The following is a 57,671-nucleotide window of genomic DNA, read 5'->3' as shown; positions in this document are numbered from 1 at the left end:
GGTTGAACAATTGCCACGGCTGCATCGAATTGTTGCGCTCAATGGCTTGGGCCTCAGTCTACAACACATTAGCGAATTATTGAACCATGATGATCTTTCGGCTGATCAATTGCGCGGTATGTTGCGCCTCCAAGAAGCCCGTTTAACCACTGAATTGGCCAAAAAACAAGCCCAATTGGCCGAAGTCAGCGCCCGCTTAGCCCAAATCGACCATGAGCAGCAGCCATGGCCCTATGCAATGATGCTCAAATCGACCGCTGCCCAGCCAATAGCCAGCATGCAAGCGGTTGTGCCAAGCATCGATCAAATGGGCTACTACTGCCATCAGCTGTATACAACGCTCTACCAAGAATTGCATGCGCAGCGCATCCCAATCCTTGAGCAAGAAATTACCACTTACCACAATCAGGAGTTTGCCGAAACCAATGTGCCAATTGAGGTAGCGGTGACATTGGCCGATACCAAACTGCCTCAACTCAACGATAGCAATATCACATTCCAAACCCTGCCCAGCCTCGAACGAGCGGCAACGCTGGCTTTTGAAGGCAGTTTTCGCGAAATTCACGCCGCTGTTTTGGCGCTGCTTGGCTGGGTGGCCTTGCACAACTATCAGATTATTGGGCCGCTGCGTGAGTTTCATCGCTCTGGGCCAGCCCACGATCCACAGGGCAGCATTCGCGAGCCAGCAATTATCGAACTGCAATTACCAATCGCCCAACCAACTTAAACCTGAAAGGAATGACTATGATCGCCAGCAACAGCTACGCATCCATCAACCAAACCGAGCGCAGCGTAACCAGCACGTATCGCTGGGCAGCAGGCCTGCTCTTTGGCCAATTTTTGATCTTTATGCTGACATTTTTGGTGCTTGGCAGCGCCATCGATTGGCCAGCCAGCCTCGATAACCCTGCCGCCCAAGCCTTGCCATTAATTCTGCAGGAACGCTCGGCAGTTGCCTTGGGCTACACAGCCTACTTTCTCTCGGCGACCATGCTGATTCCAATTGCCTTGTTGCTTTGGCATATCTTGGGCAGTGAAAGCGGCTTGCTGCGGGTAAGCGCCGGCTTTGGCATCTTGGCAGGCTTTGCCAAATTGCTTGGCATTGGGCGTTGGCTCTTGCTAATGCCCAGTTTGGCCGAACAATATAGTGCCACCAGCGATCCCAATCTGCGCGCGAGCATCGAGTTGTTGTATACCAGTTTCAATAACTACGCTGGCGGCATTGGCGAACAAATTGGCGTAGCTTTTTTTGCTGGTTTGTGGACAGCAGGCGTATCGTTGAGCATTCTTCGGCAACGCCAATTGCCGCGCTGGTTTGGCTATAGTGGGCTGGTAGTTGCCAGCAGCGTGCTCATTCCGCTGATCGAGGTCTACAATCTCAGCGCTGGGCCAATGTTGATGATCAGCAACAGTTTGTGGCAAATTTGGTTGATTACGCTTGGTGGCTTGCTGTTGCGCTATCAACCAAAGGTTGAAGTTTGATCTAGGGGTCAGGGGTCAGCTAGGGGTCAGGGATCAGGGTCTAGGGATCGGGAATTGATCCACCAAGAGCACAAAGGACACGAAGGATCGGAACCACGAAGCGCGCGAAGATCACGAAGGATTAGAACTGCGAAGCTATGTTTTTTGGCCACAGATTGGCACAGATTAGCGCAGATTTATTTTTCCATAGCCCAAAGCCTAATCCCCAATCCCTCTGTTCTAGGCTCTTTTGACTTTTGACTTCTGACTTTTGATTGTATGCTCTATAGCCCAAAGCCTAACCCCTGAACCCTCGCCCCTTCATCCCTCATCCCTCATCCTTCATCCTTATCAACGCTCTGCGCCTCTGCGTTGAATGATTGATCCACGAAGCGCATGAAGGACAGAAACCGCGAAGATCGTTTTTAGCCACGAATTCCACGAATTCCACGAATAATGTTCCGCTAGCCAAAAGCCCATAGCCATGAATTTTTAGCCACAGATTGGCACAGATTTTTAGGATTATTAATTCCGATAGCCCATAGCCCATAGCCTCAATTGTTTCGCCACGAATTGCACGAAAAATATTTTTAGCCCAACTTCTTGTGCTGGGGCTGTTGGCTATCGGGCAAGAAGGGGCGACCGATCGCCCGCTCCTGCCCCCCAGCTTCTGACTTTTGATTTTTGACTTTGGCATTTCATCCCTCATCCCTCATCCTTCATCCCTCATCCTTCATCACTGCCCCTCGTTCATTCTTTGCTATTTACCAATGACAATGGTATCTTTTGAAGCGATATTGGCAACTTTATGAATTGGAACTAGGCCATGCATTTTGCTGAACTTGCCAGCGTGCACTATAAAACTCCGACGCTCTTAACGATTGGAAAGTTTGATGGTGTTCATCAAGCCCATCAACACATTCTGCGCCGCTTGGTTGAACGCGCCAGCCAGCTTGATTGCCATAGTGCGGTGCTGACGTTTGATCCGCATCCCGATGAGGTTTTGCGGCCCGAGCGTGAAATTCGCTATTTGACCACCATCAACGAGCGCGCAGCATTAATGCAAGATCTCGGCATCGATCTTTTGGCCGTTCTGCCGTTTAATCAGGCCACCTCGCAACTCAGCCCCAAGGATTTTTTACAACTGTTGTTGAATCATATTCCTGTGCGCGAATTATGGGTTGGGCCAGATTTTAAGCTTGGCCATCGTGGCGCTGGCACAATGCCCGTGTTGCAGAATTTAGGGCAAGAGCTGGGTTTTACGATTGAGCCAATTCCCTATTGGACACTTGATGATGAAATTGTTAGCTCGACCGCAATTCGCACATGTTTAGCCGCTGGCGATGTGCGAACCGCCAATCACTACCTTGGGCGACCTTTTAGCTTACAAGGCACGGTTGTGCCAGGCGACCAGCGCGGGCGCAAAATTGGCTTTCCCACAGCCAATGTGCAAATTGCCAGCAACCACATGTTGCCCGCCGATGGTGTATACGTCTGCAAGGTGCAATTGCTTGATGATCGGCGCAGTTTTGGCGCGGTGACCAACATTGGAGTTCGGCCAACCTTTGGTGTGCTTGGGCGCGCGGTCGAAGCCCATCTTTTTGATTTCAACGAAGATATTTATGGCCGCTCATTGCGAATCAGCTTTTTGCAGCATATTCGCGGCGAACAAAAATTTGCTGGCATCGAACAACTAGTAGCCCAAATTGGCCGCGACGCGCAATTTGCCCGTGAATGGCTCGAACAGCACTAACTGAGCAACCCCTTTTTGCAGCATTCAAAACATATGTGCGAATTTCTAAAAAAAGGGGTTGACTTCTCTCGGGCGCAAGAGTATAATGCCCGCAAGTTTAAACCTCGTATTGTCTCTTGACACCTCTCGACCTTGGTGCTATAATCTCCTTTTGCAAAAATAGCTTTTCGTAGTGTTTGGACGAGGCTTTCGATCCACGCCAAGAATGTATATCAATACCACGCCATTGGGCGTATTTTTCGTTGCGCTGCCGCCAAAAGCAGTCAAACTCGCAGCCGGACAACCACAAGTCGCCTTTTTGACTACGGGTGTTTGGATGTGAGCATTTTGTGCTTTTGCGGGGCTAGGGAGCGAAGCTGATGCCGCAAGTTCAGTCAACTGTTATCCTGCCACCGCTGATCACGTCCAGTATCTTCCGCGATGACCAAGGTCGTGCGATGATCGCATCACGTCGGAGTTTTGCTCGCATTACCGATGCGATTGAATTACCGAAGTTGATCGAAACCCAGATCGATTCGTTTCGCTGGTTTCAACGTGAAGGGCTTCGTGAGTTGTTCGATGAAATTAATCCCATCGACGACTTCACGGGCAAAAACCTAGAGCTTTCGTTTAGCGATTATGAGTTCGGCGAACCTCGCTATAACGAATTTGAGTGCCGTGAACGCGATATGACCTACGCCGCGCCACTCCGTGTCCGCGTGCGTTTGAAGGTCAAAACGACTGGCGAAATCAAGGAAAGCGATATTTTCCTTGGTGACTTCCCACTGATGACCAATAATGGGACGTTTGTGATCAACGGCGCAGAACGGGTTGTTGTGTCGCAGTTGATTCGTTCGCCTGGCGTGTATTTCAAGGAAGAAAAAGAGCCAACCAGCGGTCGTTCGCTCCATAGCGCCAAGTTGATCCCCAATCGTGGTGCTTGGCTGGAGTTCGAAACCAATAAGCGCGATGTGCTTTCCGTCAAGGTCGACCGCAAACGCAAGTTGCCGGTCACAATCTTGATCCGCGCTGTGCTGGGCTTGTTCGGCGAGAAACCACTCGATCAATGTGGCCTCAACGAAGATGTCATGGCCTTATTCGCCAATGTCGATGTTAACCGCGACCACCAATATATCGCTTCAACCTTGGATAAAGATCCATCAACCAATGCCAAAGAAGCGATTATGGAATTGTACAAGCGCTTGCGCCCAGGTGACCCAGCAACGGTCGATAACGCTCGCTCGTTATTGGAAACGTTGCTGTTCAACTCGCGCCGCTACGACTTGGGCAAAGTCGGTCGCTATAAATTAAATCGCAATCTCTGGGAAAAAAGCCGCCTTTTCGAAGGCCAAGAAATTCCCAGCCTGAGCATGCGCGTCCTCAGCAAAGCCGATTTGTTCAAAATCGTCGAGCGCTTGATCGATCTCAATAATGGGATTGGCAACCCAGACGATATTGACCACCTTGGCAACCGCCGCGTGCGCACCGTCGGCGAATTGATTCAAACCCAATTCCGCGTCGGTTTGTTGCGCATGGAACGGGTCATCAAAGAACGCATGTCGTTGCAAGAACCAGAAGCAGCAACGCCCAACGGCTTGATCAATATCCGGCCTGTGGTCGCTGCGATGCGCGAGTTCTTCGGCGGTTCGCAACTTTCCCAGTTCATGGATCAAACCAATCCATTGGCTGAGTTGACCCACAAACGCCGGCTTTCAGCGCTTGGGCCTGGTGGTCTGAGTCGCGATCGCGCTGGCTTCGAAGTTCGCGACGTTCACCACTCGCACTATGGCCGGATCTGCCCAGTCGAAACGCCTGAAGGTCCAAACATCGGTCTGATCGGCACGATGTCGACGTTTGCCCGCGTCAACGAAATGGGCTTCCTCGAAACGCCATATCGCCGCGTGTATCGTGAAGTCGATAACACGCCACTCTGGCTTGAACGCGGCATCACGACTCGCGATGTGCGCCACCTCAGCACTGGCGAGTTGATCGCCCGCGCTGGCGCTCGCGTCGATGAGGAATTAGCTAAGATCATTGCCATTGGCGTGCTGAATGGCCAATTGCTGCGCGAAGATATTGTCAACCCAGCTACCGGCGATTTGATCGCTGAAACTGGCACGGAAATTGATCGTGCTTTGGCAACCAAAATTGCCGATTTGCCCTTGCGCGCAATCAAAATTCACCCAGTTGTCACCAATGAAACCGACTACTTGCCAGCAGACGAAGAAGATAAGTTCATCATTGCGCAAGCAAATGCCTTGCTCGATAATCTCTATCGCTTTATCGACCCAACGGTTTCATGCCGCCACGCTGAAGATTTCGTCCAAGCACCAATCGCCTCGGTCGATTATATGGACGTTTCGCCCAAGCAGGTGGTCAGCGTTTCAACCGCGTTGATTCCGTTCTTGGAACACGACGACGCAAACCGCGCTTTGATGGGTTCGAACATGCAGCGCCAAGCTGTGCCATTGTTGCGCCCAGACGCGCCAATTATCGGCACTGGTATGGAACACAAAGCCGCCCGCGACTCCGGTCAGGTGGTTGTGGCCCGCGCCGATGCTGTGGTGCTTTCATCGAATAGCGAACGCATTTTGGTGCGCGAAAACGATGGCACCGAACGAACCTATCCATTGCTCAAGTTCTTGCGCTCGAACCAAGATACCTGTATCAACCAACGCCCAAGCGTTTTTATTGGCGATAAAATTCGGGCTGGCGAGGTTATCGCCGATAGTTCTTCAACCCAAAATGGCGAGCTTGCGCTTGGCCAAAACATTCTCGTGGCCTATATGCCTTGGGAAGGTGGGAACTTCGAAGACGCTATTTTGGTGAGCGAACGCTTGGTACGCGAAGATATTTTCACTTCGATTCACATTGAAAAATATGAAGTCGAAGCCCGCGATACCAAACTTGGCCCCGAAGAAATTACCCGCGATATTCCAAACGTCGGCCAAGATAGCCTTAAAAACTTGGACGAACGCGGGATTATCTACGTTGGTGCTGATGTACAGCCAAATGATATTTTGGTTGGCAAAATCACACCGAAGGGCGAAACCGACCTGACCGCTGAAGAACGGCTCTTGCGGGCAATCTTCGGCGAAAAGGCTCGCGAAGTCAAAGATAGCAGCTTGCGCGTACCAAACGGGGTCAAAGGTAAAGTCATTGATGTCAAGGTCTTTACCCGCGATGAAACGACTGAAATGCCAGTCGGGGTCAACCAAACCGTGCGCGTTATGCTCTGCCAAAAACGCAAAATCAGCCCAGGCGATAAGATGGCCGGTCGCCACGGCAACAAAGGCGTGGTCAGCCGCGTGCTGCCAATTGAAGATATGCCATTCTTACCAGATGGCACACCTGTCGATATCGTCTTGAATCCGTTGGCTGTGCCAAGCCGGATGAACATCGGCCAGATTTTGGAAACCCACTTGGGTTGGGCAGCTTCACGCTTGGGCTTCCGCATTGCAACGCCAGTCTTCGACGGCGCACGCGATGAGGATATTGTCAAAGCATTGGCAGAATCAGGCTTGCCATCCGATGCCAAGATCGATCTCTACGATGGTCGCACCGGCGAGAAATTCGATAATCCGGTGACCGTCGGCTACAAATATATGCTCAAGTTGGCGCACTTGGTGGAAGATAAGATCCACGCTCGCTCAACTGGCCCCTACAGCTTGGTGACCCAACAGCCACTCGGCGGTAAGGCGCAGTTCGGCGGTCAGCGCTTTGGTGAAATGGAAGTTTGGGCGCTCGAAGCTTATGGCGCTGCTTACATTCTCCAAGAAATGCTCACGGTCAAGTCCGACGACGTGGTTGGTCGGGTCAAAACGTATGAAGCGATCGTCAAAGGCGATCCGATCAACGAAGCCGGCGTGCCAGAATCGTTCAAGGTCTTGATCAAAGAGTTGCAATCGCTTGGTCTGTCGGTCGATGTGTTGACCGCTGATGAACGCCCGGTTGAGCTAACCGATAGCGAAGCCGATGACTTAATCTCACTCGACGGCATCAACCTGTCGGGGATGGAAAAAGGCGAACTCTAAACTTCGGTTGCGATCCATTGCTCTCGCGGTAGTTCCCAATGACGTGAACTACCGCCTCGCCATCGCACGGTGCTACCATGGCTCGACCTGCCGCTAGCAATCCTTTCTTTCGCACATGGTCACCAACCATGGCCTATGTTCTAGGCTATTGGTGGGCCGATGGAATGATGAGGATCAAAACAAATACTGGTGCTCATGAAATTAGGATGGCCAGTAATGATCTTGATCACTTAGAACAACTTGCTAATTCGATCGGTACTAAATATCATTTACGCAAAGTTAGTCAAAATAGTGAAACTTTCACTGTTGAATTTTGCAGTAAGGAAATGTATATCGATTTATTAGCATTAGGTGGTACTCCTCGCAAATCACGCACAATTGGGATGCCCGATGTGCCAGATGAATATCTTAGTGATTTTGTTCGTGGAGTAATTGATGGCGACGGTACTGTTGGATGGAATGGAGATCGACCAATCGTGCATCTCTATTCGGGATCAACCTTATTTTTAGGTGGATTTACTCAACGCATCGAATCATTGACTGGAATTCCAGCACCGAATTTAATTGCTAATCGCAATAATTATTATATCAAGTGGAGCACAATTCGTGCTAGGTGTTTAGCAATGTGGCTGTATCGTAACAATAATGGCCTAATGCTAGCACGAAAAGCTGCTATCGCGCAGCAATTTGAGCAATGGCAACCAAAGAAGTCGCCTGAGCGGGGAACAATTACCGAGAAGATGCGCTTGCATTTTGCAAACTATCTTCCTTAACCGAGGAGCGTTCAAGCATGCTCGAAATTAATGAATTCAATGCAATTCGTATCAGTCTCGCTTCACCAGAAGACATCCTGGGCTGGTCACACGGTGAAGTAACAAAACCAGAGACGATTAATTATAGAACCCTTCGTCCTGAACGTGATGGCTTGTTCTGTGAAAAAATCTTCGGGCCTACGCGCGATTGGGAGTGTTATTGTGGCAAGTACAAACGTGTGCGTTATAAGGGCATTGTGTGCGATAAATGTGGCGTAGAAGTCACGCGATCCAAAGTGCGACGCGATCGCATGGGTCATATCAAACTTGCATCGCCTGTATCGCATATTTGGTTTGTCAAAGGTACACCATCGCGGTTGGGTTTACTTTTAGATATTTCGCCACGTAACCTTGAGCGGGTGCTTTATTTTGCCTCGTATATTATCACTGATGTCGATGATCTGGCATTGGGCAATGTACGTGAGCAAATGAAGACCGACTTTGGCGTGCGGCGCAAAGATCTGGAAGAAAAAATCCTTGAACAACGTGGCGAAAAGGCAACCCGTTTAAGCAAAGACCTTGCGGCGATGGATAATGCCATGGAAGGCACGTTGGAACGCACGCATGAACAATTTGCGCGTCAACGTCAAGAAATCGAAGACGAAGCCAACGCATTGCGCGAACACCTCGAAGAACTGATCGGCATCGACGCATTAGCCGATGAAGATATTGTCTATCGGGGTACGGTGCTGCTCGAAGAAAACGAGCCTGTGCGTGAGCGCAGCTTGGAACAACTCGAACAGTTGATCGATCAAGAGCGCGAAAAGCTTGAACAACGCCGCGAATACGAAATCGAAAACGTGCGTTTGTTGGCAGACGGCGAGCGGGATCAACGCCAATCGGTGGCTGATGCTGAACAAGAGCGTTTGACCACGGCCTTGATCAAGCAGCTTGAAGATCTCAACAAAGAAGAAAAAGACAAACTTGATCGCTTGGATGATATTCAGTTGCACCGGATTATTTCGGAAAACGAATATCGGATTCTGCGTGATTTAGCGCCCTACACCTTCAAGGCCGATATGGGTGCTGGCGCGGTGCGCGACATCGTGTCGATGGTTGACCTCGACGAATTGTCGAATCAAACCCAAGCCGAAGTCCAAAGCTCATCGGGCCAACGCCGCAAGAAAGCCACCAAACGGCTGCGCGTGGTTGAAGCATTCCGCAAGAGCGGCAATCGTCCTGAATGGATGATTATGACCGTGTTGCCAGTGATTCCACCAGATTTGCGCCCGATGGTGCAGCTTGATGGTGGTCGATTTGCGACCTCCGACTTGAACGACCTGTATCGACGGGTGATCAACCGCAACAACCGGCTCAAGCGCTTGATGGAGCTGAACGCACCTGAAATCATCGTGCGCAACGAAAAACGGATGTTGCAAGAAGCAGTTGATGCCTTGATCGATAACGGTCGCCGTGGCCGCCCAGTCAGCGGCAAGGGCAAGCATCGCCTGAAGAGCTTGAGCGATATGCTCAAGGGCAAGCAAGGTCGCTTCCGCCAAAACCTTTTGGGTAAGCGGGTCGACTACTCTGGCCGTTCGGTGATTGTGGTTGGGCCAACCCTGCAATTGCACCAATGTGGTTTGCCCAAGAAAATGGCCTTGGAATTGTTCAAGCCATTCGTCATGCGCCGCTTGGTCGATAAAGGCTTTGCCCACAACATCAAATCAGCCAAGCGCTTCGTCGAGCGGGTTCGGCCTGAAGTGTGGGATGTGCTCGAAGAAGTCATCAAAGACTACTTGGTATTGCTCAACCGTGCGCCTTCGCTGCACCGTTTGTCAATTCAAGCCTTTGAAGCCAAGCTGATCGAAGGCTCGGCGATTCAATTACACCCCTTGGTATGTGCCGCATTCAACGCCGACTTTGACGGCGACCAAATGGCTGTGCACGTGCCATTGTCGCGCAAGGCCCAAGAAGAAGCACGTCGTCGCATGATCTCGACCTACAACCTGTTGTCACCTGCAACTGGCGATCCAATTATTACGCCATCGCAAGACATCGTGTTGGGTTGTTTCTATCTGACCCAAGTTCGGCCTGGAGCCAAGGGTGGCGGCAAGCGCTTTGGTTCGATTGACGAAGCCTTGTTGGCCTACACCAACGGCATCGTGCATATTCAAGCGCCAGTTTGGATTGTGATCGAAGATTACATTCTGCCAGGCAGCGATTTGCGCGATAAAGAATTGCCATCGTTGGATGGTGTGACCCCACGGGTCTTGATTGAGACCAGCGTTGGGCGGATCATCTTCAACAATGCGTTGCGCTACCAAGGCGAGCCAAAAGCTGGCGAAAACGGCTATCACTCACCATTGCACTATCGCAACTTCTTGGTTGGCAAATCGGGCTTGAAAGCCTTGATCGCCGACTGTTACCGCTTCCACTCACAAAGCGAGAACATCATTGCTGACGTGTATCAAGAATTAATTGAACGCTTTGGCCCTGAGACCTCGGAAGAATCGTTGTTGCGCTTCTATGCCTCAGAACGAACGGCGCGCTTAGCCGACCGGATCAAGGCATTGGGCTTCAAGCACGCAACCTTGGGCGGGATGACCTTCTCGGCTTCGGACGTAGAAGTTCCCGATACCAAAGATGCAATTGTGCAAGAAACCTACAAGAAGGTGCAAGACATCGAAAAGATGCAGCGCCGTGGGCTAATCACCGACGACGAACGCTATCGCGAAGTGGTTTCGGCATGGCTCGATGCAACCAACCAGATCAAGGTTGAAGTTCAACGCTCGTTGAACCCATTCGGGCCGGTCTCGATGATGTCAACTTCTGGGGCGCGTGGTAACGTCGAGCAAATTCGCCAGATGGCTGGGATGCGGGGCTTGACCACCGACCCAACCGGACGGATTATCGAATTGCCGATTACCGCCAACTTCCGCGAAGGTTTGAGCGTTATCGAATACTTCATCTCGACTCACGGTGGCCGGAAAGGTTTGGCTGATACTGCATTGCGGACAGCAGACGCTGGCTATTTGACCCGCCGTTTGGTTGACGTTGCCCAAGATGTGATTGTAACAATCGAAGATTGTGGCACCACCGAAGGCATGTGGATTCGCGTCAGCCGCGATATTTTGGCCTCGGTCGAAGATCGCATCATTGGTCGCGTGACGGTGGCTCCGGTCACCAATCCGGTGACTGGCGAGATTATTTTCGATACCGATAGCGAAATCTTAGAAGATGATGGCAAGCATATCGCCAACGTCCTGAAATCGCTCGACAAAGAGGCCCAAGCTGAATTCGGCATCTATGTTCGTTCAGTCTTGACCTGTAACGCCGATTATGGCATTTGTCGCAAGTGCTATGGCCGTAACCTTGCCACTGGCAAGATGGTCGAAATTGGCGAAGCTGTTGGGATTATCGCAGCTCAATCAATCGGTGAGCCAGGGACGCAGCTGACGTTGCGGACGTTCCACACCGGTGGTGTTGCAACCGATACCGACATCACCCAAGGTTTGCCACGGGTGCAAGAAATCTTCGAAGCGCGGATTCCCAAGGGTAAAGCCGTGCTGGCGCAAATTGCTGGCCGCGTCCAGATTGTGCGCGAAGAAGAAGGCATTCGGCGCTTGCGCATTGTCTCTGAGGAAGTTTATACCGACGAGCAAATGTTGCCCAAAGACTATCGCGTGGTCGTCAAAAATGGCGATGCGGTGGAAATTGGCAACCTCTTGGCCGAAAGCAATGTTGACGGCGACAGCCGCCCACCATTGGTCGCAGGCTTGGCAGGCAATGTCTATGTCGACGATGATCGCTTGGTAATTCAAGCCAAAGACATCGAAGAACACGAAGAAGTTATTGCTCACGCCGCTCGTTTGCGGGTCAAAGATGGCGATTTGGTCCAAGTTGGCCAGCAAATGACCGAAGGCTCGTCGGACCCACAAGAAATGCTGCAACTGCGTGGTCGCGAAGCAGTGCAAGAATACCTGACCAACGAAGCCCAAAAGGTCTATCGTTCGCAAGGTGTGGGGATCAACGATAAACACATTGAAGTGATTGTGCGCCAAATGTTGCGGCGGGTACGCATCGAGGAGCCAGGCGATACTGAACTGTTGCCAGGCGAATTGGTCGAACTGCACGAACTTAATCGCATCAATGCTTCGATTGTGAGCCAAGGTGGCGATCCAGCGTTGGCAGTGCCAGTGCTGTTGGGGATTACCAAGGCCTCGTTGTCGACCGACTCATTCTTGTCGGCGGCCTCGTTCCAAGAAACCACGCGCGTATTGACCGAAGCTGCCGTCAACGGCAAAATCGACTACCTGCGTGGCTTGAAGGAAAACGTGGTTATCGGCAAGCTCATCCCAGCAGGCACGGGTATGGAGCAGCGCCGCAAATTGGCCGAAGAAGCCGCCTTGCGGGTTGCCCAAATCACCAGCGCTCCAGCCGATCGCGAAACGCCAGCAGCAACGCCAGCGCCAGCAATCGCCAGCGAACCCAAGCCAGTGCCACCACGCTCATTCGACGAAGCCTTAACTGCTGTCACCAACATTGATAGCGGCAAGGGGCCGAAGGATGACTTGTTTGCTCAAGCGATGGCCCGCTTGCAAGCAGAAGAAGGTCGCAAACCAACCTTGAACGAACTGCTTGGCACCGACGAAGACGACGAAAACGTCTAAATCGTAGCCAACTAGCCAAAACAAACCCCCGTTGGAGCTATTCCAACGGGGGTTTTGCGTACAATAATTTTTATCAAGCCATTAGATTTAGCGAACTGGTTCGACGATGACGGCGCTGCCATAGGCCAGCACTTCGGTTACGCCAGCGCTAATTTCGGTCGCATCGTAGCGCATAGCAATAATCGCGTTTGCACCCAATTCGGCGGCATGCAATGACATAATTTCAAACGCTTCGAGCCGTGCTTGCTCGCAGAGCTTCGACCAAATGGTAATGTTACCGCCGACTAAAGTTTGCAGTGAAGCGCCAATCGTGCCAAAGACTGAACGCGAGCGCACCACAATGCCCCGCACAATCCCCCGATTTTGCACAACCCGAAAGCCTGGCAAATCGAAGGTAGCCGAGATCATCCATGGCGGCACGATTTGAACGGTTGGTTGTTGTTGGAATTGTGGTGGTTGGGGTGATTGAGGTTGCATACTTACTCCTGCACAATCAGGTCGACCGCAGCATTAAGATTCGCTACCAGCATAGCATGGGCTGGCAAATCGTGTTGATGCTGTGCGCCATAGCCGGTTTGCACCATAATGGCAGGCACGCCCAAATTAATGCCTGCTTGCACATCGAGCAGTTTATCGCCAATCATCCACGAACGGCTGAGATCGATCGCAAATTCGGCTTGGGCTTGCTCGAACATGCCCAAATTGGGCTTGCGACAGGCACATTCGCCAGTAACCTCGGGATGATGCGGGCAGTAATACCAGCCATCGATATGCGCATTAAATGGCTGAAGCAGTTCGCTAATCCGCCGATGCACCGCCTGCATATCCTCAGCGCTATAGTAGCCACGAGCAATGCCCGATTGATTCGTCACCACTAAAACCAAAAAACCAGCCTGATTCAAGCGGGCAATTGCTTGTCCAACCGTTTGCTCAAGTTGCACCAGTTCTGGCTGATGCAAATAATTAACTTCAACATTAATCGTGCCATCACGATCAATAAATACAGCTGCTTGGCTCATCATTAAATCTCACCTAAAAAACTTAATTAAAAAACGCAGCGATCATTCAATCGCTGCGTCGTTGCGTCGATCAAGCCAGTTATTTGGCAAACAAGGCTTGCTCGGTCAGGTCGCATAATAAATGGCCAACGACCATCGAAATTTCTTGCACCAGATACGGCAATTTGAAGGGCACAACCAAGGCATGGTCGCACAATGGCAGAATCTTGCCGCCATCGCCACCAAGCAAAGCCAAAACCGGGTTGCCCAACTCACGGGCCACTTCGGCAGCCTTGATTACGTTAACCGAGTTGCCGCTGGTGGTCAAACAAACCAGCACATCACCTGGGTTCATATGGGCTTGGACTTGGCGCGAAAAGACTTGATCGTAGCCATAGTCGTTGCCGACGGCGGTTAAGGTTGAGGTATCGGTGTGCAAAGCCAAGGCCGGAATCGGGCGACGGTCGATCAAATAGCGCCCGACAAACTCGGCGGCAAGATGTTGGGCATCAGCGGCACTGCCACCATTGCCACAAAAAATAGCCTTATGGCCTTGTTGATAGCATTCAATCAACACATTGGCCATGGCATTAATCGTTGCTGATTGTTCGGCCAAGACCTGCTCAGCCATCGCAATATGTTCACGAAAACTTTTTTCAATATAGGCGCTGTAATCAGCCACGGCTGCGACTCCTTTGATTTTAAAGCTCAAATACGCCAAGCATACCACAAAACCTTGCCCAGCGCAGATCAGCCAAAGCAGAGGATTGTTAGAATGATTGTCCGTAGAAGCAAAGTGCGACTAAGGCTAGCACAATGAAAACCGCAGCAAAAACAATAAAACGGGTGAATGGATCTTCCATGTCGGTCGTTTCTTGGTAGGTCATCTGCTGTGGTGCTCTTTGCGGCTGAAGTATTTGCTGGGGCGAAACAGCGGGCTTGGTGGCAGTTGGCAAGGCAATTGTTTGCACTGCTTGGCGCTGCACAATTGTTGGTTGGCCTGCGCTGCTAAGCAGCACTTGATTTTGGTAGCCCTGTTGCAATTGACGCATTAATTGATCGATACTGGCAGGCCGCTCGTGCGCAGCTAAAGCCAATCCATTATGTAATGCTGCTGCTAGGCTGGGCGAAACTGCGGAATTCAACAAATCAGCACTCAGCAACGGATCAGGCTGGCCATTGATCAAGCTGCTGGCGCGGGTTAGTGCATCTGCTGGCTCGCAATTGGTGAGCAAATGATAGAGCGTAGCAGCAAAACTATACACATCGCTGCGCTGACTGACAGGGCTGGTGGCTTGAATTTGCTCCAAGGCGGCGTAGGCCAAGGTGTAGGCGACGACGCTTTGGTTTGAGGAAGCCCATTGTTTGGCCAAGCCAAAATCGACCAACATCAATTGGCCTTCTGGCGTGCGAATAATGTTTTGCGGCTTAATATCACGGTGAATCACTGGTGGCGTTTGATGATGCAAATAGCTGATTGCCGGCGCAAGTGCATTGGCCCACGCCAGCACCACATCTGGCTCAAAAGCAGCACTGCGGTGGGCTAAAAGTGTTTCAAGATTCTCGCCCTCGATCAAATCCATGATTAAAAAAGCGGCATCACCAACCCGCTGCAAATCGTAGACGCGGGGCAACGCTGGGTGACGCAAGCGCGCCAGCAACTGGGCCTCGCGCTCCAAATTACTTTGAAAAACTGCATCCTGGCCGCGAAAATATTTAATTGCCAGCTGATGTTTGAGTTGTTGATCAAACGCTGCATACACCGTGCCCATGCCACCTTGGCCAATTAAGCGCAAAATTTGGTAGCGCCCAAGCAAGGTTGAACCAACTCCTAAACTCATAACTACTCCCTAGCCCAAAAATGGACACGATCCTATAACAATGATAATTAACAGAAAGAAGATAACATTCACAACTTGGCTTGGACTAATTCCATCGTCGTCATCATCAAGTGCCGATTTAATCCGCCTATTGCTTACATCGCGGGCAATAATCCACTGTGGGTTATTGATTGGGCTAAATGGCTTTGGCTCTGCCCTATCTTGATATAGCTGCTCATAGTTGGGCATACTCCATTGGGCACGATTCATTTGCTCAGCAGCACTCCAGCGCGAAATTGAGCGCCGTGGGCGGGGCGGAGCTACGGGAGTTGAAGCAGGCGCTGGGCGAGGATCAATCCGCCGTGGCGGCGCATAACTTACGCCATCAGGCAATTGAGCATCAACCCGAATTGTTGGCTGGCCAGCGCTCGTGGCCGCAACCATGGGCACGCTGACCGTTGCGGTTTGTGCTGCTTGCAACAAACGCACCACCTCACGAATGCTGGCAGGCCGTTCGTGGGCACGCAAGGCCAAACAATCCAGCAGCACCCGATCCAGCGCTGAGTTAACCGTACTATTCAGACTGCTTGGCACCGGCAAGGGATCGGGGTTGGCATAAATTTGAGCGCTGGCGCGTGTCAAGGCATCCACTGGCTCGCGATTGGTCAGCAAATGATAGAGCGTTGCGCCAAACCCATACACATCGCTGCGCTGATCGAGCGTGTTTGTGCCTTGAATTTGCTCCAACGAGGCATAGGGCAGGGTGTAGGCAATCACGCTTTGCTGGCCAGTTGACCATTGCTTGGCTAAGCCAAAATCGAGCAAAATCAACTTGCCGGTGGGCGTGCGCATCACATTATGCGGCTTGATGTCGCGGTGAATCACCGGCGGCTGTTGCTGATGCAAGTAGCTGAGTGGTTCGGCCAAGGTTGCTGCCCACGCCACCACGGTTGCAGGCTCAAAGCCGCTGCCGCGTTGGGTCAGCAACGTGCCAAGCGTTTCGCCCTCGATCAAATCCATAATCAAATAGGCATCGTCGTTTTCGCGGCGAATATCATAGACGCGCGGCAAGGCGGGGTGCTGCAAACGCGCCAAAATCTGAGCTTCGCGGTCGAGATTGGCATGCAAAGCAGGATCGGAATTGCGAAAGTGTTTGATCGCCACAGGAGTATTCAATTGGCGATCAAAGGCTGCATAGACCGCGCTCATACCGCCTTGACCAATGGCCCGCACGATATGGTAGCGCCCCAACAATTCGGTTCCTGCTTGTAACAACATACCTAACTCACAATCTCGTTATAGAGTGCTTCAATCTGATCGAGCATGCGCTGCGGACTGAAGGTGCTGCTTGCTCGTTGGCGGCCATTGGCCCCAAATTGCGCGCGCAAGGCTGGATTTTCCAACAGCACATTGATCGCACGGGCAAGGGCCGCAGGATCGGCTGGTGGTACGACAAAGCCAGTTTCGCCGTGGGCGTTGACAAAGCTTGTGCCTGTGCCCAATTCCGTGCTGACGATTGGAATACCAGCAGCCAACGCTTCAAGTTGCACAATGCCAAATGCTTCTGCTCGTAAATGGGATGGTAGCACAAATACATCGGCAGCGGCATAGTAATTTGGTAAGGCTTCATCCGGGACTTCGCCAGCCCATACAATACGTTCGCTAATCCCTAAGCGTTGCGCCAAATCGCGGAGCCGTGGCTCTTCGGGGCCAATGCCAACCAAAACCAACTTGGCAAGCGGAATTTTTGGCAGCGCTTCAAGCAGATAGTGCAAACCTTTGTAGTGGCGAAAACGCCCAACAAACAGCAGCATGGGAGCGCCAACCTGCGCGCGCAAGGCTTGAATTGCCGCATGATCAAGCTGATTAAAGCGCTCGCTATCGACGCTCAGCGGAATAACCCGACATTTGGCAGCGTGCGGTGCAAGCCATGGCGAAGTTTGAATATATTGCGGGCTAGCGGCAATAATGCGATCGGCAGCGTTCAAGGTGCGGGTGAGCAATGGCCGATAGAGTTGCAATAAACGGCGCTGGCGCACAATATCGCTCTGATACGTAATGACCAATTTGGCCTTGCCCCGCCGCAGCCAATACAGCAAATCGCCAGGCGGGAAGGGATGGTGCAAATGGATAATATCAGCGGGCACACGCCAGCTAAGCGGCAGGCTCATTGGGCTAATTGGGGTTGAGGCTTTGCGCAACCATTGGGCTGCTTTGATCACCGCCACGCCATTGCGGCGCTCAATCTCGGTTTTGGGGTAGGTATTGCTGACCGCCACCGTGACTTGATGGCCACGCTCGGCCAAGCCCTCAGCAACCACCCGAATGTGGTTTTCCATCCCACCAAGCACCGGAAAATAATCTTTATACACATGAAGAATTCGCATCGTTGTTTGTATGCTCGCACTGAAAGAATCGCTAGCAGCAATTATAAAGGATGCGGCTATTGGCTGTTGGCTATAGGCTATGGGAACAACAATCAAAAAATCTGTGGAATCTGTGGCTAAAAAATGATTCTTCGTGCAATTCGTGGCGAAAAATTTAACGTAGCGGCGCAGAACACGAATGGCTATAAGCGATGGGCTTTTGGCTTTTGGATGAACGATTGGCGGGAAATCCCACCGATCTTCCGCTAGCCAAGAGCCTGTAGCCTATAGCCACTCCTTATGCTCTATGTTCTATGCTCTTTTACAGCGTGGATGCCAGTAAAAACCAGCATCCACCCAGCAATTGAAGTTTATTCGGGGATGATAAATTCTTGGCCAACGTGAATGACATCGGGGTTAGGGATGCGGTCGCGATTGGCTTGATAAATGCGTTTCCACTGCATTTCATCGCCATAGAAGCGTTGGGCAATGGCGCGCATGGTATCGCCAGAACGTACCGTATAGGTTCGTTGGGCTGGCAGTGGCGTGCTAGCATCGGGAATAACAAATTCTTGGCCGACGCTGATCACATCGGGGTTATTGCCGATAATTGCCTTGTTGGCCTCGTAAATTCGTCGCCATTGGGCTGGATCGCCATAGAAGCGGCCTGAGATTTTGCCCAACGTATCGCCACCTTGGACAGTATAGCGTTGTTCAGCGTTGGCTGCTGCTTCAGCTTTAGCGGCTTCTTCGGCCTTAGCTGCTTCAGCTTTAGCAGCCTCGGCTTTGGCGGCTTCTTCGGCCTTAGCAGTTTCTTGGGCTTTGCGCACTGCCTCAGCAAGCGCGTTGCTGGTAGCGGCGGTTTGGGCATCGGCCTTTTCGCGCGCCTCTTGGGCTTGCTTAATCGCATCAATCGCACCCGAGACTGATGATGAAGCAGCTTCTTCCTGCTTCTCGTGCAGATCGTTCAAACGCTCTCGGATTTGACCAATTACATTTCCTGGCGCAGCGGCGGGCTTAGCTTCAGCTTCGGCTTCAGCACGTTCGCGACTTTGGTCAATCGCATCCTTCATCTGATCAGCCAAATTACCAAAAAACCCTTTTTTTTCCTTGTCGGCCATAGTTCAACTCCTTTAGCAAGCGATTGTAACTGAGGCATATATAAGCATTATAGATGCCAACGAGCACAATGCAATGGTGCGTCCTTGCATTTGCTCTTGCAGATACGGTATGCTTAAGCAACATTCCGAGCAGTGACACGTACTATGCAACAGTAGTCAGTAGGAGCATTACACAATGTGGACACGCATCAAAACAATTGTACGCGCTTGGTTGCACGCCTTGTTTGATCGGGCAGAGAACCCGGTGACTATGGCCGATGAATATATTCGCCAACTTGAAGCTCAATATGGCGAGGCCAAACGAGCAACCGCCATGGCCATGGCCCAAGCAACCCGCATGGAGCAAAAGCGCGACGAAAATCGCAAACAAGCTGATGATTGGGAACGCAAAGCCACCAATGCCCTCGAACGCAACGACGAACAGTTGGCCCGTTCGGCATTGGAACGCAAGCGCCACTATAGCGCCGCCGCCAGCGAATATGCAACCCAATCGGAAACCCAAAGCGCGCAAGTTAAAGATTTTCGCACTGCAATTGCCCGATTGGAACAGCAAATTGGTGAGGCACGAGCAAAACGCGATTTGATCAAAGCCAAAACCAGCCGCGCCACATCGCAAGAAGCCGCCACCAGAGCACTGCAAAATATGCAAGGCTCAGGCGAATTAGGCGATCGTTTAGGCGCGATGGAAGAACGGATCGACGATCGCTTGTACAAAGCAGAGGCAATGGCCAAATTGGAGAGCAATTCGCTGGAAAATAAATTCCGCGATTTGGAGCAAGAAACCTCGCTCGAAGCCGAATTGGCTGCGCTCAAGGCCAAAGTGAATCAAAGCTAATTGAATGGTTGCCCAGCCCGCTGTTGTACGAAGATAGCGGGCTTTTTTATTGCGTGCCAGCCAGCACGTCGCCAACGCTCAGCCAGCCATAGTTGGGAAATAATTTGCCCACCTGGGTTGAAAACAGCAGCGAATCGCCCAACACAACTTGCGGCGTGCCCTCGACCACGACTTCGCCCTCGCCCAACAAAACCACTCGCTGAGCGCACAAGGCCACAAATTCGACATCGTGGGTTACGACGATAATGCCATGCTGTCCGCTGGCCAAGGCTTGCAGGAAGGTAGCGAGCTGTTGTTTTGCTGCATAATCCAAGCCTCTGGTTGGCTCATCGAGCAAGAGAATTTGTGGCTTGGCGACCACAATTGCGGCAAATGCTGCCCGTTGAGCCTCGCCACCAGAAAGATCACGCGGGTGACGCTCGCGCAGATGCAGCAAATTCAAGTGTTGCAAGGTTTGTTCAATGTGGCGTTGATCAATTGCCTGACCATGATTTTTGAGCGTCCACGCCAGCTCTTGCTCTAAACTGGGATGAAACAAGATGTCGCTGGGGTTTTGCGGCACAAAGCCAATCTGCTGGGCCAATTGCTCAACCGCACGATTGGCAATTGGTTGTTGCTGCACCAACACGCGGCCTTTGGTTGGTTGTTGTAAGCCAACCAAATGTCGTAGCAAGGTGGTTTTGCCAGAACCATTGCGGCCCATAATCGCCAGAATCTCGCCAGCACGTAAGCGCAGATTGACGGCCCGCAAGGCTGGTTGCTCGGCATAGCTGGCATCGATGGCTTCGGCGCGCAATAATTCAGCACCCAAGGTTGGGGCTATCGGCAGTTTTGGTTGGGCACTAATTGGCTGTTGGCGCACAGCAGCGCGGCCTTGCTTGATGGTCAATGGCAATGGCTGCCAGTTGAAATGGCGGGCAACTTCGACCAACGGCGGGGCAAATGGCATCTGCGCCAGAACAGTGCGCGGCACGTCAGCAAGCGCAATCTTGCCAGCATGCATCCACACAATCCGATCGACATATTGTACAACGCGCTCTAAGCGATGCTCCGAAAGCACAATCGTGAGGCCCAAATCGGCGTTGAGCTTTTGCAAAGCGGTCAGCACTTCTTCGGCAGTATGGGGATCAAGCTGCGAGGTTGGTTCATCGAGCACTAAAATTTGGGGCTGAACGGTTAATGCGGCGGCAATTGCGACCCGTTGGCGCTCGCCACCAGAGAGGCTGGCCAAGGAGCGATGGCGCAAATGGGCAATTTCTAGTTGATCGAGGGCTTCTTCAATACGGCGGCGCATGGTTGCTTGAGGTAAGCCAGCATTTTCCATGGCAAACGCCAATTCATCCTCGACAATATCGACCACAAATTGGGCATCGGGGTCTTGAAAAACAAAGCCAACGTATTCGGCCAAATCGCGCGGCGTATAGTGGCGGGTATCGCGGCCACAAACAGTTAATTGGCCTTGCCATGTGCCGCCATGAAAATGCGGAATCAGGCCATTAATTGCCCGCAGCAAACTTGATTTGCCGCTACCCGACGCGCCACAGACCAGCACAAATTCGCCTTCGGCGATCTGCAACGTACAACGATCAAGCGCTGCACTTGTGGCTTGGGGATAAAAATAGCGTACCTGTTGAAAATCAATCACGCAGCGCTTAATCCAGCTTAATCTTTATCACGGTAGCGATCAACCACGGTTGGCGTTTCGCGGCCACTCAGCACATTCACAATATCGTAATCGCGCTGACGATTGGCAATATCGTCGTTATAGCGCTTGACCTTACGATCAAATTCGTCGTGTTCCCAATTGCGCTGGGTCTCGTTATCCCAACGACGGCGCAAATAAATTGGCCCCACAATCAGGATCAAGCCACCAACGATCATTGTTAGGGTCAAGCCAATCATAAATCCATTCATGGGTACGACCTCCTAGCTTGATTATACCATTGGGCGCGAGGGGTCAGGCTTTGATCCACGAAGCGCACGAAGAGCACGAAGGACGGAAACCGCGAAGGCCACGAAGGACACGAAGGGTTGTTGGCTATAGGCTACAGGCTTTTGGCTATTGGGTCTAAATTCTGGGAATACTCAAAATCGTTCCGATAGCCCATAGCCTATAGCCCTCTATGCTCTGCGCCGCTGCGTTAACGGATTGATCCACGAAGAGCACGAAGAGCACGAAGGACGGAACCGCGAAGGACACGAAGATCGCGAAGAACTGTTTTGTAGCCCATAGCCTGATACCCAGCCCCCGACCCCTGATCCCCAAACGCTCTGTTCTTCATCCTTCATCCCTCATCCTTCATCCTTTTATTAGAATATCATCCCACTTGGGCGGACGAGGCTGCGATCGATGCTGGCTAAATTCGGGCGGCCACAGAGCGCCATTGAGCGTTGCAATTCGCGCTGCATAATCGTCAGCACATCGGCAACCCCAGCGCTGCCAGCAACCGCTAAGCCCCACAAGACAGGCCGCCCAAGCATGATTGCCCGCGCGCCGAGAGCCAAGGCTTTGAGCGCATCGCTGCCCCGCCGAATACCGCCATCGATATAAATTTCGCAAGGGCTGTCAGCTAAAGCGGCAGCAACTTCGGGCAAGGCTTCGAGTGTGGTCACCGTACCATCAATTTGGCGGCCACCATGATTTGAAACCACCACCGCCGCCGCGCCTGCTTGCGCCGCCAAGCCTGCATCTTCAGCGGTCAAAATGCCTTTGACAATGATTGGCAAGCTGGTAACTGAGCGCAACCATGCGATCGATTCCCAAGTCAAGCCAGCATCAAACATATCGGCTTTGGGGTCGGGCAAGGCGTTCGGGCCAGCGCGGCGATAATTTTGGGCGGCTGGCACATCGCGAAAATTCGCCATGCTCAGATGGGCAGGCACGCCAAAACCGCTGCGCAACTCGCGCTCACGTCGCCCAAGCCAAGGCCGATCAATCGTCAGCATCAAAGCTTGGTAGCCTGCGGCCTCAGCGCGAGCAATCAAGCGCTCGGAAACGCTGCGATCGCGATAGACATACAATTGAAACCAGAGCGGGCATTCGGCGGCAGCAGCCACTTCTTCCAGCGAACGAGTGGCCAAGGTGCTGACGGTGAATAACGAGCCAGCCTGAGCCACGCCGCGCGCAGTTTCACATTCGCCCTCGGCATGGGCCAAGCCATGATAAGCCGATGGCGCGACGAGAATGGGCGAATCAAGCTGCTTGCCAAGCAGGGTTGTTGCAGTCGAAACCTCGCGCACATCGACCAAAAATCGGGGCCGCAAGCGCACCTGCTCAAATGATTGCAGATTAGCCCGTAGCGTTACTTCATCCTCGCAGCCGCCTGCATAATAATCGCAGGTTGGGCCTTCCAACAGCGCCATTGCCTGTTGCTCATACTCGTGGAGATTAATCGGCTTGCTCATAGCGATCCTTTCGCAGCCTGCAATAATCCAGTAGGCGTAGTTTAGCAGATGGCTCGGCAAGCTTCAGCGACAAATGTCTGCCACGACTCAGCGCTGCGAGCGGATAAACCACAGCATTGGAATTGAAAAGATTGATAAGGTCAACATTGCTCCGGCAAAATCATAGGCACGAATAAAACCAATATTATTAGCAAGATTATCTTTATACAATGGTTTGATTATAATTGGAATAGTGCTAACTTCATTATTTTGTTTAAAAAGATACATATCAATATACGTAAAATCAAATTCTCGATTACAATTAGGATAGGTGGGAAGAGAACTTAGCACTGGCATATGTTTGAAGTAAAATCGATAGGGATTATACATATAGTTATTCCCGTCGTCAGAGATGTCGGTATACATAGGATAAAAATTAAGATCAGGATCTTGGCTTTGAATTGCATTTGGAAACATTTTTATGCCTTCGCCTAATGGTTGATATTTTTCATTAGCAACCGTAATCATGGAGTAACAATAAAGGGTTGTTTTTTGATTAACATTATAAAAATCAATATGGAAGATAAATATTACTAAAGCTAACTTAATCAATAAAATAATTATTATTAATTTCTTGATATATAATTTATTTCTAAATATTGTAATCCAAATTATACTATACATAATTAATAAAAATATCAATCCAATAGCAATAATAGCAAACATTATTAATGTCACATTTATTGATTGAGTAAATCGCAGATCATAAAAATTAAAGTCATTAATATCAGCTTTGTAGCTCACATCAAATGGTTGAGTATACGTTTTGGTGTTGGAAATAATCTCTAACACAAATGAATAATTTTGTGGCACAAATGTATCTTGGCATTCAAGCGTTGCAACAGGCTTGATATGAAAAAAGTTTTCTAGATCGACAAACTTAACGTGGTTATTTTTTTGATTGAAATTGAAACTAAAGCGCGTTAATGGATCATTGACTAAGGCAAATTGTAATGTGATTGGCTTGGTAGGCGCTGGTTCAATCGCCAGAATCCGATCCAGTATTACCAAACGTTGGCCTGTTGCCAGTTGGGTAGTGGGTGTGGTTATCAGCGGACGAAAACAGGCAAGTTGCTGTGGTGGCTGTTGGCAACCAACCAACAGCAACAGTATTCCAATCCATACTAAGCGACGTAGCATAGCCTTGCTCCTTCTAAATAGTGATAGAAGCAGCATAGCAAGCCTAAATGGATGTTAAATGGCTTTAGTGGCTGAGCCAACTGTGCAAAACCATGCCGATGATAATCACGCCAATGCCAAGCAAGGTCATGACGCTTGGCGCAGGACTGTTCAACAATACAATTTCCCCAACCAAGGCAAAGACCACTTCGCCAGCTTGGGTTGCTTCAACCGCCGCCAATTGGCCTTGGTGATGCTGGGCCAAATCGGTAGCTTTGAAAAAGAGCACCGTGGCAATCACGCCCGCCAATAGTGCAACCAGCATCGATTGGCCAATTTGGCTTGAGCTTGGCCAACCAACCGTGCTTGCCGCCACGGCTGCTAAAACAAGCCAAAAGGGCAAGCTGGCAATCGTCATGCCCAAGACGCGTTCGAAGGTTGCCAAGCGTTGGCCACACAGCTGCATCATAGCTCGATTACCAAGCGGATAGGCGAAAGCGGCAATCACCACAGGCACAAAGCCCAAAAGCACGTCGCGCCAGCCAATCGTGGCCGCATGTTGCAACTGAATCACCGCCACGCCCGCCAGAATCAAGCCCGAAATTGCCAAACTACGCCAATGCCAAGCTGCTTGGTTGGGGGCTGATTTGGCTTGGAGCAAGGGTGCAACTAACGCTCCCGCAATAATCGTAATCTGCCATGTGCTCGCAACCAGCCAAGCAGGAGCGTATTTGGCGGCAAAACAGAGCGGCGCATAAAACAAACCAAAGCCAATCGTGCTCCACCACAGCCATTGCCAAGGTTGTTGGCGTAACTCGCGCAGCACCAAGCCCAACTTGCCGCGCCAAGCCACAATCGCCACCAGCGGAACCAGCATAAACAGATAACGCAGGCTCGCGCTCCACAGCCAATGGCCGCCAGCCAACTCCATCAAGCGATTGAGCACAAAAGTCGAGGCAAAAAACAGCGAGGCCAACAAGCCCAAAAACAATGCGCGCATAGCCATGATCCTATTCAATTAAGTGCCAGCATTGGCCAAGTATAGCACGGGGATTAAGTAAATTAGGATTGTAAGAATTTTGGGCATGCCCTCACCCCAACCCCTCTCCCGTGGCGCGGGAGAGGGGCTTTAATGTCGTGGTTCTTGTCGCAATTCTTGGTGCACAACGGTCGGCTCCCCCTCGCCCGCGTGCAGTGGGCGAGGGGGTTGGGGGGTGAGGGAACGCTCCATGCCACCATCAATCGCTCAAAACCTACCCTTGTAAGAAGGAGGCTGGGGGGTGAGGGCATGCCCCAATCGTAGCCACGCGCAGTTGCCATAACTAACCAGCTATGCTATAATCGCGCGGTCAATTGATTGGCACGAAAAGAAACGGCGTGTGAAGCTTCACACGCTTGTTGTTTGTCCAGCGACCGTATCCGCTGTATGCCAATGAAATTTAACTATTCAACCAGCGCCGAGAGATACGGCTCTACGCGTTAGAAATGCAAAGGCAGAGCAATGCAACAGGCTCCCGTCATTCACGAAATTGAAAACGAATATCTGCGCAAAGATGTGCCAGAATTCCGCGTTGGCGACACGGTTCGCGTGAGCGTCAAGGTTGTTGAAGGTACGCGCGAACGGATTCAAGACTTTGAAGGTGTCGTAATTCGCCGCCGCCGCATGGGTGTGAACGAAAACTTCACCGTGCGCCGGATTGCCTCACACGGTATTGGCGTTGAACGAACGTTCTTGCTGCACTCACCCCGTATCGACGGCGTGAAGCTGGTGCGGACTGGTAAAGTTCGCCAAGCCAACCTGTACTACCTGCGCGGTCGTACTGGTAAAGCCGCTCGGATCAAAGAACGCCGCGGTTAATCGTTTTCGTTATAGCTGCAAAACCCTGCGCGGGTGTGGGCCAAGCCTGCACTCGCGTTTGTATTTTTGGGAGCTTTGGCTATGCTGCAACGAATGCAACGCTTGGTTATTTGGGCTTTTGAGCGCTTTTATCACGAAGGTGCGTTTAGCTACGATCTGGTAGCGTGGCTCATGTCGCAAGGCTATTGGAGCCAATGGGTATTGGCAGCCTTACCCGAAATTGCCGATCAGCCATTGCTTGAGCTTGGTTGTGGCACGGGCTATGTGCAAAAAGCTCGCCAAACCCAAGCGAGTTTAACAATTGGCCTTGATGAATCGCGCCAAATGTTGGCCTTGAGCCGTCGCCGTGTAGTGAAAGCAAAGTTGGTGCGCGCAGTTGCCCAAGCCTTGCCATACGCCGATGCCAGTTGGTCGGCGCTGCTTTCGACCTTTCCCGCGCCCTATTTATTTGATCGCCGCAGCTTGGCCGAGATTCAGCGCGTGCTAACCGCTGATGGCAAGCTGTATATTGTCGATGGCGGCAGTATTCCCAATGGCCTGTATGCATTCGTAATTGGCTTGATCTATCGGCTTGTCTTTGGGCGGCAAAGCAACCCCGATGTGCCAACCAGCCAGCTCGACCCACGAATTCAGCGCTTGCACGAAGCAGGCTTTCGCGTCAGCACGCAGATTAAGCAAGTTGGCCGCTCGCAAGTCCAAATTTTTATCGCCGAGAAAGCCCAATAAGCTCTTGATAATTAGATAGGATTAGGATCTGGCGCAAACCAGCCCCAATCCCCAGCCCTCAATAACCAACCTATGACAATTGGAATTTACGAAGAACAACAACTTTGGAATAAAGGTGCGCAGCTTGTGGCGGGCGTTGATGAAGTTGGCCGTGGCTGCTGGGCTGGTCCCGTGGTTGCAGCGGCGGTGATCTTTCCGCAACCCTTGCTCAACGACCCAACTGCTTTAGCAGGCATCAACGATTCGAAAACGCTTAGTGCCGAAGCGCGCCAAGCAATGGCCTTGCGCATTCGTCAATTGGCCAGCGGCATTGGGCTGGGCGTGGTTTCCGCCCATCTCATTGATTTATTTGGCATTGCAACTGCCACCAAATGGGCGATGATGCATGCAGTTTTGAGCCTGCCAGCCTTGCCCGATGGCTTGGTGATCGATTGGGTTAAATTGCCAGAATTGCCAGTATTGCAACGCTCGCTGCCCAAAGGCGATGCAGTCAGCATTTCGGTGGCGGCAGCTTCAATTGTGGCTAAAGTCTATCGCGATAATCTGATGCACGAGTATGATCAGCGTGATGCTCGCTATGGCTGGGCAGCACATAAAGGCTATGGCACGGCCCAACATCAACAAGCCTTGGCAGCGCACGGCCCAACCCAGCTGCATCGACGCTCATTTAAGCCGCTTGCGGCCTTTGTTGATTGACAAAATTGCCAGAGAATGATACTAAGGTCAAACATGGCTTTTATGGAGTGTTGATATGCCCTCGCCATATTATGATCAGGGACGGCGTGATGCTGAAGAAGGCACGCTGAATCAATTGTTTTATCACACCTACCACGATTATAAGCGTGGCTATGACGAAATTGTCAATGGCCCACCCAAACCAAAGCCAAATTTCCTCTATTTTTTGATTCCGGCGCTGTTGCTGGTGGGGCTTGCTGGCGGTTGGTTTTTACGCGATCGCGGCGTTTTGAGCGCTCAACCAACGCCATTAGTTGTGATGGTAACTGTAACGCCAGTCACTGCTTCGCCAACCTTCCCGCCATTTACAATTGCCACCCCAGCCCCACCAACTCCAACTCAATTGGTGCTGGAAATTGGCAGCGAGGCAATTACGCTCGAACAAGTGCGCATCCGGCCCGACCCAAGCATCCAAGGCGAACCGATTGGGGCGCTTGATCCAGGCGAAGTGATTACGATCGTCGATGGGCCACGCTCAGGCGATGATTACACCTGGTGGCTGATCGAATCGGCAATTGGCCAAGGCTGGGTCGCTGAAGATTTTATCCAAGCACGCTAAAGGAACATCTATGACTGATCACGTTGTTCTTGATGAGTTAAATGGCCGCTACGGCGATTTTGGTGGGCGCTATGTGCCCGAAACCTTAGTCGCAGCAATTGAGGAATTGACCGAGGCTTTCTTTCGCATTCGCACCGACCCTGAGTTTCAGGCCGAATTGGCGCATTTGCACCGCACCTACACGGGCCGACCAACCGCGCTCACCTTTGCTCGACGTTTGACCGAAGAGCTTGGCGGAGCACAAATTTGGCTCAAACGCGAAGATCTGACCCACACAGGCGCGCATAAAATCAACAATGCGCTTGGCCAAGGCCTTTTAGCCAAACGCATGGGCAAGCAACGCATTATCGCCGAAACCGGCGCAGGCCAACACGGCGTGGCGACGGCAGCAGTTTGTGCCTTGCTTGGGCTGCAATGCGTGGTCTATATGGGCACCGAAGATATGGAGCGCCAAAAACCCAACGTCTTTCGCATGCGCTTGCTAGGAGCCGATGTGCGCGGCGTGAACACTGGGGCCAAAACGCTCAAAGATGCAGTCAACGAAGCCATGCGCGATTGGGTCAGCAACCCAGATTCGTACTATTTGCTTGGCTCGGCGCTTGGCCCACATCCCTACCCGCTGATGGTGCGCGAATTTCAAAGCATCATCGGCATCGAGGCGCGCGAACAAATTTTAGCCGCAACCGGCAAACTGCCAGATACGATCATCGCCTGTGTTGGCGGTGGCTCAAATGCGATTGGCATCTTCCACCCCTTTATCAACGATGAACATGTTGATCTGCGCGGCGTTGAAGCTGGTGGCCATGGCATTGAGCCAGGTCGCCATGCAGCGCGGTTTGCTGGCGGGCGCTTGGGCGTTTTCCAAGGTACACGTTCGTATGTATTGCAAAATAGCGATGGCCAAATTGCCAATACCCATAGCATTTCTGCTGGCCTCGATTATGCTGCTGTAGGCCCAGAGCACGCTTGGCTCCACGACGAAGAACGGGCCTTCTATACCTATGCCACCGACGAAGAAGCATTAAATGGGTTTCAATTGCTCTGCCGCACCGAGGGCATCATTCCAGCGTTGGAATCGTCGCATGCGATTGCCGAAGCTGTGCGTTTGGCCCCAACCATGAGCAAAGAAAGCATTATTTTAGTCAATCTGTCGGGGCGGGGCGATAAAGATATTTTCACCGTTGCAGATGTTTTGGGAGTGCAAATGTAGCGTAATGGCTTCTGATGAGGCCAGTGTGTAAGGAGTAGTTATGGCTCAAGCATGTGTGGTTTGTCGCGCGGCGCTGGCCGATGGCTCGGTCTATTGTTCCGAATGTGGCTCGCGCCAGCCAGAAACAGGTCAATCGACCCAAGCGCTTGGCAGCGGCGTTTTTGGCTCGCAGCCCTTACCCAGCAGCGATACGACCGATGATTCGCCGTATGCGCCACGGCGTAGTGGCACCCAACCATTGAACGATCCACCAACCCAAGTGGTCAACCTGCCAAATTACCAAAACGATAGCTCGACCAGCAAGCTTGGTGGCTTTGGCAAAGAGCCATCAACCCAGCCCAATTTTGCCTTGCCGCAATATTCACCCAATAACCAAGCAAGTTATCAACAACCAAATTATCAACAACCGGTTGCCAAATCAAACAAAACAGGTCGCTGGTTGATTGGCGGTGGCTTGGCGTTGGTTTTGGTGGCAGGCGGTGCTGGCACATATTTCCTTGTCAATAAAGATTCGAACGGTGGCAACAGTGGCAATCTGGCCAATGCGCCAACCTGGACACCCTTGCCAACCAATTTGGCGCAGCCAACCGAGGAAACCGCTGCCAATCCCCAAGTTGAAGCAACCGCCACTAGCGAGCCAACCCAAGCCAGCGGCAATGCCACCGCAGAGCCAGTACCGACCAATGAATCAAGCGATTTGCCAACTCAAGCAGCTGGTGGCGGCGTGCCAACCGATCTCGGCGGCAGCCTGATTTATCTCGAAGACTTTAATCTGGTGCGCCAAACCTTGAACGATGGCGTGGTCTTGCCCTTCGATCTGAGCGACTACAACTATTACAGCGATCTTTTGCGCTGGTCGCCTGATGGTAAAACCATGGCTTTTTATGTGCGCGACGGAGCCAAAACAACGATTTATCTGGCCAATGGCGATGGATCGGACGTGCGCAGCGTCATGGAATTGCAAAATGTTGCGCCTCAAAGCTTGAACTGGGCACCTGATAGCAGCAAATTTGCCTTCGTCACCAGCGACATCGATTTTGAAACCAAAGACGACCAAAATATTTATGTCTACGATGTTGCAAACAGTAGCGAAAAGCAATTAACAACCGCTGGCATGATCGATTTCGACCCATTAAGTTGGGCACCAGATAGCCAAACGCTCTTGTTTATGACTGGAGCAGATGCAATTGAACTAAATACAATCAAGGCCGATGGCAGTAATCAAACCAAAATCGCCACGGTCTATACCGCCGATGCGTGGTGGAACAAAGATAGCAAGATCATTTACGATGATTTTTGTGATCCTGGCACGTTTGATCGTGGCGTTTGTTTGCTTGACCCAGCCACGGGCGATGTAGAAACCTTGCAAAAAGTTGGCGATTTTTATCTTAGCGGTATTTCGCCCGATGCCAAGTGGTATATGCTCGATAACTACAGCGATGGCTCATTACTGATTATCAATGCAGATACTGGCGATAAGGAATTGGTTGCGCCCCCAAGCAGTGCCGACTCATACGAAGTGCGGGTTTGGGGCAAATGGTCGCCCGATGGACGTTATGTCACCTACGAGGCAATTGGCAAAGGCTCGTTTATCTACGAAATTGGCTCTGGCAAAGCCCCAGCACCCTTTGTAAATGGCTCAATCGTCGAGTGGCTACCATAAAAGGATGAAGGATGAGGGATGAAGGATGAACAGCTGGCTATAGGCTTTTGGCTATAACCAGCTGTTTCCATTTAAACTAAATTCGTTCATAAAAAAGATAGTTTTAGGCACACGATAACCGCAAAGGACGCGAAGAACGCAAAGCTTAGTTAAATAATTTCTTGGTATACACTGCTATTCCAAGTCTCCAACTAATCCAACATTCGTGCTCTTCGTGTCCTTCGTGGTTAAAAAACGTTAGCTCCCAACCCCTAATTATCGCAACCCAAGTTGTTTATAGGCGCGCAACAAGGTAGCATTGGCAACTTCGGCAGCACGCTCGGCTCCACGCTTGAGAATGCCATCGAGTTCAGCAGGATCGGATGTTAGCTCGTTGTAGCGTTGTTGCAACGGTTCCAAGGTTGCCAGCACCACATCGGCGACCGCGCCTTTGAGCTTGCCATAGCCTTGGCCTTCGAACTCGGCCTCAATCGTCGCTTTATCCTTGCCAGTCAGGGCTTGGTAAATGCCCAAAAGGTTATGCACGCCATGGCGAGTTTCATCGAATTTGATGTCGCTGCCCGAATCGGTAACCGCCCGCATAATTGCTTTGCGCGTCGCCTTCAAATCGCCCAACAAGGGAATCGAATGGTTAGCGGCTTTGTTGCTTTTGCTCATCTTTTGGGTTGGCTCATCCAAGCCCATCACCCGCGCCGCCACAGGCCGAATCAGCGGCTCAGGAATCACAAATGTCTCGCCATAAAGATGATTAAAGCGCTCGGCAATATCGCGGGTTAGCTCAATGTGCTGGCGTTGATCATCGCCGACGGGCACGACTTGGGTATCGTAGAGCAAAATATCGGCGGCCATCAAGGTTGGATAATTCATCAAGCCTGCGGCGACAGTTTCTTGCTTTTGCGATTTATCCTTGAATTGGGTCATGCGATTCAACCAGCCCAAGGGCGTTTGGCAATTTAAAATCCAGCCAAGCTCAACGTGGGCGGGCACATGCGATTGGACAAAGATCGTCGCATGCTCAAGGCTGATGCCTGACGCAAGATAAAGCGCCGCCAAATCGCGCACGTTTTTGCGCAACTCTGCTGGATCTTGGGGCACGGTAATCGCATGCAAATCGACAATACAAAAGAAATTATCGTATTGTTTTTGCTCTTGTACCCAAGTGTGAATCGCTCCCAAATAATTGCCAAGGTGCAAATTGCCCGATGGTTGAATGCCCGAAAAGACTCGTGGTAAGGCAGCCATAATCATCCTCCGCTAAACTAAAACAAGGCCGTCTCTCGATCCACATACGGGACGAGAGACGGCTTGATTCTCGCGGTACCACCCGAATTCGCAACTAAAGCATAGTTACGCGCTCGTAGCCCGCTAACGGAGGCAATCACGGCTCAGCCTACTACCAGGCAGCAACCCAGATTCGGTGAGCAACTCAGCGGGCCATTCAGCAAAGTCAGCTTGATTATCCTCGCAGCCAAGGGATAACTCTCTGGACAAGTGCGCTTTTGCTTACTCTTCCGCGTCAACGTCGTTTTCAATTTGTGGCGCTTATTGTATTCAGCCGTAGCATGCTTGTCAATCAGTCGAACGATTGATCCCCGAAACCTGAAACCACGAAGAGCACGAAGGATGAGGCTATAGGCTATAGGCTATAGGCTATTGGCTCTAGGGTTTTGACTTTTGACTTTTGACTTTTGATTTCTGTTGTGATTAGGTTCTTGCCTTCCCATAGCCAAAAGCCTATAGCCTCTATATTTTAGCCACGAATTCCACGAATTGCACGAATGAAAATCTTTTAGCCACAGATTGCACAGATTTGCTTGATTATTGATTTCCCATAGCCTATAGCCAAAAGCCTATAGCCTCATCCGCTCTGCGCCGCTGCGTTAAAATCCTCGCCCTTCGTGCGCTTCGTGCTCTTCGTGGATCAAAACCCGATCCCCGATCCCCAACAACCAACCCCCAAAATTTATCAGCTTATGTGCAATCGGTCATAAGGCGGGGATAGCAAACCTGTTTCAATGGTAGAATATTGAGCAGATGCTTCCAACTGGAAAGGGATTTCATGGCGCTTTCGAATAGTGAATTTGTGGTTGAACGATCGTGGAAGATCAATCGTTCAACGCCAGTACGCTGGGTTTGGTCGCATGCGCGGCGCAATCTTTGGTGGATTATCGGGCTGTTTATTGGGGCGTTTGGCAACGCGTTATTTGCCGCGCAAGTGCCAATCGTCACTGGTCAAGCCTTCGAGGCGGTTAAAACTGGCGATAAAGACGGCTTGTGGTGGGCGGCGTTGCTCATTGTTGGTGGGCAATTCTTGCGGGCGTTTGTGCAGCTTTTGCGCAATTTCTCCTCGGAAGTGATTGGCCAGCGGCTCGAACGCGATGTGCGCGATGAACTCTACACCAGTTTATTGGGCAAAAGCATGGCCTTCCACGATAGCCAACCAACCGGCGATGTGATGGCCCGCGCCACCAACGACGTGCGCGAAATGAACTTGATGCTCAATCCTGGGGTCAATTTGGTCGTTGGCTCAGCGATGTTCTTAATTATGCCGCTGATCGCCTCGCCACACCCGCAACTGTTGGTTGTGCCGATTCTATATTTGATTTTTTATGGGCTGCTAGTTTGGCAATATTTACGTCAACTGAAGCCCGTAACCACCGCCGTGCGGGGCAGTTTTGGCGAATTGAACGCCACTTTGGCCGAAGCAATCGATGGCGTGGAAACCGTCAAAGCCACCGCCCAAGAAGAACGCGAACGCACCCGTTTTCGTGCTGCGGTCACCAAATGGCGCAATGCATTTGTGGCTCAAGGTAATGTGGAAGCGGTCTTTTTGCCAGTCTTATTGCTTGGGTTGGGCCAAGGCTTGGGCTTTATCCATAGCCTAATTCTTTTCCGCAACGGCCTGATTAGCGTTGGCGATGTGGTTTCGTTCAACGGCTTATTGTTGCTGTTTGGCTTCCCCACCTTTACCGCCCAATTTGCCTACTCGCAGCTTTCGAGTGGCCTTGCAGGCGGGCGACGGATTTTGGAATTAATCACTACCGAAACTGAATTAGACGAAAATGCCCAAGGCTATGCCGAGCCAATGCGCGGCGAAATTGTCTTTGAAAATGTGGCTTTTGGCTATCACAGCGACGTTGATGCAATCCAAAATGTTAATTTTCGGATTGCCCCCGGCCAAACCGTAGCCTTAGTTGGTCAAACTGGCGCTGGCAAAACCACGCTGACCAAGCTGCTCAACCGCACCTACGATGCCCGAGCTGGCCGAATTTTGATCGATGGCGTTGATCTGCGTGATTGGAATTTAGCAGCCTTGCGCCGCCAAATCTCAATCATCGAGCAAGATATTTTCCTCTTTTCGCGCTCAATCGCCGATAATATTGGCTTTGGTGTGCCCAACGCCACCCGCGAGCAAATTATCGAAGCCGCCAAGGCAGCCCAAGCCCACGATTTTATTGGGCGCTTGGCCGATGGCTACGATACGGTTATTGGCGAGCGTGGCGTGACGCTTTCTGGTGGTCAACGCCAACGTTTAGCCTTAGCGCGGGCATTTTTGACCGACCCAACAATTTTGGTGCTTGACGATTCAACCAGCGCCATCGATAGCGCAACCGAAGATCGGATTCAACAAGCAATTGAACAAGCCTCGCAAGATCGCACCACGATTTTGATTACCCATCGGCTTTCGCAAATTCGCTGGGCCGACCTGATCATCGTGATTCGCAAAGGCACAATTAGCGCCGTTGGAACCCACGAAGATCTCATGCAGCAATCCGAAGCCTATCGGGCAATCTTCGCGAAATTATGAATTATGAAGGATGAATTATGAAAGACGGATGACTAAGGATGCGTGCAAATTAAGAATATTATGCTTCATCCCTCATCCCTCATCCTTCATCCTTTCAAAAAAGGTGCTTATGTTTGCAGGATTAGATACCGAAAATTATGATCGCCAGTATGGCGACCGCGAATTAATGGGGCGCATGTTGAGCTATTTTCGGGCTCATCGGCGCACCGCATTGTGGACAATTCTCCTGATTTGTGGTTTGGGCTTGCTCAACACCGTGCCGCCATTTTTGGTTGCCCAAGCGGTGCAACGGATTGGCGAGGCCAACCCCGATTGGAATTTTATCTGGTTGCTGGCGAGCGGCGGCGTGGTGTTTGGCGTGTTGCAATGGGCCATGGGATGGGTGCGCCAACGCCTAACCGCCAAAATTGTGGCCGATGTGATTAGTGCCTTGCGCAACGATGCGTTTAATGCAGCCATCAGCCATGATCTTTCGTTTTTCGATGATCTGCGTTCTGGCCGCATTATCAGCCGCATCACCTCGGATACCCAAGAGTTTGCCCAAGTTTCCCGCCTGATCATCGAAATTGTGAGCCAAGTGCTCACCGTGATTGCCTTGCTGATTTATTTGCTTAGCGTTTCGGTGCCGCTCAGCTTAGGCATTATCGGCTTTACGCCAATCGTGATTGGGCTTGCTTTAGGCTTTCGGCGCTTGGCTCGCTTCGTCACCCGCAAAGGTTTTCAGGTGTTGGGCGAGGTCAATAGCTCAATTCAAGAGGCCGTAACTGGCATTAGCATTGCCAAAAATTTTCGCCAAGAAGCCCGCATTTATGGCGAATTCAGCGAAATCAACCAGCAATCGTATGGGGTAAACCTGCGGCGCGGCTTTGTGCTCTCGAATGTGTTTCCAACTCTGAATATTGTTTCGGGCTTTGGCACGGCGGCGCTGATTTATTGGGGCGGTTTGTCGGTTATCGATCTCTCGATTACGTTAGCTGCTTGGTATGTGTTTGTACGCTCCGTCGACCTGTTTTGGTTTCCCTTGCTGAATATCTCGGCCTTTTGGAGCCAATTTCAGGCTGGCTTGGCCGCTGCCGAACGCATTTTTGCCTTGATTGATGCAGACCATAGCGTCAAACAAACCGATCAAGAGACGACAGAGCGCCTGCGCGGCGAAATCGTATTTGATCATGTTGAATTTCGTTATGGCCGCAAAGAGCCAGTGCTGAATGATTTCAGCCTCACGATTGCGCCAGGCGAAAGCATTGCCTTGGTTGGGCATACAGGCGCAGGCAAATCGAGCATTGCCAAATTGATTACCCGTTTTTATGAGTTTCAGACGGGCAAAATCACCGTTGATGGCCATGATATTCGATCGCTGGATTTGCGCAGCTATCGCCAACAATTGGGGATTGTGACCCAAACTCCGTTTTTGTTTGATGGCACGGTTGCCGACAACATTCGCTATGCAGCGCCACATCTGAGCGATACAGAGCTTGAAGCGGTGGCAACCCAAATTGGCGGCGGCGAATGGCTTGAAACCCTGCCCCAAGGCCTGCAATCGCAAGTTGGCGAGCGTGGCAACAAACTTTCGCTTGGCCAGCGCCAATTGGTGGCGTTGACGCGGGTTTTGGCAGCGCAACCAGCAATCTTTATTTTGGATGAAGCGACAGCGAGCATCGATCCATTTACTGAAACCCAAATTCAGCAAGCAATGGACTTGATTCTCTCGCGCTCGACGGCGATTCTGATTGCCCACCGACTTTCGACCGTGCGCTCAGCCGACCGCATTATTGTGCTCAATCAAGGCCAAATTATCGAAGAAGGCAGCCATGAGCAACTGATGAATCAGGGTGGGCATTACGCCGATTTATACGATACCTACTTCCGTCATCAATCGTTGAGTTACATCGAATCGCGTGGTGCAGCACGCAGCGTTTAACTGTAATGGTTCATTGGGTTGACAACAGCAGTATTCCCGCAACCCCATCCAAGGGTTGGTTTTCGCTGCAAACCACGCATCCGCAGGTTCGTCAACGGATGTGGTTCAACCTTCAATTGTCCTTGAGGGGGTGCAGGGGGATTAAAGCCCCTTGCGTTTCCCGCTGGCGGGACGGAAGGGTGGAAAAGGGCCATGGTGGTTAATGTGATAAACCACTCCATATAGCAATTTAGATGGCAATTCGGGCTACCATAGTAGCAAGAGCGTGCTACAATTTCATAGGTATCTAGGAGGCTATGCTATGGCTTTAGATGAAGCACAACACACACCATCAAGTAGCACGCTGGTAGCAGAATTGGCGAATTACGGCATCGACGAAACGGTTCGCAATGCCCTAGCCAGCATGGTTGATACGGCTCCAGGCGCGATGCTCTATCGCTTTAATCCGGCCTATTTGGCCGAAGAAGTTGGGCTTTCGCGCCGCTCAGGCTTACAAATGATGGCCGCAGCGGTGCAGGTTGGCCTTTTTAATTTGAATTGGGAAGCGCGCTGTATTTATTGTGGCTATCAAGCCCATGCCTTCGATAAATTGACCCAAGCACATTCGAAGCAATATTGTGCAATGTGCCGCGACGATTTCCAAGCCAAGCTCGATGATGGCATTCACGTAACATTCTCGGTGGCTGAGCGGGTGCGCAGTTTGCCAGCAGGCATCGATAACGAAGCATGGCGCGAAGCAACCGACCGCCGTTTGGGCGTGACAACCTCGCATGAATTGCTGACCGTGCAGGCCTTCCGCGATTTATTTATCGACGAGCCATTGCCCGACGGCGAAAGCTTTCAGATCAAATGGGCGGCCTTGATGTTCACCGATCTTGGTGGCTCAACCGCATTGTATGCTCGCAAAGGCGATCCACGGGCCTACAGTTTGGTGCGCGAACACTTCAACATCCTGTTTAATGTAGTCAATCAAGCAGGCGGCGCGGTCGTCAAAACCATTGGCGATGCAATTATGGCAGTGTTTGTTGATGGTGCGGCGGCGGTCAAGGCTGGCCAAAATGCCTTGGCGGCAATCGAAGCCTTCAACCGTGAGCGCGAGTTGGCCGATGACGAGCGTTTGACGCTCAAAGTTGGTGTGCATGCAGGGCCAACGCTTGCAGTCACGCTCAACGATCGGCTTGATTACTTTGGCACGACCGTCAATGCAGCGGCGCGGGTGCAATCGAGCGCCAACTATGCAGAATTGGTGGTAACGCAGCAAGTGCTTGAAGCGCCAGGCGTGGCCGAAATTCTGCCCAGCGATCTCGCCAACGAAACCCTGATTTTGCGTGGGCTTGATGACCTGCCATTTAGCGTTGTGCGGCTCCAGCATACCAACTAAAAGCAGCGTATTGTTAGGCAACCCTTCTCAATAAATGAGAAGGGTTTGTTGTTTAAAAGCCAAAATCCCCCATGCGAGTGAAGATTTTATATATCACATGGCATATACTTTCAGTTAGGGATGCGAAATCGCACATTGTACCACCCCGCCCCATGAGAGAGCAGCATCCACGCTATAAACCTACCCGATGGGAGAACTTATGGCTGCCCCAATTGTTCTGGTGGAGTACCACCAGCTTCTTCAGGTTGCTCAGCGTTTTCAACACAAGGCTGATGGGGTTAGTGCATTACGCCAGCAGCTTCAAAGCACCGTAGGCCAATTACAGCACAATTGGCACGGCACAGCGGCGACTGCATTCTTCCATGAGTATCAAGCTGAAGTTGAACCAGCGTTTGAGCGCTTACGCGAAGCACTTGAAACCGCCCGTGATGTTGCCATCGCAATTCACACTGGCATGCGGAGTGCCGAAGAGGCTGCGGCGGCGCTTTTCAAACACAATGCTGCTGCTATTGTCGTAGAGGTAGGAGCCGTGGGTTTGGGGGCAACGATTAGTAGCGTGATTGGATTACGCACAGCCCCGCCTGCGCCACGCGTTGGTGCAGCAAAACTACCAGGTGGGCCAGTGTTCGATGCCGCCGGCAACTTAATTTGTTTCGATTTAACCCTCGCTGAATTTGAAATGCTCACCGCCCCCGAACGGATTCAATGGGTCGAAGCTTTAGAGGCACATGCCGATACCCCTAATTGGTTTCACAATATTCAAGATATTATTGCGTTTTTCGATGAATCAGCGGCGCTTGGGCACATGGGCTTCGTGGGCCGATGCTGGGGTTTTAGAGGCGATGCAAAATGGCTATAAGTTACATGATTTATCTAAACAAGGACTACCCATTCCAGCAGGATTTAATGACTGTGATGGTGCTGCCCAAGCTTGGCAACAGTTCTTTAATCGTGAAAAAGCAGGTGCTGATAAAACCGAATTATTACCGTTATGGTCAGCTGCCGAGCAACGTGGAGTCAATTATGGTTCAGATGCTGCCAACTTACGGGCAGGGATTCCCGCGCCAGGCACATCAGCGGGTAATTTAGTTCTCGACTTTGTAGCCTATGGCAATACCTATCGCTTTATCGCACGGATGCAGGGTGGTGGAGAGACATTTGTCCAAAGCTATGGCCCATGGGTTGGCCAAGAAATTGGCACAGATGTTGGTAGAGGAGTCATAACCCCAGTCGCTAACGAAGTCGATAGGTTTGTTGATAGTATCTTTGGCTCAACCCCAACTAGCGAAAGAATCAAAGATTGGGGTGGTGGAATTGGTGGTAAGGAAGGCCGTGACGCTGGTGATTTGGTAACCATTCCAGGCATGGGTGATTGGTTTTTTGACCCTCGCAGCGTTGTACCGCTCACTATACATGGCCCAACCTATTTCATGGCCAAAGCTGTTGAATTGGGGTTAATTCCAGCCTTATCAGGCATGACTCCCGTGGGTGGACATATGACGCTCTACAATGGAACCACAATTATGCCAAATGGTGATGCTCACTTACGCAGTGGCATCATTATTGGCACCGATGGAGTGGTTACTAAACCAAGTGGGGAGAAGATTCCTCTCGAAGGAACCAAAATAAATCCTGATGGCACGTACACCTTAAGTGATGGAACGATTGTCCAATGAAACACCTTTTTATCTTAACGAGCTTTTTATTAATTATTACTGGATGCACTATGCAAACGAAACCGCCAATTGATATGCCGTATACTCCACAACCACTAACCAAGCCAACGGAAAATCTTGGTGATTATAGTGGACTGGCTTGGATCGATCAGGGAATCGTTGTTCAAGCAAAACATCGGCCTCCCTCGACTCAACGACTTATGTGGATGCAATCTGATCTCAATATTGATGAATCATTATTGATTCCTCATGACCCAACCTTTGCAGTAACCTTACACTATCATCCACAACGCCTACCCAATGGAACGATTGGCTTTATTCTTGATACTGGAGTAGTCAATAGCCAAGGTATGCTTGATGAGTTTTATAGTTTTGTTCAGTTTGATCCGACCACCAATACTCTCAGCGAATTAATTCCACGCCCCGCACCGCGTAAAATCTTATCTAAAGGCAGGGTGGTATGGAATCCCAGCATGGATCGGGCCTTGGTCACCGATGGCCAGTATCTTGGCTCGCACTATTATTGGTGGACTGCCAGCGACGGCTTTCAGCCCCTCGACCTTGAGGTCGATGTCGCGCAGTATTTTGCTTGGTCGCCTGATGGTACTACCATCGCCTTCTTCGGCTTGCCCGATGCTGGCTCAGGCGTGGTCAGTGCCCTCACCCGTCCCGAAAATCTCTATCTCATGGATGCCGAGGCTGGCAATCGTCGGGTTGTGCTGGCGGATGTCTACAATATTGCCGGTTTGCAATGGTCGCCTGATGGCCAATGGCTTGTCTTTGTCGCCAATTTCGACCGCTCCTCCGACCAAGTATGGCTGTTCAAACCTGCCACCAGCGAGCGGCTTGCCCTAACCCCGCCTGGCCACTATCAATGGCCTGCATGGTCGCCCGATGGCAAACAGATCGCCGTGATTTGGTATGACCCGGGCAACACCGGCGACGACGACAAGGATGCCGTGATCGTGCTTGATGTGCCCGATCTGATACGGAAATAACTACCAACAAGCTCGCTGAGGAGTCGGTATGCACACCATCAGACTATTCATTGGCTTCAGTTTTATCGTTGTGATGCTCATTCGCTGTGGTGTATCGATGACCCAAATTCCAACAACACCCATTACGCCGACCCAATTAGCAGTTCCAGCAGGAAGCTATTCTGGCCTCGCATGGCTTGATCAGGGGTTAATTGTACAAGCAGATACCCTTCAACCTCCAAGACTAGAACAATTCTGGTGGATCGATCTGGCATCGGGATCAATGACCAAGCTTTCGATTCCTGAAGATCCGCACTTTCAATACACCAATTATTACATGCCCCAACGCCTGCCCAACGGTCTACTAGGCTTTCGCACCAAGCAGTCCAATCCAAATCTTAAAACTGGGGCAGCTGCTAGTGAGTTTGGCCTGTGGCAGTTTGATCCGACCACCAATGCGCTCACGCCGCTCTTGCAGCCTGCCATGCCTCAACACCTCAGCCAACATCTTCGTTTCAGCCTTGCTCCTGATCTGCAACGTGCCGTGCTCTCCGATGGCGGGTATCTCCAGTCTCGGCTTTTTTGGTGGTCTGCTGATACTGGCCACGAGCCGCTGGATGCTGGCGTTGCCATCTGCCAATACCTTGCGTGGTCACCTGATGGCAAAACCATTGCCTATGCTGGCTCACCCGATGCTGCCAGTTCCTTCGGAGCCTTATGGAGCGTCCGCTCAAATCTCTACCTGATGGATAGTGATGGATCGAATCGGCGCGAGATTGGCACAAAGCTGCGCGGTATTGCTGGTTTACAGTGGTCGCCTGATGGCCAATGGCTGGCCGTCATTGGCTACTTCGACGGCTTCGACAACCAGATTTGGTTGGTCAATCCGACTACTGCTGAATGGCGGCAACTCACCAATACGGTTGGCGACTATCAATGGCCTGCGTGGTCGCCCGATGGCAAACACATCGCCGTGGTTTGGCGAAAACCAGCTGATCTTCCGCCTAACGATTACGTGGTGACCATCGATGTTTCGGCCTTCGTGCAATAACCCAGCTGCTCAAAGGGAGAGGAGTCGGTATGCATCCCCTAAAACTATTGATCGGCCTCAGCCTGATCGTCCTAGCACTCATTCGCTGTGAGGTTGCCAAAACCACTATCCTGCCCTACACACCACAACCGCTCAATAAGCCAACGGAAAATCTCGGTGATTATAGTGGGCTGGCTTGGATCGATCAGGGGCTGGTTGTGCTTGCCACTAAAAGCGGTGCACCTTCACGCTACCGCCTCTTCTGGCTTACCTCTGACCGCAAACTCGGTGATCTCGTTGCCATTCCTGATGCAATCGATGCCGATATTACCCTCCATCGGCTCCCCGATCGCCTGCCCGATGGACGACTTGGCTTTAAATACAGCACCGACATGCAGGTCATCAATGGCCCGCCAACGGACCAACATGGCTATAGTGCCTTCGACCCAGACACCAATACTCTCAGCGAATTAATCCCACGCCCCGCGCCGCGTAAAATCTTACACAAAGGTCGAGTGGTATGGAATCCCAGCATGGATCGGGCCTTGGTGACTGATGGTCAGTATCTTGGTTCAAAGTATTATTGGTGGACTGCCAGCGACGGCTTTCAGCCCCTCGACCTTGAGGTCGATGTCGCGCAGTATTTTGCTTGGTCGCCTGATGGTACTACCATCGCCTTCTTCGGCTTGCCCGATGCTGGCTCAGGCGTGGTCAGTGCCCTCACCCGTCCCGAAAATCTCTATCTCATGGATGCCGAGGCTGGCAATCGTCGGGTTGTGCTGGCGGATGTCTACAATATTGCCGGTTTGCAATGGTCGCCTGATGGCCAATGGCTTGTTTTTGTCGCCAATTTCGACCGCTCATCCGACCAAGTATGGCTGTTCAAAACCGCCACGGGTGAGCGGCTTGCCCTGACCCCGCCTGGCCACTATCAATGGCCTGCCTGGTCGCCCGATGGCAAACAGATCGCCGTGATTTGGTATGACCCGGGCAACACCGGCGACGACGACAAGGATGCCGTGATCGTGCTTGATGTGCCTGACTTGGTGCGGCGTTAGTTGATTGCATGCTGCGTGGTTGCTTACATCAAGAGATACCATGCCAGTAAGGCTGCACCTATCGCCACGCCACCAACGATCAAACCAAGCAAAAATCCATTGCCTTGCTTTGGCTGATTCCATGGCAACGATGAGCCAGCCAGCGGATCGACGCTTGGAGCAGAGGTTTTCCAAGTGCTTGAGGAAGGTGGGGTTTGCTGACTGCTAAAGTTACTTTGCTCTTGCATAATGTCGGGAATGCCATTGTTATCGCGATCAGCAAACATGGAGTTAAGTTGATCGGCGCTGCCTTCCATAATGTCGGGAATGCCATTGCCATCGCGATCAGCAAACATGGAGTTCAGCTGATCGCTGCTGCCATTGATCACATGCTGCTGGCTTACATTGGTTGTATGGGTCGTTTCGATAGTGGTATTTTTATCAAAAAGGTTAGGAAAACCACCACGATCTGCTAATTCATCCATCGCTTGTTGATAGGTTTGGCGATCTGTGGCGGACATTTCATCGATGCTGTTGTATTTACGCCCATTAACAACATAACTCGGCATACATCCTCCCAAATTTAACTGGTCAACATACGCACCAATACGCGCAAACGATCATAATCGTCGCGCAGCAAACGGGCTAATTCGCGGCCTGCATACAGCTCATATTCGCGCCGATTAGCTTGTAACTCGGCAGCATTGCGAATCGCAGTGCCCAAAAGTTCATCAACAATCGGCAAATTGGCGTGTAAGACCATGCGAAAGAAATCGCAGTGTTGGGTAAAACGATGCACGGTATTATCATCGCATAAATGGACGCTGTAGTGGACGGTTGGCGGTTGCGGTGGCAGATAATGAATAATGCGGCCAGCCCGCTCGTAGCCTATTACCAAGGCGCTCCACTCGGTTTGCAATACAGCGGCGAGATCAGGGTGTTCGCTATAAATTTGATCGTCGTAAAACTCGCTACCATCGTAGCGCCGGCCACCACGCACCATAGCTTTGCCGCCAAGATCGCGGCTGCCAGTCCGAATATCGTAGACCAAGCCATAGACACATAAATCGTTGTCGTAGCAGCCAGCCTTGATCAACGAGCCAAAAGGCGGCGCATTCAGCAACTCATATGCGCCAGTTGTCCATTGAGTTGAGCTTGCTTCGATCACTTCACCAATACGTTGTTCTTGCATATATGTTGGGTATAGGCTATCGAGGATAGGCTATAGCTAAAAGAGTTAAACCCGCACTTGGGCTTTGGCATCTTGTTTTAATGATGAGCCATTGCTCAAGCGCGCATGCCAAAGGGCTTGCTCAATCATTTGGCGAAACACCCGACGATCGCTTTCGCGTACTACTGCTTGCTCATGCGCCCGCGCCAACGCCACCGGATAGCCACCGCCGCGATGCGCTTGATCATACGCGACTGCGTGAATCAAATCAACCCATTCTGGCCGTTGCGCCACCCATTCGGGCATTTCGATCCGCGCTAATTCGGCCCCAACATTCAGGTAGAAGAAATAAATTGCGTGCTCGCCATATTCTTCAACATTAATTTTGGAGAGGCTTTTGAATAACGCGCTGCGTTCGCCATCACCCAGCCAGCCATTGCCAAATAATTTTGTATCGTTGATCCCAGGGTAGGGATCGATAATGCCTTCTGCTTTGCTGGCATTGTTCAAGATTGGTTTGGCAATCAAACGAGCAATTCCGGTCACTTCAGGCGCTTTGGGGTGGCTGATGTAGGAGCAGGTTGGCACATCGGCAGCCCGTAAAGCAGCCAAACCTTGATCAAGATAGCGTTGCAAGAAATGGCTGCGTACCCATGGATCAAGCCCGCTCAACGACCAGCGAATCAGCGTGCCATCTTGCATTGCGACTAACGGCGCAGTGCTAGTGGCCAAAATCTCTTGGGCTAGGCTCGCCAGCGCAATCCCTTCACGAGTATCACGCTCAGCATGCACCAAAGCTCCGGCCATTTTATAACTGCGGCCATCTTTATCCCGCAGCAACAATTCTTGATCGTTGTAGTGCAAGGCTGGCACCGAATGCAATTTGGAATAGGGCTGTTGGCCATATTGAATCGTGACCAACCCAAGGTTAATCAAAAAACACTCGACCGCCCAATGCCGATCAAGGTCGATCTGCGAGCCATCAACCGCTGCCAAACAATAATTTGGCGCAAATTTGGGCAAGCGATAGCGATTGGTTATTGGTTCGGCGGGAGCAGCCAAGAGCCACGGGCTGCGCAGATAATTTTCCTCTGCATGGCGTGCCCAATGTTCCCAGCGCGGGCTTTCTTTTTCCAAATTTGCCCAGGCGGTAGCAACCAATTGATCATGCTCATTGGCTGTTTGGCGCAAATCGCCACCCATGCGCTTAATTTGTTGGCCAACCTGATTAAAATCGAGTGGCATGTTGTGCTCCTCACGTAGTTGGCTTGATCAAATGTTCCAATGTTTTCGCCACCTTCCATCCCTCCACCGAAGAGACGTAGTGGGGTTTTGAGATCCCCTCACCCCAACCCCTCTCCCGTGGCGCGGGGGCGAGGGGCTTTAATGCTACGGTTCTCTCCCAATTCCTTGGTGAAAAACGATGGCTCCCCCTCGCCCGCGTTTTCGTGGGCGAGGGGGTTGGGGGGTGAGGGAATGGGGCACATCAAATCAATTCTTAAAAACCTACCCTTGTAAGATTTTCATCCCCCTGCACCCCCAAATATGTATCTGTTGGATTGTTGTTATTTTTCAGTTTTCAACCTTCGTGTGCTTCGCGGTTTCTAACCCTGATCACTGCCTCTAGCCCCAAATCCTAGCATCTTCCTGTGTCAATCTCTGTCACAAGCGGCCCATTTGGCGCTCTTTTTCCAAAACCCGCATTAACTCACGCGCCAAACGCACCGGATCATGGCGCAATGGATTGGCTGGATTGATCACGTTGGCAGTGCGCACGCGAATTGGCAAATCTGTGGTTTGATCAAGCGGCACAATCGTGGTACGGCCCTGCCATTCAGGCGCAAAGCGATGGTTCTGACGATCGTCGCTATTGGCCAAGGCAACATCAAACACATCGGGGCCGACGTGCTCGACGAGCGCTTGCAAGTGGTCGCGCACTCCAAAATGGTCGGTTTCGCCAGGCTCGGTCGCTACGTTACATACATAGACCCGCACCGCTTGGGTTGCCTCGCGAATGGCTTGATTGACTTCGCTAATCATCAAGCTCGAAAGCAAACTGGTGTATAAACTACCAGGCCCAACAATAATCAAATCGGCTTCTTCGATGGCTTTGATCGCGGTGCGCACGGCCAAGGCAGTTTGTGGCTGCAAATACACCCGTTTGATCCGTTGGCCGCTTTTGGCAATCCGCGATTCGCCGCTGATATGCTCGCCATTTTCCAACTCGGCCCACAGCACCACATCATCAAGCGTGGCTGGCACAATTTGGCCGCGCACAGCAAGAACCCGATTGGCCTCACGCACACCTTCGCCAAATGAGCCAGTTACTTCGGCAAGGGCTGTGATAAACAAATTGCCAAAGGTATGGCCTTCGAGGCTGCCAGCCTGAAAACGATGCTCAAACAAACGGGTCATCAATGGCTCGGCTTCGGCCAAGGCTGCCAAACAGCGCCGAATATCGCCTGGCGGCAAAATGCCAAATTCTTGGCGAATGCGGCCTGAGGAGCCACCATCATCGGCAACCGCCACAATCGCCGTAATATTGTCGGTATATTGTTTGAGGCCACTAAGCAAGGTTGAAAGCCCGTGACCGCCGCCAATTGCCACCACTTTGGGGCCATGACGGGTGCGGCTGCGACCAATCAGAGTTTCGGCCAAATCGATTGGCGCAGTGTTGCGGGGCAAGGCTGCACTCAGCAAAACCCGATTGAGATGGCGAAACGCAAAGCCAGTAGCGAAAATCCCCACCAAACACAAAATAATCATGCGAATGGTGCGCGGCCAGAATTGCAAGGTCAAATAATAGAATATCGCTGGCAGTTCAACCGTCGTATACAACTCACGTAGGCCAAATGCTAAGCCCAGCGCCGAAAACATCAGGCCCAAAAGCATGAGGACCAACCAACGCTTGACCCCAATGCCAACTTTAAGCCAGCGGCTATCCAATAATTTGCGGGCAGATGCAGGTACAGATTGTTTCATAGTCCCCCAATTATAGACCCAAATGCCGTTATAAGGGCATTATTTGGCGACGTAAATAATAGCTAAACCACCAACTTAGGCCAAGTGGGTAGATAACGAGGATCGCGAGCAGGAAGAAGGTTAATCCAAGGCCATCAAAATCGTTGATTACCAGCCAATGAGTGATGCTGGCAATCACAAAACCAAGCGCCAATTGACTAAACAGCCAAACTCCAGCCCAACGGTGAGGCCGCATGACCAAGGCAATTGGCCCGGCCACACAGCCAATCGCAATCAACATGGCGCTCAGCATATGCCGATAGTAGGTTGTGTGCGGACTATTAGTGATCCACAATAAACTAGGCGGCCAATTAAACAGAATATAGGCCGCCCAATAGCCAAACAGCGTCGCCAAAACCACCGATCGCACGCGGCAGATTGCCACTTTGCGCAACATCCAGCCAATTAGCCAACCAAAGCCAGCAAAAATGAGACTGGCTAGGCCAATGCTTACAATACTCAGGCGCTGCATTCCCAATTGCCAAATAACCGGCAAGCGCAAACTATCGTTCCAATCGTTGATGCCAACAATCGCCATCATGCCAAAGAAAACGCCCACAAACAGCACCACAAACATATACCACCACAAGCGACCATTGCCGTAGCGCTCGCCAAAGGTCTGAACTGATGGCACATGTAGATTGGGCAGATGTTCAGGCATCGGCAAATTCCTTTTAGCGAATTGGCTCGGCAATCGTAATCAGGCGATGGCTCAGCTCTAAATTACCTTCAACAATCACTTGATCACCAATGCACGAAACTAAGGTCAAACGCTCTGAACCAACGGGCAAAATGTATTGGACTTGATCAGGTGTAGCCCACACTTGTTCAGTCACGCGGTAGCGATATTCGCTGCCATCTGCACTATAAAGCTTAATTGTCTCACCAATCGCCACATCTTTCACCCGTGCAAAGGGTGCTGGCACATTCGGCGCATCCTTCCAGCGCAACACATGGCCCCAAAGCACCACATTTTCGCCTTGGCCAGGCTGCGCACTCAGATTGTACCAACCAACATCGTGTTTTGGTACAATTGGCACATTGCGTTGATCAAGGCCAACCGAAACCGGCGCAAGATCCAGCCCAATCACATCAATCACCATGCGCACTGGTTGGCTTGGGTTGCTGCTTGGGTTGGCGGTTGGTTGCGGAGCAGCGGTTGGCGGCGCGTTTTGTTCGTTCAAGGTAGGCGTATCCAACTCGACTGGTTTGCTGGTAATTTCTGGCGCAACCGTTTGGGTTGGCAAACGAGTGGGGCTAGCAGCAGCAGTCGCAACCGGCGTAGTTGTTGGCACAACACTTGCCACCACCGCTTGCGTAGTTGGTTCGAGGCTCGGCAACGCAGTTGCACTAGGATTGCCCACCGTTCCACTACATCCAACCAATAAGCACCCTACGAGACCAAATAGCATCCGACGCATGCCAAAACTCCTTATCCAGCAATCCATCCACATGGCACGAATTGCGTAATCTATCTTGTAATGTCGATTCGCTACGATATGAACTTTATAGCCCTGTCCAAGGTGTTTGGAAACCTTTTCACAAATCGAGGTCATCAATGACGCACAACTTCTATGCAACCTTACCTATTATCACCGATTTTGTCCAAATTACCGATGCCAGTTGCTATCAAAAAGTCCCTGCCGATTGGTATATTGTTGTGAGTGATATTGAACAATCGACCAAAGCGATTGCTGAAGGTCGCTACAAAGATGTGAACTTCATTGGTGCTAGCACGATTGTGGCCTTGCTTAATTTGCAGCCCAACCTCGATTTGCCATTTATTTTTGGTGGCGATGGGGCGACTTTATTGTTGCCGCCATGGTTGGTCGAGCAAGCTAAGCCAGCTTTGCAGGCAGTTCAGCATCTGAGCCAATCGATTTATAACCTACACTTGCGGGTTGGCATTATTCCAATCAGCGAGGTTTATGCTCATCGCTATCAGCTTGAAATTGCCAAATTTGCCGTCTCGGAGAATTATGCCCAAGCTATGATTAATGGCGATGGCTTGACCTTCGTTGAGCAAACGATTAAAGATCCAATGTTGGGTGCCAAATATTTGCTTGCAGCCCAAGCCAGCGATCAGCCAGGCTTGCTCGATGGCCTCGAATGCCGTTGGCAGGAGATTCCCAGCCGCTATGGCGAGACCGTTTCATTGTTGGTGCGGGCCGAAGCTGCTACCAGCGCCGAGCGCAACAGCATCAATCGCCATGTGATCGAGCAAATCGAGGCGATTTATGGCGCAGACGCTGAGCATCATCCGGTTGATGTGCAGCAAATCAGCTTATCGTTGTGGCCCAAAGATCTGTGGGCCGAAGCTCGGTTGCGCGGCGGCTCCAGCAAATTGCAACAATTACGCTATCTCAACAACATTTGGTGGCTCAACGTGCTTGGGAAGTTCTTGTTGGCAACCGGAGCCAAAACCGAACTAACCGATTGGGCCGAATATCCCCAGATTTTGCAAGCCAGCACCGATTATCGCAAATATGATGCAATGTTGCGCATGGTGATTGCAGGTACGCCCGCCCAACGCCAACAACTTGAACAATTTCTTGAGCAGCAACGCCAAACTGGCAATTTAAATTATGGCCTGCATGTTGCAGATAGTGCCTTGATGACATGCATTGTCTTTGAGCGTATGGGGCGGCAAGTTCATTTTATCGATGGCAATAACGGTGGCTATGCCAAGGCTGCCGATCAACTTAAGCAACAGAGCCATGCCCACCAAGTAGCGATCACGCTGAACGCTGTGGCATCCTCGAAAACAGGACTATTGGGGGATACTTCATCACCATCATGGGGGACATGCTGAGTATAATGGCTTCATTGCACTTTTTGGAGGCCGTATGCACATTTTATTGGTTGATGATAGTCAAGATATTTTACGGTTGGTTCAACAGGTTTTAGCCCTCGAAGGACATCGGGTTTCGGTGGCCCGCGATGGCTTGGAAGCCTTGCAAAAAGTTGCCAGCCAACGCCCAGATGCGGTGATTCTCGACGTGAATATGCCCATGATCGAAGGCACCGAAGTGTGCCGCCGAATCAAAACCAGCTATAGCATTCCGGTGATGATGCTGACTGTGCGCTCTGAGCAAGTTGATTTTCAACGTGGTGCCGACGCTGGTGCAGATGCCTACCTCTCCAAACCCTTTGACATCCCCGTTTTCATCGAATACCTCAATACGATGCTGCGTTTGCGCTATGGCACAACCGTCTAGCCAGTTGCTGGCTATTGGCTGAGCCAAGGCTAAGGATTTAGTCTGAGCAGATGTCAACATTGCGCCTGATATGCAGCCTGCCTGCTTTGATTATAGTGACTGCAGAGAAACCAACAGCCTATCCTAGAACTGAGTCTCACATTTATGAAACTAAATGTCTTGCTAAAGCCATGGCGTGGCGATAAACGCTTCACGGCCATTGCCAAGTATGCCGCCGCCCTCAAAAAAAGCGGCTCCAAGGATTTGCAGATTGTGGCCCAAGTTGAGGCCGAATTTGGCAAGCCTGCCGAATTGGCCCGCCTCAACGAACAGGCCCAACCCTACAAAGCCTATGGCCAAATTGGGGTCGATATTGAAGCCGCTGCCTTGGAGCAATTGCAACTGGCTTTGCGCCTGCCAATTGCTGCCCAAGGAGCTTTGATGCCCGATGCCCATCCGGGCTTTGCCTTGCCAATCGGCGGGGTTTTTGCCGCTCACAACGCCGTCTCGCCAATGATGGTTGGGGTCGATATTGGCTGCCGCATGCACCTGACCATTTTTGCTGAAGCGCCAATGGAAATTCAACGTCATCGCGAGCAATTATTTCGTGATTTAGCTGAAGTAACAGTGTTTGGCTCGGGCGCAACGCGCAAACGCGGGCCGGACCACCCAATTTTGGGCATAAGAAACTGGAATTTAACCGCCCAAACCCGTAGCTTGCGCGAAAAAGCGATTGCCCAACTTGGCACCAGCGGCAGTGGCAACCACTTTGCCAATATCGTGGTTGGCGAACGAATGGGCGAGAACGACTTGCCACGCGAATTTGTTGGCTTGCTGACCCATAGCGGTTCGCGCGGGGTTGGCTACGCAATCGCCAAACACTATAGCAACATTGCGGTACAAGAAACCGCCACCAAAGCCAACGTGCCCAAAATGTACGAATGGCTCGATTTGGATAGCGAGGCAGGCCAAGAATACTGGGCAGCGATGGAATTAGCCGGAGCCTTTGCCCAAGCCAATCATGAAGTTATCCACCGCTTATTTGCCCAACGCACCAAGCTCAAGCCAGTCGCCACAATTCAAAATCACCATAATTTTGCCTGGCGCGAAGGCGATCTGATTGTGCATCGCAAGGGTGCGACACCTGCAGGCGTAGGCGTTCGCGGCGTGATTCCAGGCAGCATGGCTTCAGCTTCGTATGTGGTCGAAGGCTTAGGTAACCCCGAAGCCTTGCATAGCGCCTCGCACGGTGCAGGCCGCTTGTACAGCCGCTCCAAAGCTCGCGCCACCATCAGCTCCAGCGAGGCCAAAAAAGTTATCAAAGCTCATGGCGTGCATGTCGAAGGCTGGAGCGTCGACGAATCGCCCTTGGCCTACAAAGACATCGAACGGGTAATGGAATTGCAAATCGAAGCCGATTTGATTAAGCCATTGGCTCGCATGAAGCCAATCGCCGTGATTATGGCCGGCGAGCCAGGCCAAAGCTAAATTAGTAAGTGCTTGACAAACTAGAGTAAATGCTCTAAAAATATTAGAGTATTTACTCTAGTTTGGGTTAAGCAGATGAGCAAACGTGATTTAATTCTGAGCACAGCGCTTGAGCTATTCAATCGCCAAGGCACAGCAGACGTAAGCACCAACCACATTGCCGAGGCCTGTAGCATTAGCCCGGGCAACTTGTACTACCACTTTCGCAACAAAGCAGCGATTATTCAAGCTCTATTTGAACAACTGTATAACGCGTGGGATACAGAACTGAGCCTGCCGACCGCGCGCCCAGCCCAATTGAGCGATTTAACCACCTTGGTCGAAACCAACTACCAGATTATTTGGCGCTACCGTTTTGCCTACCGCGAATTGGTGGCGTTGCTGCACCACGATTCCTCTTTGCACGCCAGCTTTTTAGCCACCCGCCAACGTGGGTTTGCAGGCTTCCGCAGCATTGTTGAGCAATTCATCAGCGCCGGAATTATGCAGCCACTTACTGCAAACACACTTGATCAATTGATTCAAGTCTGTTGGTTAATTAGCGAATTTTGGCTCAACAATCTCGAAATTAATCAACGTCCAATCGAACCAAGCAGCATCAACACTGGCGTGAACTTGATGCTCCATGTGCTACAACCCTACATCATTCAAGGGAGCAACCAATGACAGATAAATACGTACGCCAACTAACGGGCTGGAGTTTGATTCTTGGCTCGCTGTTGGTCAATATTCCGTATACGTTGTTGATCAGCAATTTCGATTATCCCGATATTTTGCGTGCGCCAGTTGATCAGGTATTGCGCCAATTTGCAGCAGGTGGCAGTGGCCTAATTTATACATGGCTGGCCTTTGCTTGGGTCGGCTTGCCCTTATTATTCGCCAGCATCATGCTCAAACGCCTGCCCGAATTTTCAGGTGCAGCCTTGAGCGAAACAGCGAGCACGATTGGCGTAATTGGCTTTGTGATGCAGGTTGTTGGCTTGTTGCGTTGGGTCTTTGTGGTGCCACTAATCGCTCAAAGCTACCTTGATCCGCTGGCTTCGGCAACAACCAAGGCCAGCCTAGCAACCCTTTTTCAGGTAGTGCATCAATATGGCGGCGTGGTGTTGGGCGAGCACATCGGCCAATTATTTATGATTATCTGGATGCTACTGCTGAGCACGATTATCTATCGTTCGATGAGCTTGCCGAAGTGGCTGGCATGGTTGGGCTGGCTGGCAGCCTTGATCTATAGCCTTGCCCAAACTGAACTTTTGGCGACCGTACTGCCCACAATTCCGGTCATTGCTTGGGCAGGCTTAGTTGGCAGTTTGTTGTGGTTGGCGTGGATGGCAAGCCTCGGAATTATAATTTTGCGCCAGAAAAATGCCCAACAATTGGATACCAATTAATCCTTGACCACAGCCCTAAAAATCTCTATAGTGGAAGCTAGCACTATCGTTAAATGGGTGATAGTGATGCAATGAGGTAGCACTATGCATGCACGAGATTTTGTTCAACCAGGCAAACGATTACTAGCACTCTTTACTAATGGTCATTTATTAACCTTCAATAATGATGGCACTGGAAGTAGTGGTAATTGGATTATGGATGATCATCGGATAAATACAATTGATCAAGTATTGATTTATCTTCGTGATGATTCAAACATCAATAAATTGTATACTGCTACATACAAGTATGCTGAAAAAGTTGAAGATGGCCGCTACTGCGTTTATTTTGAACACTACCACTATATTAAGGAAATAGAACAAAATTGGGTCCAGTTTACTGGTGCACAACAGGTCGTTCGCTACTTTGAATAATTTCTAAACTTAAACCCCTTGGCTGTATTGCTCAGCCAAGGGGCTTTCTATTTTAGGCCGTTTGGCTGAATCATTTTCAATTACGACAATAAATAGTTTACAATACAGCATCATGCAAGGATCGAAATCATAGACCTAGAATAGGAACATGGAATGCAAGCAAAACATGTGCTAGACCGCTTTAATCTGTGGCTAGAACAATCTGACAAAGTGCTTGAATACCTTGCCATTGAAGATGCGCTCAACCTGATGCTTGGATTCTATCGCGAAATTCGGATTGACGATTGTGATCTGGCCAATGATGGTGATATGTTGCTGTTTCAATGGGGTGTTGAACAGAATGGCTTAAATGCACATTTTAGTTATAATCTGACTCGCCATTTGGTAGTTGAAAAAACCTATGTCGATGCTGATGGCGAGTGGATTGATGATTCGGTTAAGCAGCTTTCGCTGACGTTTCGCTATATTTCCAATTTGAAGTTGGCTAGTTTGGGCCAGGGCAATCAATGGTGTTTGCATCCTGAGGAGCTTGGCAAGTTTGAGCAATTTTTGCAAACGCATCCGGCTACGTTGGCAGTTAACCACCTGCATGCACGTTCAATTGACCTCAGCTTCAAACATTTAGAATAATTTGACAAGCAGATCAGCCATCGCTATACTTGATTACACAGTTTATTCCGATTAAATTGTTTTTATTGAGGCAACGATGGTTGATCTACTTTTTGGTTGTTTGCAGTTGGTGCTTGGCTGTGGCTTATTGATCGGCAGTTTTAAGCTGACCCAACACAGCAAACCACGCTCAACCAAAAGCCTCAAACAAGCAGTTCTGCGCCAACAACTCCTCGCGCAACGCTCCAAACCCCAATAATAACCAGATCAAATTTTTTGTACTAAACCTTTGCCTAGTCGTGTTACTGTGGCTACGTATAAGCGTTGACACATGCCCATGCGTGTAGTACATTTGTCCTATTCAATCGCTCTACTAGAGGTGATCGTATGAATAGGGTTCTGTTCGATTCATTTCAGCACAATAGTTGGGCAACCAAGCTGTTACTAACGACTTGTAGCCAGCTTAACGAGGAGCAACTTGCTACAACCGTTGTTGGCAGCTATGGCAATATCATCGCGACCTTCAACCATATTATTTTGTCTGATGCGCGCTATCTACACCATCTTTCGGGCAATGCACCTGCTTGGTTACTTAATCGCGATCTCACCAGCGATTTTGCGCTGCTTGAGGCGCGAGCTGAAGAAGTTGCCACTAATTGGATCCAATTTCTCGCCGTGCCGCTTGATGGTGAGCAACTAACGATCCTTGTTTCAGGAGATTATGAAATTCATGCCGGGGCATTGATTGCCCAGGCGCTCCACCATAGCAACATTCACCGCGAGCAAATTTGTGCCATCCTGACATCATTGGGCATTGAACCACCAGATATTCAGCCGTGGAGCTATGCCCATGGTATTGGGCGAGGCCGTGAGCTGCCTAGCGAGCAATAGGTAGTTGCGATCCACGAAGGGCACGAGGAGCACGAAGGTGCGGAACCGCGAAGAACGCGAAGGACACGAAGGTTTCGTTTTTGCCACAGATGGGCACAGATTTTTAGGATTGGGTTCCTGCTGACCGATAGCCCATAGCCATAACTCCTCTGCGCCTCTGCGTTAAAAAATTCATCCACGAAGGGCACGAAGAGCACAAAGGTGCGGAACTGCGAAGGACACGAAGGAGCCGAAGGCTTATTTTAGCCACAGATTCCACAGATTTATTTGATTATCTTCTAGGCTTTCTGTTTTTCATCCCTCATCCCTCATTCTTAATCCTTCGGTTGCTCTGCGCCTCTGCGTTAAACGAATAGGTATTTAACACAGAGGCGCAGAGTTAAATTTCCGATCCCCAATCCCCAACAACCAATCCCCTTGCGAAAAAATCGTCATTTCCGCAACAAGCGCAACAACATGTTGGGCTGGCCCCAACGCCAACAGCAGCCCAACCACAAGCCAATAATTGCTAGTTTGAGGCCAATCAAGGGCCAACTAAACGCCAACGGCAGCCAACTTGCCAGCGCCACACAGACAATAGTTAGGCCCAACCACGCAACCACTGCCTTAACATCAAAATCGATTGGATAGCGCTTTTGGGCCGCGCGATAGACCAACCACGCTGCGATCAATTGATCGCCTGCGGCGGCGATCGCAGCGCCAACCAAGCCCAACCATGGCACAAGCACAATTGCCAAACCAACATTCAAAATCGCGGTTAATAAGCTGGTTTGGCCTAAAACAGCAGTTGCTTTGGTAATCGTCAGGCCAGTTGCCACCACCGTCAATAAGCCAATTGCCATCAAATTAACTGCATACCAACCAACTGCTGGCGCTGCTGGCAAATAATCGCCAGTCGTCAAAATGCGTAACAGTTCGGGGGCAAATAAGGCCAAGCCTGTGGTTGCAGCGCCCATCAGCATCGTGTAGCTGGTCAGATATTGGCGATAGCTGGAGTTGGCGGTCGGCGTGTTGGCAATCGAAAGGCTATACGGCAACCAAGCCTGATTGGCAGCACTAATCACAATCCACACGATAAAGCTAATTTTGGTCGCCGCCGCATAGTGACCAATTTGCTCCAATGAGCCAAAATGCAGCAAAATCTGGCGATTGATCAAGGTCATTGCCACAAAATAGATTGAGCGTGGCAAAAAGCCCAAGCCTTTGCGCATTAATATTTGTAGCAGCTGCCAATCGGGCCTGCCAAGTTGGCCCTGCATCAGCAGCGTCAAGCCAAGCGCCAGCAAACAATCAACGACCAACATCGCGCCAAAATAGGCACTCAAGCGCTGGCTACTTTGCAGCATCCAACCAATTGTCAGCAAAGCCGTCGCCGCAACTCGCAGCACGGTCAGGCCAAATAAGCGCAGAGCTTTACTCTCTTGGCGCAAGGTTGTAAACCACAGGCCGATGATGCCATTCGCCAATTGGCCCCACAACCCCAAGCGCAAGGCCAAAATCGTTTGTGGATCGCTGCGTTCAAGCAATTGCACAGCCAGCCATGGCGCAAGTGCATGGCCAATTACTGCGATCAGCAAGCCCAAAAGCAAGCGAGCAAGCCAAAGCGAGCCAATCAAACGCCGCCGATCAAGCGTTGCTTCATGAAAATAGAGCGCCAAGGCAAAATCGCTGCCCAGCGTCACCAACTCGATTGCAAACAAACCAACTAAGCTAATCAGATCGACGCTGCCATACAGTTCAGGGCTGAGCAAACGAGTGATAAAGGGCAGCAGCAAGGCTCCAATCAGCTTGGTTGCCACTCCCGTCAAGGCATAGAGTGCTGTATCTTTGAGGAGGCGACGGCTCACGGGCTTGCTTCCAGCAGCCGCAAGCGCTCGGCCAAACCAGGATGGTCGGGGTTGATTTGCGCGGCGGTTGCATAGGCATTCCGCGCCTCAGCCACCAAATTTAATTCGCGCAGCGTATCGCCAAGCACCAAATAATAATCAGCCTGTGGGTCAAGCTGAACCAACGTTTCAAGCGAGGATTGCGCTGCTTGCCAATCGCCCACAGCCCGTTGCTGCAACGCCAAATAATACCAAGCCAAGCTATTGGTTGGCGAGATTATGCTAACTTGCTGCCAATCGCCAATTGCCTGTTGCGGCAGATTCTGGCGCTCGTAGCTCTCGGCACGGCGGCTTAACCAGGTAGCATCATTCGGAAACTCGCTAATTCCTTCATTTGCCAATTGTTCAACTGCTAGCCAATCTGGCTGATCGTTGGCATACCGCCGCAGCCAATAGCGATCTTCCCAAACCGTGCGATCGCGAGGATCAAGCGTCAAGAGCAATTGATAATAGCGCTCAGCTTGGGCCAAATCGCCAGCCATCCGCTGATCAAACGCCAAGCGCTGAAGCGCCAAGCGCGGATTTTTTAGCTGTTGCAAACTACGCTCTGCAGCAGCACCATCGCCACGTTTGAGTTGCAGCAAGGCTAAGGCCAAACGGGCAGCTTGGCTGCTCGGTTCTCGCTCCAAGGCTGTTTGATAGGCTTGCAATGCAGCGTCATCGTCATTGG

Annotated in this window: 51 protein-coding genes and 1 other annotated feature (2 of these 52 running past the window's edge); of the genes, 30 read left to right on the top strand and 21 right to left on the bottom strand. The window is 51.1% G+C overall.

Features of this window, described 5'->3' with window-relative positions; all coding sequences use genetic code 11:
- The 6 genes from C5S61_RS26410 to rpoC form a co-directional block, all read left to right on the top strand.
- On the top strand, positions 1-727 hold the 3' portion of the coding sequence (locus C5S61_RS26410; RefSeq protein ID WP_164689799.1) for a MerR family transcriptional regulator. Its footprint begins 125 nt before the window's first position; 727 of the gene's 852 nt are visible here — the last part of the coding sequence; its start codon lies beyond the left edge, outside the window; its stop codon occupies positions 725-727.
- A gap of 17 nt (positions 728-744) precedes the next feature.
- Positions 745-1,482, top strand: a complete 738-nt coding sequence (locus C5S61_RS26405) for a DUF4386 domain-containing protein (protein WP_164689798.1) — start codon at positions 745-747, stop codon at positions 1,480-1,482.
- A gap of 805 nt (positions 1,483-2,287) precedes the next feature.
- Positions 2,288-3,214, top strand: a complete 927-nt coding sequence (locus tag C5S61_RS26395) for a bifunctional riboflavin kinase/FAD synthetase (protein ID WP_110520547.1) — start codon at positions 2,288-2,290, stop codon at positions 3,212-3,214.
- Positions 3,215-3,573: 359 nt separating this feature from the next.
- Positions 3,574-7,227, top strand: a complete 3,654-nt coding sequence (gene rpoB / locus C5S61_RS26390; RefSeq protein WP_110520545.1) for a DNA-directed RNA polymerase subunit beta — start codon at positions 3,574-3,576, stop codon at positions 7,225-7,227.
- 77 nt (positions 7,228-7,304) lie between these two features.
- Positions 7,305-8,000 (top strand): hypothetical protein, encoded by a 696-nt coding sequence (locus C5S61_RS26385; protein WP_110520543.1) that lies wholly within the window; start codon positions 7,305-7,307, stop codon positions 7,998-8,000.
- Between the two features lie 17 nt (positions 8,001-8,017).
- Positions 8,018-12,649, top strand: a complete 4,632-nt coding sequence (rpoC, locus tag C5S61_RS26380) for a DNA-directed RNA polymerase subunit beta' (protein WP_110520541.1) — start codon at positions 8,018-8,020, stop codon at positions 12,647-12,649.
- Positions 12,650-12,736: 87 nt separating this feature from the next.
- Here rpoC and C5S61_RS26375 read toward each other — a convergent pair whose 3' ends face one another.
- The 7 genes from C5S61_RS26375 to C5S61_RS26345 all read right to left on the bottom strand — a co-directional run bounded on the left by C5S61_RS26375 (position 12,737) and on the right by C5S61_RS26345 (position 18,954).
- A complete protein-coding gene (locus C5S61_RS26375) occupies positions 12,737-13,126 on the bottom strand; it encodes a YbjQ family protein (protein WP_205701485.1) in 390 nt (129 codons plus the stop codon).
- A 2-nt stretch (positions 13,127-13,128) separates the two neighbouring features.
- On the bottom strand, positions 13,129-13,671 hold the full coding sequence (gmhB, locus tag C5S61_RS26370; protein ID WP_110520539.1) for a D-glycero-beta-D-manno-heptose 1,7-bisphosphate 7-phosphatase: 543 nt from the start codon (positions 13,669-13,671) through the stop codon (positions 13,129-13,131).
- A gap of 76 nt (positions 13,672-13,747) precedes the next feature.
- Entirely contained in the window at positions 13,748-14,278 is a 531-nt protein-coding gene (locus tag C5S61_RS26365; RefSeq protein ID WP_439109064.1) for a D-sedoheptulose-7-phosphate isomerase, read from the bottom strand.
- Positions 14,279-14,417: 139 nt separating this feature from the next.
- Positions 14,418-15,488, bottom strand: coding sequence for a serine/threonine-protein kinase (locus C5S61_RS26360; protein WP_110520536.1), 1,071 nt, complete (start codon positions 15,486-15,488; stop codon positions 14,418-14,420).
- Positions 15,489-15,497: 9 nt separating this feature from the next.
- Complete coding sequence (locus tag C5S61_RS26355; protein ID WP_110520534.1) at positions 15,498-16,745, bottom strand: serine/threonine protein kinase; 1,248 nt, start codon at positions 16,743-16,745, stop codon at positions 15,498-15,500.
- A gap of 2 nt (positions 16,746-16,747) precedes the next feature.
- Positions 16,748-17,854, bottom strand: coding sequence for a glycosyltransferase (locus C5S61_RS26350; protein WP_110520532.1), 1,107 nt, complete (start codon positions 17,852-17,854; stop codon positions 16,748-16,750).
- Positions 17,855-18,204: 350 nt separating this feature from the next.
- The gene (locus C5S61_RS26345; RefSeq protein ID WP_205701484.1) at positions 18,205-18,954 is read right to left on the bottom strand and encodes a LysM peptidoglycan-binding domain-containing protein; all 750 of its coding nucleotides are present in this window, start codon (positions 18,952-18,954) and stop codon (positions 18,205-18,207) included.
- Between the two features lie 175 nt (positions 18,955-19,129).
- On the opposite strand from C5S61_RS26345, the gene C5S61_RS26340 reads away from it, so the two are divergent.
- Positions 19,130-19,789 (top strand): PspA/IM30 family protein, encoded by a 660-nt coding sequence (locus tag C5S61_RS26340; protein ID WP_110520530.1) that lies wholly within the window; start codon positions 19,130-19,132, stop codon positions 19,787-19,789.
- A gap of 46 nt (positions 19,790-19,835) precedes the next feature.
- On the opposite strand, the gene C5S61_RS26335 is transcribed toward C5S61_RS26340, so the two are convergent.
- The 5 genes from C5S61_RS26335 to C5S61_RS26310 all read right to left on the bottom strand — a co-directional run bounded on the left by C5S61_RS26335 (position 19,836) and on the right by C5S61_RS26310 (position 25,352).
- Positions 19,836-21,434: an ABC transporter ATP-binding protein gene (locus C5S61_RS26335; protein WP_110520528.1), complete on the bottom strand. Its 1,599-nt coding sequence runs from the start codon at positions 21,432-21,434 to the stop codon at positions 19,836-19,838.
- 17 nt (positions 21,435-21,451) lie between these two features.
- Entirely contained in the window at positions 21,452-21,703 is a 252-nt protein-coding gene (locus tag C5S61_RS26330) for a hypothetical protein (protein WP_054536823.1), read from the bottom strand.
- 396 nt (positions 21,704-22,099) lie between these two features.
- Positions 22,100-23,194 (bottom strand): alpha-hydroxy acid oxidase, encoded by a 1,095-nt coding sequence (locus tag C5S61_RS26320; RefSeq protein ID WP_110520524.1) that lies wholly within the window; start codon positions 23,192-23,194, stop codon positions 22,100-22,102.
- Positions 23,195-23,281: 87 nt separating this feature from the next.
- Complete coding sequence (locus tag C5S61_RS26315) at positions 23,282-24,373, bottom strand: hypothetical protein (RefSeq protein ID WP_110520522.1); 1,092 nt, start codon at positions 24,371-24,373, stop codon at positions 23,282-23,284.
- Between the two features lie 64 nt (positions 24,374-24,437).
- Entirely contained in the window at positions 24,438-25,352 is a 915-nt protein-coding gene (locus C5S61_RS26310) for a DMT family transporter (RefSeq protein WP_110520520.1), read from the bottom strand.
- Between the two features lie 501 nt (positions 25,353-25,853).
- On the opposite strand from C5S61_RS26310, the gene rplS reads away from it, so the two are divergent.
- The 6 genes from rplS (at position 25,854) to C5S61_RS26280 (ending at position 31,103) form a co-directional block, all read left to right on the top strand.
- On the top strand, positions 25,854-26,210 hold the full coding sequence (rplS, locus tag C5S61_RS26305; protein WP_012187786.1) for a 50S ribosomal protein L19: 357 nt from the start codon (positions 25,854-25,856) through the stop codon (positions 26,208-26,210).
- 81 nt (positions 26,211-26,291) lie between these two features.
- Complete coding sequence (locus C5S61_RS26300) at positions 26,292-26,936, top strand: class I SAM-dependent methyltransferase (RefSeq protein WP_110520518.1); 645 nt, start codon at positions 26,292-26,294, stop codon at positions 26,934-26,936.
- A gap of 72 nt (positions 26,937-27,008) precedes the next feature.
- Complete coding sequence (gene rnhB, locus C5S61_RS26295; protein WP_110520516.1) at positions 27,009-27,632, top strand: ribonuclease HII; 624 nt, start codon at positions 27,009-27,011, stop codon at positions 27,630-27,632.
- Positions 27,633-27,687: 55 nt separating this feature from the next.
- Positions 27,688-28,230, top strand: a complete 543-nt coding sequence (locus C5S61_RS26290; RefSeq protein ID WP_110520514.1) for an SH3 domain-containing protein — start codon at positions 27,688-27,690, stop codon at positions 28,228-28,230.
- 10 nt (positions 28,231-28,240) lie between these two features.
- Positions 28,241-29,440: a tryptophan synthase subunit beta gene (trpB, locus tag C5S61_RS26285; protein WP_110520512.1), complete on the top strand. Its 1,200-nt coding sequence runs from the start codon at positions 28,241-28,243 to the stop codon at positions 29,438-29,440.
- Positions 29,441-29,480: 40 nt separating this feature from the next.
- On the top strand, positions 29,481-31,103 hold the full coding sequence (locus tag C5S61_RS26280; RefSeq protein ID WP_110520510.1) for a PD40 domain-containing protein: 1,623 nt from the start codon (positions 29,481-29,483) through the stop codon (positions 31,101-31,103).
- Between the two features lie 255 nt (positions 31,104-31,358).
- On the opposite strand, the gene trpS is transcribed toward C5S61_RS26280, so the two are convergent.
- Positions 31,359-32,345 carry a tryptophan--tRNA ligase gene (gene trpS, locus C5S61_RS26275; RefSeq protein ID WP_110520508.1) on the bottom strand — a complete coding sequence of 329 codons (987 nt, stop codon included), beginning with the start codon at positions 32,343-32,345 and terminating at the stop codon, positions 31,359-31,361.
- Between the two features lie 44 nt (positions 32,346-32,389).
- Positions 32,390-32,632, bottom strand: a binding site (T-box leader).
- Between the two features lie 530 nt (positions 32,633-33,162).
- On the opposite strand from trpS, the gene C5S61_RS26270 reads away from it, so the two are divergent.
- The 8 genes from C5S61_RS26270 (at position 33,163) to C5S61_RS26235 (ending at position 42,954) form a co-directional block, all read left to right on the top strand.
- Complete coding sequence (locus C5S61_RS26270; RefSeq protein ID WP_110520506.1) at positions 33,163-34,911, top strand: ABC transporter ATP-binding protein; 1,749 nt, start codon at positions 33,163-33,165, stop codon at positions 34,909-34,911.
- Between the two features lie 109 nt (positions 34,912-35,020).
- Positions 35,021-36,832: an ABC transporter ATP-binding protein gene (locus C5S61_RS26265; protein ID WP_110520503.1), complete on the top strand. Its 1,812-nt coding sequence runs from the start codon at positions 35,021-35,023 to the stop codon at positions 36,830-36,832.
- Between the two features lie 301 nt (positions 36,833-37,133).
- Positions 37,134-38,213: an adenylate/guanylate cyclase domain-containing protein gene (locus C5S61_RS26260; RefSeq protein ID WP_110520501.1), complete on the top strand. Its 1,080-nt coding sequence runs from the start codon at positions 37,134-37,136 to the stop codon at positions 38,211-38,213.
- Positions 38,214-38,412: 199 nt separating this feature from the next.
- A complete protein-coding gene (locus tag C5S61_RS26255) occupies positions 38,413-39,072 on the top strand; it encodes a WXG100 family type VII secretion target (protein ID WP_164689797.1) in 660 nt (219 codons plus the stop codon).
- Complete coding sequence (locus tag C5S61_RS26250) at positions 38,996-39,889, top strand: hypothetical protein (protein ID WP_124033512.1); 894 nt, start codon at positions 38,996-38,998, stop codon at positions 39,887-39,889. The genes C5S61_RS26255 and C5S61_RS26250 overlap by 77 nt, the downstream gene beginning before the upstream one ends.
- A gap of 50 nt (positions 39,890-39,939) precedes the next feature.
- A complete protein-coding gene (locus C5S61_RS26245) occupies positions 39,940-40,887 on the top strand; it encodes a TolB family protein (RefSeq protein WP_164689796.1) in 948 nt (315 codons plus the stop codon).
- 28 nt (positions 40,888-40,915) lie between these two features.
- Positions 40,916-41,917 (top strand): TolB family protein, encoded by a 1,002-nt coding sequence (locus tag C5S61_RS26240; protein WP_110520494.1) that lies wholly within the window; start codon positions 40,916-40,918, stop codon positions 41,915-41,917.
- Positions 41,918-41,946: 29 nt separating this feature from the next.
- Complete coding sequence (locus C5S61_RS26235; protein ID WP_110520492.1) at positions 41,947-42,954, top strand: TolB-like translocation protein; 1,008 nt, start codon at positions 41,947-41,949, stop codon at positions 42,952-42,954.
- Positions 42,955-42,977: 23 nt separating this feature from the next.
- On the opposite strand, the gene C5S61_RS26230 is transcribed toward C5S61_RS26235, so the two are convergent.
- The 6 genes from C5S61_RS26230 to C5S61_RS26205 all read right to left on the bottom strand — a co-directional run bounded on the left by C5S61_RS26230 (position 42,978) and on the right by C5S61_RS26205 (position 48,546).
- Positions 42,978-43,502 (bottom strand): hypothetical protein, encoded by a 525-nt coding sequence (locus tag C5S61_RS26230; RefSeq protein WP_110520490.1) that lies wholly within the window; start codon positions 43,500-43,502, stop codon positions 42,978-42,980.
- Positions 43,503-43,516: 14 nt separating this feature from the next.
- Complete coding sequence (locus C5S61_RS26225) at positions 43,517-44,125, bottom strand: hypothetical protein (protein WP_054536806.1); 609 nt, start codon at positions 44,123-44,125, stop codon at positions 43,517-43,519.
- A gap of 45 nt (positions 44,126-44,170) precedes the next feature.
- Positions 44,171-45,349, bottom strand: a complete 1,179-nt coding sequence (locus tag C5S61_RS26220; protein ID WP_110520488.1) for a DNA double-strand break repair nuclease NurA — start codon at positions 45,347-45,349, stop codon at positions 44,171-44,173.
- A gap of 417 nt (positions 45,350-45,766) precedes the next feature.
- The gene (locus C5S61_RS26215) at positions 45,767-47,086 is read right to left on the bottom strand and encodes a gluconeogenesis factor YvcK family protein (RefSeq protein WP_110520487.1); all 1,320 of its coding nucleotides are present in this window, start codon (positions 47,084-47,086) and stop codon (positions 45,767-45,769) included.
- A 28-nt stretch (positions 47,087-47,114) separates the two neighbouring features.
- Entirely contained in the window at positions 47,115-47,786 is a 672-nt protein-coding gene (locus C5S61_RS26210) for a hypothetical protein (RefSeq protein WP_110520486.1), read from the bottom strand.
- Between the two features lie 13 nt (positions 47,787-47,799).
- The gene (locus tag C5S61_RS26205) at positions 47,800-48,546 is read right to left on the bottom strand and encodes a class F sortase (RefSeq protein WP_110520484.1); all 747 of its coding nucleotides are present in this window, start codon (positions 48,544-48,546) and stop codon (positions 47,800-47,802) included.
- Between the two features lie 137 nt (positions 48,547-48,683).
- Between C5S61_RS26205 and C5S61_RS26200 the strand changes: the two genes are divergently transcribed.
- The 9 genes from C5S61_RS26200 to C5S61_RS26165 all read left to right on the top strand — a co-directional run bounded on the left by C5S61_RS26200 (position 48,684) and on the right by C5S61_RS26165 (position 55,115).
- A complete protein-coding gene (locus C5S61_RS26200; protein ID WP_110520483.1) occupies positions 48,684-49,937 on the top strand; it encodes a DUF3095 domain-containing protein in 1,254 nt (417 codons plus the stop codon).
- A 34-nt stretch (positions 49,938-49,971) separates the two neighbouring features.
- On the top strand, positions 49,972-50,343 hold the full coding sequence (locus tag C5S61_RS26195) for a response regulator transcription factor (RefSeq protein ID WP_110520482.1): 372 nt from the start codon (positions 49,972-49,974) through the stop codon (positions 50,341-50,343).
- Between the two features lie 144 nt (positions 50,344-50,487).
- The gene (locus tag C5S61_RS26190; protein WP_110520481.1) at positions 50,488-51,810 is read left to right on the top strand and encodes an RtcB family protein; all 1,323 of its coding nucleotides are present in this window, start codon (positions 50,488-50,490) and stop codon (positions 51,808-51,810) included.
- Between the two features lie 75 nt (positions 51,811-51,885).
- Positions 51,886-52,476 (top strand): TetR/AcrR family transcriptional regulator, encoded by a 591-nt coding sequence (locus C5S61_RS26185; protein ID WP_110520480.1) that lies wholly within the window; start codon positions 51,886-51,888, stop codon positions 52,474-52,476.
- Positions 52,473-53,201 (top strand): DUF4386 domain-containing protein, encoded by a 729-nt coding sequence (locus C5S61_RS26180; RefSeq protein ID WP_110520479.1) that lies wholly within the window; start codon positions 52,473-52,475, stop codon positions 53,199-53,201. Before C5S61_RS26185 ends, C5S61_RS26180 begins: the two co-directional genes overlap by 4 nt.
- An 84-nt stretch (positions 53,202-53,285) precedes the next feature.
- A complete protein-coding gene (locus C5S61_RS26175) occupies positions 53,286-53,615 on the top strand; it encodes an HNH endonuclease (protein WP_110520478.1) in 330 nt (109 codons plus the stop codon).
- Positions 53,616-53,768: 153 nt separating this feature from the next.
- A complete protein-coding gene (locus C5S61_RS26170; protein WP_110520477.1) occupies positions 53,769-54,245 on the top strand; it encodes a hypothetical protein in 477 nt (158 codons plus the stop codon).
- A 76-nt stretch (positions 54,246-54,321) separates the two neighbouring features.
- On the top strand, positions 54,322-54,483 hold the full coding sequence (locus C5S61_RS26995; RefSeq protein ID WP_164689795.1) for a hypothetical protein: 162 nt from the start codon (positions 54,322-54,324) through the stop codon (positions 54,481-54,483).
- 128 nt (positions 54,484-54,611) lie between these two features.
- Complete coding sequence (locus tag C5S61_RS26165) at positions 54,612-55,115, top strand: DinB family protein (RefSeq protein WP_110520476.1); 504 nt, start codon at positions 54,612-54,614, stop codon at positions 55,113-55,115.
- Between the two features lie 431 nt (positions 55,116-55,546).
- Here C5S61_RS26165 and C5S61_RS26160 read toward each other — a convergent pair whose 3' ends face one another.
- Together C5S61_RS26160 and C5S61_RS26155 are read right to left on the bottom strand one after the other, a co-directional pair.
- Positions 55,547-56,962 carry a lipopolysaccharide biosynthesis protein gene (locus tag C5S61_RS26160; RefSeq protein WP_110520475.1) on the bottom strand — a complete coding sequence of 472 codons (1,416 nt, stop codon included), beginning with the start codon at positions 56,960-56,962 and terminating at the stop codon, positions 55,547-55,549.
- Positions 56,959-57,671, bottom strand: the end of a protein-coding gene (locus C5S61_RS26155; protein WP_164689794.1) for a DUF4012 domain-containing protein. It continues 2,119 nt past the right edge of the window; only the last 713 of its 2,832 coding nucleotides appear in the window; the start codon falls outside the window, past its right edge — the gene reads right to left on this strand; its stop codon occupies positions 56,959-56,961. The genes C5S61_RS26160 and C5S61_RS26155 overlap by 4 nt, the downstream gene beginning before the upstream one ends.

The organism is Herpetosiphon llansteffanensis, assembly GCF_003205875.1.
Lineage (GTDB): Bacteria > Chloroflexota > Chloroflexia > Chloroflexales > Herpetosiphonaceae > Herpetosiphon > Herpetosiphon llansteffanensis.
Note: the sequence above shows the minus strand (reverse complement) of the source record. Positions and strands in the feature narration are given on the sequence as shown.

Excerpts from the sequence above, each read along its gene's own strand:
- C5S61_RS26405 (WP_164689798.1), top strand. The coding sequence starts at position 745 with ATGATCGCCAGCAACAGCTACGCATCCATCAACCAAACCGAGCGCAGC.
- C5S61_RS26395 (WP_110520547.1), top strand. The coding sequence starts at position 2,288 with ATGCATTTTGCTGAACTTGCCAGCGTGCACTATAAAACTCCGACGCTC.
- rpoB (WP_110520545.1), top strand. The coding sequence starts at position 3,574 with ATGCCGCAAGTTCAGTCAACTGTTATCCTGCCACCGCTGATCACGTCC.
- C5S61_RS26385 (WP_110520543.1), top strand. The coding sequence starts at position 7,305 with ATGGCTCGACCTGCCGCTAGCAATCCTTTCTTTCGCACATGGTCACCA.
- rpoC (WP_110520541.1), top strand. The coding sequence starts at position 8,018 with ATGCTCGAAATTAATGAATTCAATGCAATTCGTATCAGTCTCGCTTCA.
- C5S61_RS26375 (WP_205701485.1), bottom strand. The coding sequence starts at position 13,126 with ATGCAACCTCAATCACCCCAACCACCACAATTCCAACAACAACCAACC.
- gmhB (WP_110520539.1), bottom strand. The coding sequence starts at position 13,671 with ATGATGAGCCAAGCAGCTGTATTTATTGATCGTGATGGCACGATTAAT.
- C5S61_RS26365 (WP_439109064.1), bottom strand. The coding sequence starts at position 14,278 with ATGGCTGAGCAGGTCTTGGCCGAACAATCAGCAACGATTAATGCCATG.
- C5S61_RS26360 (WP_110520536.1), bottom strand. The coding sequence starts at position 15,488 with ATGAGTTTAGGAGTTGGTTCAACCTTGCTTGGGCGCTACCAAATTTTG.
- C5S61_RS26355 (WP_110520534.1), bottom strand. The coding sequence starts at position 16,745 with ATGTTGTTACAAGCAGGAACCGAATTGTTGGGGCGCTACCATATCGTG.
- C5S61_RS26350 (WP_110520532.1), bottom strand. The coding sequence starts at position 17,854 with ATGCGAATTCTTCATGTGTATAAAGATTATTTTCCGGTGCTTGGTGGG.
- C5S61_RS26345 (WP_205701484.1), bottom strand. The coding sequence starts at position 18,954 with ATGGCCGACAAGGAAAAAAAAGGGTTTTTTGGTAATTTGGCTGATCAG.
- C5S61_RS26340 (WP_110520530.1), top strand. The coding sequence starts at position 19,130 with ATGTGGACACGCATCAAAACAATTGTACGCGCTTGGTTGCACGCCTTG.
- C5S61_RS26330 (WP_054536823.1), bottom strand. The coding sequence starts at position 21,703 with ATGAATGGATTTATGATTGGCTTGACCCTAACAATGATCGTTGGTGGC.
- C5S61_RS26320 (WP_110520524.1), bottom strand. The coding sequence starts at position 23,194 with ATGAGCAAGCCGATTAATCTCCACGAGTATGAGCAACAGGCAATGGCG.
- C5S61_RS26315 (WP_110520522.1), bottom strand. The coding sequence starts at position 24,373 with ATGCTACGTCGCTTAGTATGGATTGGAATACTGTTGCTGTTGGTTGGT.
- C5S61_RS26310 (WP_110520520.1), bottom strand. The coding sequence starts at position 25,352 with ATGCGCGCATTGTTTTTGGGCTTGTTGGCCTCGCTGTTTTTTGCCTCG.
- rplS (WP_012187786.1), top strand. The coding sequence starts at position 25,854 with ATGCAACAGGCTCCCGTCATTCACGAAATTGAAAACGAATATCTGCGC.
- C5S61_RS26300 (WP_110520518.1), top strand. The coding sequence starts at position 26,292 with ATGCTGCAACGAATGCAACGCTTGGTTATTTGGGCTTTTGAGCGCTTT.
- rnhB (WP_110520516.1), top strand. The coding sequence starts at position 27,009 with ATGACAATTGGAATTTACGAAGAACAACAACTTTGGAATAAAGGTGCG.
- C5S61_RS26290 (WP_110520514.1), top strand. The coding sequence starts at position 27,688 with ATGCCCTCGCCATATTATGATCAGGGACGGCGTGATGCTGAAGAAGGC.
- trpB (WP_110520512.1), top strand. The coding sequence starts at position 28,241 with ATGACTGATCACGTTGTTCTTGATGAGTTAAATGGCCGCTACGGCGAT.
- C5S61_RS26280 (WP_110520510.1), top strand. The coding sequence starts at position 29,481 with ATGGCTCAAGCATGTGTGGTTTGTCGCGCGGCGCTGGCCGATGGCTCG.
- trpS (WP_110520508.1), bottom strand. The coding sequence starts at position 32,345 with ATGGCTGCCTTACCACGAGTCTTTTCGGGCATTCAACCATCGGGCAAT.
- C5S61_RS26270 (WP_110520506.1), top strand. The coding sequence starts at position 33,163 with ATGGCGCTTTCGAATAGTGAATTTGTGGTTGAACGATCGTGGAAGATC.
- C5S61_RS26265 (WP_110520503.1), top strand. The coding sequence starts at position 35,021 with ATGTTTGCAGGATTAGATACCGAAAATTATGATCGCCAGTATGGCGAC.
- C5S61_RS26260 (WP_110520501.1), top strand. The coding sequence starts at position 37,134 with ATGGCTTTAGATGAAGCACAACACACACCATCAAGTAGCACGCTGGTA.
- C5S61_RS26255 (WP_164689797.1), top strand. The coding sequence starts at position 38,413 with ATGGCTGCCCCAATTGTTCTGGTGGAGTACCACCAGCTTCTTCAGGTT.
- C5S61_RS26250 (WP_124033512.1), top strand. The coding sequence starts at position 38,996 with ATGAATCAGCGGCGCTTGGGCACATGGGCTTCGTGGGCCGATGCTGGG.
- C5S61_RS26245 (WP_164689796.1), top strand. The coding sequence starts at position 39,940 with ATGCAAACGAAACCGCCAATTGATATGCCGTATACTCCACAACCACTA.
- C5S61_RS26240 (WP_110520494.1), top strand. The coding sequence starts at position 40,916 with ATGCACACCATCAGACTATTCATTGGCTTCAGTTTTATCGTTGTGATG.
- C5S61_RS26235 (WP_110520492.1), top strand. The coding sequence starts at position 41,947 with ATGCATCCCCTAAAACTATTGATCGGCCTCAGCCTGATCGTCCTAGCA.
- C5S61_RS26230 (WP_110520490.1), bottom strand. The coding sequence starts at position 43,502 with ATGCCGAGTTATGTTGTTAATGGGCGTAAATACAACAGCATCGATGAA.
- C5S61_RS26225 (WP_054536806.1), bottom strand. The coding sequence starts at position 44,125 with ATGCAAGAACAACGTATTGGTGAAGTGATCGAAGCAAGCTCAACTCAA.
- C5S61_RS26220 (WP_110520488.1), bottom strand. The coding sequence starts at position 45,349 with ATGCCACTCGATTTTAATCAGGTTGGCCAACAAATTAAGCGCATGGGT.
- C5S61_RS26215 (WP_110520487.1), bottom strand. The coding sequence starts at position 47,086 with ATGAAACAATCTGTACCTGCATCTGCCCGCAAATTATTGGATAGCCGC.
- C5S61_RS26210 (WP_110520486.1), bottom strand. The coding sequence starts at position 47,786 with ATGCCTGAACATCTGCCCAATCTACATGTGCCATCAGTTCAGACCTTT.
- C5S61_RS26205 (WP_110520484.1), bottom strand. The coding sequence starts at position 48,546 with ATGCGTCGGATGCTATTTGGTCTCGTAGGGTGCTTATTGGTTGGATGT.
- C5S61_RS26200 (WP_110520483.1), top strand. The coding sequence starts at position 48,684 with ATGACGCACAACTTCTATGCAACCTTACCTATTATCACCGATTTTGTC.
- C5S61_RS26195 (WP_110520482.1), top strand. The coding sequence starts at position 49,972 with ATGCACATTTTATTGGTTGATGATAGTCAAGATATTTTACGGTTGGTT.
- C5S61_RS26190 (WP_110520481.1), top strand. The coding sequence starts at position 50,488 with ATGAAACTAAATGTCTTGCTAAAGCCATGGCGTGGCGATAAACGCTTC.
- C5S61_RS26185 (WP_110520480.1), top strand. The coding sequence starts at position 51,886 with ATGAGCAAACGTGATTTAATTCTGAGCACAGCGCTTGAGCTATTCAAT.
- C5S61_RS26180 (WP_110520479.1), top strand. The coding sequence starts at position 52,473 with ATGACAGATAAATACGTACGCCAACTAACGGGCTGGAGTTTGATTCTT.
- C5S61_RS26175 (WP_110520478.1), top strand. The coding sequence starts at position 53,286 with ATGCATGCACGAGATTTTGTTCAACCAGGCAAACGATTACTAGCACTC.
- C5S61_RS26170 (WP_110520477.1), top strand. The coding sequence starts at position 53,769 with ATGCAAGCAAAACATGTGCTAGACCGCTTTAATCTGTGGCTAGAACAA.
- C5S61_RS26995 (WP_164689795.1), top strand. The coding sequence starts at position 54,322 with ATGGTTGATCTACTTTTTGGTTGTTTGCAGTTGGTGCTTGGCTGTGGC.
- C5S61_RS26165 (WP_110520476.1), top strand. The coding sequence starts at position 54,612 with ATGAATAGGGTTCTGTTCGATTCATTTCAGCACAATAGTTGGGCAACC.